This is a genomic window from Desulfovectis peckii (assembly GCF_055391705.1).
The window spans coordinates 1,726,906-1,784,576 of the sequence record NZ_AP042409.1; the positions used below are offsets into that span (position 1 = coordinate 1,726,906).

The following is a 57,671-nucleotide window of genomic DNA, read 5'->3' on the forward strand; positions in this document are numbered from 1 at the left end:
TATTTCCGGCTTTTCCGGATTACCGAAATTCAAACAGTTAGTAATTGCCAGCGGCTGTGCTCCGGCACAAACCAAATTGCGGGCAGCCTCCGCTACCGCAATCATTCCGCCAACATAAGGATCAAGGTAGCAGTAACGTCCGTTGCAGTCGGTAGTTAAGGCAATTCCCTTGTTGGTACCTTTAATTCTCAGTACGGCGGCATCTGAGCCGGGACACACCACGGTATTTAACCCCGCCGTGTGGTCATACTGGCGGTAAACCCATTCTTTGCTGGCGATATTAGGGGATTGTAACAAACTAAGCAGCGCCGATGAATATTCCTCACGCTCCGGTATGCTCTCTAAATTAAGTTTTTGCACTTCGTCCAAATAATCCGGCCTGCTATAGGGGCGGTGATAAACCGGGGCGTCTTCGGCAAGGGCTTTGGCCGGTATTTCTGCCACTACTTGCTCTCCTTCAGTTAAGCGCAACATGCCGTCATCGGTTACCTTACCGACCACTACCGCTTCTAAATCCCACTTGGCAAATATTTCCTTAACTTTATCTTCCGTACCTTTCTTTACTACCAGCAGCATGCGTTCCTGGGATTCCGAGAGCATCAGCTCATAAGCGGTCATCCCTTCTTCCCGGCGGGGCACCAACAGCAAGTCCATTTCAATACCGGTTCCCGCCCGACTGGCCATCTCACAGGATGAACTGGTTAAACCGGCCGCTCCCATATCCTGAATGCCGACTACATATCCGCTTTTCATTACTTCCAAGCAGGCCTCCATCAGTAATTTTTCCATAAAGGGATCGCCTGCCTGCACCGTCGGAGACTCCTCAGCCGCATCTGCGGACAGCTCCTCAGAGGCAAAAGTAGCTCCGTGAATACCGTCCCGTCCGGTTCGGGCACCGACAACCATTACCGGATTGCCAATACCGGTTGCCACTCCCTTTTTAATTTCCTGATGATCAATTAAGCCGACACCCATCACATTTACCAGCGGGTTTTCTTCATAACTGGGGGAAAAATAAATTTCGCCGCCCACAGTAGGGATGCCGACGCGGTTGCCGTAACCGGCAGCACCGGAAACAACCCCGTTAAGCAAATAGCGGGTCCGGTCATTATCCAGGTTGCCAAAGCGTAAGGAATCCAATACCGCTATTGGCCGCGCGCCCATAGTAAATATATCGCGCAAAATGCCGCCTATACCGGTAGCTGCCCCCTGATAAGGCTCAATGGCTGAGGGGTGGTTATGGCTTTCAATTTTAAAAACCACGGCTTGTCCGTCACCAATATCAATAATACCGGCATTTTCACCCGGTCCCTGCAAAACTCTCTCGCCCTCAGTGGGAAACATTTTTAGCACCGGGCGTGAAGTTTTGTAGCTGCAGTGCTCTGACCACATCGCTGAAAAGATACCTAATTCTACATAGTTAGGCTCGCGTCCCAGTATGTCTTTAATTTTTTCATATTCTTCATCGGTTAGACCCATTTCCCGCCAAACTTGTGGTTCCATTAGTTACGCCCCCCTTGCCATGCTGATAAAATGGATTTAAACAACAATGCTCCTTGGGTGTTTCCTAAAATTTCTTCCGCACAACGCTCAGGATGAGGCATCATACCTAACACATTTCCTTTTTCATTGCAAATTCCGGCGATGTTTTCCAGCGAACCGTTGGGATTAGCCTCAGCAGTGGTTTCCCCATTTTGATTACAATATCTAAACACAATTTGCCGGTTGGCCGTCATCCGCTCAAGTGTAGCTTGATCACAATAATAGTTTCCTTCACCGTGAGCTATCGGTACTTTAATTACCTGGCCGTCCTTATATTGGTTGGTGAAAGCAGTAGTCGCGTTTTCTACCCGCAGATAAACCTCCTGACAACAAAACTGCAAACTATTGTTGCGGCGCATCGCTCCGGGCAGCAGCTGCGCTTCCAAAAGCACTTGAAAGCCGTTACCAATGCCCAGTACTAAACCACCCTTATTGGCAAACTCAATTACCGCCTCCATAACCGGTGAATACCGGGCAATGGCTCCACTGCGCAGGTAATCACCGTAAGAAGAGCCGCCGGGCAAAATTATACAGTCAAAACCGTCAACGCTCTTATTTTTGTGCCAAATATATTCTGCCGGCTGCCGGAGTACGCTGCGCACTACATGCAGGCAGTCAGCTTCGCCGCTTGAGCCCGGAAACACCACGACACCAAATTTCATTTCTTTATACCTCCTGCAGGGTGAATGTGTAGTCTTCAATTACCGGGTTAACCAACAGTTTTTGACACATATCATGCACTTGTGAGGCAGCGGCGTCTTTGTCGGCGGCGTTAATATCCACCTCTATATAACGGCCGACACGCACATCTTGCACATTTTCAAAACCTAGGCCATGCAGTGACTTTTTAGCAGCCGAACCTTGAGGATCCAGAACACTTTTGCGCAAGGTAACATAAATTTTTGCTTGATACATAATAAGTACACCTCCGTTGTTAATTTTTAAATTTTACGGTAACTTTACAGCTGAATTTCTTTTCCGGTAAGCCGGCGATAAATCTCTTTATACGCGTCCTCAACATTTCCCAGATCGCGGCGGAAACGATCCTTATCTAGTTTCTCCTTTGTGTCGCGATCCCAAAACCGGCAGGTATCGGGAGAAATTTCATCACCCAAAAGCACCTCACCGTGATGCAAACCGAACTCCAGTTTATAATCCACTAAAATAATGTTTTTACCCAGCAAATATTCCGAAAGAATTTGATTTACCTTTAAAGCCGTTTCCCGAATAATCTGCAATTGCTCCTTTGTTGCCAGCTTTAACGCCCGAACATGATCGTCATTTATCAGCGGATCGCCCAGCTCATCACTTTTATAACAATACTCAACCACCGGCCCGCCCAAGTCGGTACCTTCTTTTAGACCCAGGCGTTTAGCCATGCTGCCGGCAGCCAAGTTGCGCACAATAACCTCCACCGGCAGAATTTCCAGTGCTTTAACTATTTGTTCCCGTTCATTAATCAATTTAACAAAGTGATTGGCTACACCCTTTTCCGCCAGCAGGGTAAAAAAGTGCGCGCTGATTAAATTGTTTAAGATCCCTTTACCGACAATGGTGCCTTTTTTCAAACCGTTAAAAGCGGTAGCATCATCTTTATATTCCACCCACAGATAGTCTTCTTCATTTGTGCGGTATACTTTTTTCGCCTTTCCCTCATATAACTGGTTAAGTTTTTCCATTCAAACACCCCTCCTTACAGCCCAAAGCGGGCATAAATTTCATCAATATGTCTTAGGTAATAGCTGTATTCAAAAATATCATCCAGTTCTTCCCTAGATAGCAGTGCCATTACATCAGCATCAGCAGCCAACAGTTCCTTAAACTCTTTTTTCGTCCGCCAGCATTCCATGGCATTGCGCTGTACGTATTCATAGGCTTGTTCTCTGCTAATTCCCTTATCAATTAAAGCCAGCAGCACCCGCTGAGAAAACACCAAGCCTTTGGTGCGCTCTAAGTTATGTTTCATTTTTTCGGGGTAAACCAACAGGTTACTGATAATGTCAGTCATTTTCATCAGCATGTAGTCTAACAACGTGGTGCTGTCCGGAATAATTACCCGCTCCACCGAAGAATGGGAGATATCTCTTTCGTGCCAAAGGGCTACATTCTCCATTGCTGCCAAAGCATTACCCCGTAAAATGCGGGACATGCCGCTGATTCTTTCGGTAACAATGGGATTGCGTTTATGGGGCATAGCTGACGAGCCTTTTTGCCCTTTAGCAAAAAACTCTTCCGCTTCCCTGATATCGGTGCGCTGCAGTGAGCGAATTTCTACAGCAATTTTTTCTAAAGTGCAGCCTATTACCGCCAGTGTAGTCATAAATTCGGCATGCCGATCCCGCTGCAGTACCTGAGTGGAAATAGCTGCCGGTTTCAACCCCAAACGCTCGCAGACATATGCTTCTACTCTGGGATCGATATTGGCATAGGTACCAACCGCACCGGAAATTTTACCGACACTGATTGTTTCTATCGCCCTTTTCATTCGTTCAATGTTGCGATCTGTCTCCGCTACCCACAGCAGCATTTTTAAGCCAAATGTCATCGGTTCGGCATGAATGCCGTGAGTGCGGCCAATCATCACGGTATGGCGGTGTTCTTTTGCTTTTTCCAAGAGCGCTTCCCTAAACTTTTCCAAGCGGCTTAATATTTGCTCGCCTGCTTCCTTCATTCTAACGCTCAAGGCGGTGTCAACCACATCGGAGGAAGTTAAACCCATGTGGATGTATTTACTTTCCTCACCCACATACTCCGCCACACAGGTGGTAAAGGCAATTACGTCATGGCGTACAACTTTTTCAATTTCTAAAATGCGTTCTACCGAAAAACCAGCCTTTTGTTTAATTGCCTCTACTGCCTCTTTGGGGATTTTCCCCAATTCAGCCATAGCCTCACAGGCATAAATTTCTACATCCAACCATTTTTGATATTTGTTTTCTTCCGACCAGATCCGTTTCATTTCCGGCAAAGTATATCGTTCAATCATTGATCTGCCTCCTACTCTTTATCGGCCAAGTAGCCGTCAATGCCAAGCTCCTTTAGCTTAGCTGCCTTTTTGTTCACTTCTTGGGCCATTTCTTTTTTATACTCTAATATTTTTTTCCGCACCCCTTCGTCTGATGCCCCGATAATTTGGGCAGCCAGAATAGCGGCATTTTTCGCTCCGTTAATCGCTACCGTGGCCACCGGTACCCCGGACGGCATCTGCACCATCGCATACAGGGCATCAACGCCGTTTAACGCCCCGGACTTAATCGGTACACCAATTACCGGCAACGGTGTCAAAGCGGCAATTACACCGGGCAAATGAGCGGCTAAACCGGCAGCGGCGATAATTACTTTTAACCCGCGCTCACTGGCACTGCGGGCATATTCAGCGGTTTGCTCCGGCAAACGGTGAGCTGAAGAAATAATCACCTCATACGGAATGCCGAATTTGTCCAACATATCCGCTGCCCCGCGCATCACCGGCAAATCCGAATCACTGCCGATGACAATGCCAACTAGTGGTTTTGTCAAGGTGAAAACCCTCCTTATAAATTTTTATTAAGTAGTATAAACTGGAACACCTTTTGTAATTAGAGCTTAAGTTAGCTGTTTACAAAAGGTGCCAGATGTTTTTGTATTCATTTAGTCCAATAAATTTCTGCTGTTAACTTAAAAACGCATAGCGTACTACTACCAATGCCGCCAAAATCCACATCAGCCAATGTACTTCCTTAGCACGGCCGGCAACTGTCTTTAATAACACATAAGAAACAATACCGGCAGCAATACCGTTGGCAATATTATAGGTAAAGGGCATCAATGTAAAAGTTAAAAATGCGGGAAAACCTTCGGTAAAATCGTCAAAGTCAATGCTTCTAATAGCAGACACCATTAACACACCGACAATGATTAAAGCCGGGGCTGTTGCGGCACTGGGTATTAATCCTGCAAGGGGCGCCAGTACTAGGGCAAGTAAAAACAGTACACCGGTGGTTACCGCCGTTAATCCGGTACGTCCGCCTTCACTGATACCGGACGAACTCTCAACATAAGCAGTAACAGCACTTGTACCCATCAGTGCACCAAAAGAGACCCCAAAAGCGTCTACCAGCATTGCTTTACCGATCTTCGGGTTGTTACCGTCTTTATTTAATAAACCTGCTTTATCAGCAGTACCGAGCAGCGTGCCAAAAGTATCAAACAGTTCGACAAAGGTAAAGGTAAATACTACCGTCCAAATACCGATATCCAAAGCGGCTTTAATATCCAGCGCGCCCACTGCCAGATTATCTAAATTAGGCAGAGCAAACAAAGTAAATTCTTCGGGAATAACGGTAACGCCCAGCGGAATACCGATAACGGTGGTAGCCAAGATACCGATTAACAACGAACCCTTAATGCGCCGAGCCATCAAAATACCGGTAATGGCCAAACCAATTAACGCCAGCAGTGTATTGGGGTTGCTAAAACTGCCCAGCACAATATTCCACTCAAAAGACATTAAATTAACAGGGCCGGCGGCAAGGGATTCCACCGTAGATGATGTCGGTGCTGCTTGAACAACCATAATTTCAGCCATCTTAACACCGACAACGGTAATAAAGAGACCGATACCCACTGTAATCGCACGTTTCATCGAATCAGGAACCGCAACTACCATCAGCTGGCGAACTTGAGTTACGGTTAAAATAATAAAAATAATACCGGAAATAAATACCGCACCCAATGCCGCCTGCCAAGGCATTCCTAAGCCTTCCGCCGCCACTGCGGCAAAGTAAGCGTTTAAACCCATACCGGGGGCAAGGGCAACGGGAAAGTTAACAAAAAGCCCCATTAAAATGGTGACAATACCGGCCGACACTGCCGTGGCAAAAAACACGGCGTCCCTGTCCATACCGGTACTGCTTAATATGGTGGGATTCAAGAAAAGAATATAGGCCATGGTCACAAAAGTAGTCAGACCGGCAATTACTTCTGTCTTAACGTCTGTGTTGTACTGCTTCAACTGAAAGTATTTTTCGAACATCTATTTGTTTTCCTCCTTATGCTACTTACATTTATTATGCTTTACCGGCAAAACGAATTGTATTATCTTTTCTAAATCACCACCCTAAAAATAATGGTAAAAGCAAATAAACCCAGGCGCAGATTTCACTGATTGCGTGTGAAACCTACCGCCTGGGCTTTTATCCCTAAGGTGTAACCGATCAATAATAATCGGTTTGTACCGCTTGGACCGAACCATCGATCTAATCGAACTAAATCGATCTACACCGATGTGGAACCCTAGGTACACTTTCTCACGTAGCCAGGCAATTTACGGTTGCCCGGTAGAAACTCTTGAGCCATATTCTCAAGGATATACGAGAGCCTAATATTCAATTACACTACCATATTAACAAGTATCGCCAAACATGTCAAATGAAATTATAAAAAACAGTTATTTTGAAAATATTGCGATATTTATAATGCAACTTTATTTACCGCTAATGGCCCATTCTGTTAAAGCGGGTACATAGGTAATTAAGAGCAGTACAGTCAGCATTACACACCAGAACTTGATCATCGCTTTGGACAATTTACCCATTGGTTCCCCGGAGACGTTACTGGCTACGAATAAGGCAGTACCCACCGGCGGAGTTAACAAACCAATAGTTAAGTTAACAACCATAATCAAACCAAACTGCACCATACTTACATCCAAAGAAGCAGCAACCGGTGCTAAGATGGGAGCCAAAAGGATAATCGCCGGACCGCTATCCAGAAACATACCGGAAACCAATAAAATTAAGTTAATTATTAACAGTATTACTATTCTGTCATCAGAAACGGATAACAAAGCTTCAGAAATCCGTTGCGGAATTTGTTCACTGGTTAAAAGCCAACCAAATAAAGAAGTCGTGGCAATAATAAAGGATATGACCGCAGTATTAATTGCCGACTTGGCAAAGACATCCGGAAGATCGCTCCATTTAAGTTGTTTATAAATAAATTTACCTACTATAAAAGCATAAACAGCAGCTACCGCTCCACCTTCTGTTGGGGTAAAAATCCCACCACGAATACCAACGATAATAATGATCGGCATGATTAAAGCCCAAATGGCATTTTTAAAACGACGACCTTTTTCTGCCCAAGAAACACTACCTTCTGTTGGGTAGTTGTTTTTTCTGGCCACCACATAAGACACAATCATTAACCCAAAAGCAATTAACAGACCGGGTACAAATCCGGCTAAAAATAAGTCGCCAATCGATGCTTGCGTTGTCACCCCAAAAATAATCAAGGCAATACTGGGGGGTATAATTAAACCAATACTACCGGCACTGGCAACTAATGCCGCAGAAAAAGATTTATCGTAACCGCGCTTGGCCATTTCCGGCACCATAATTGAACCAATTGCCGCGGTATCGGCAACCCCTGAACCGGAAATACCGCCCAGAATTACCCCCGTAACCGAGACCACCTGAGCCAAGCTACCGCGAATTGAACCAACCAATGCTAAAGCAAAATCAATAATTCTACTGGTAATACCACCGGCGTTCATTAATGCCCCAGCCAGCATAAAAAAGGGAATGGCCATCAAGGGAAAAGAATCTGCCGCGGCAAAAAGCCTTTGAATGAGAATTTGTAACGGATAATCACCTACAAATACCATTGCCAGCAAGGACGCGATTCCAAGCACAAAGGCAATCGGCACACCAAATATAATGAAAATTATAAAACTTGCAAATAATATTCCGGCCATTATTTAGCGCCTCCGCTCTTAAACTCTTCGTAAAAATTCTTCAATATATAGAAAGCAATCAGCAGACCACTAACCGGGAGCACAAGATAAACATAATACATTGGCATTTGGGTAGCTGCGCTCACCTGGTGGGCACCGTATTGCAGCATATTCCAACCGGTGTAAGTCATCACTAAGCTAAAGGCAAGCATTGCCAAAAATGCAATTATTCTCACCACTTTTTGTAGAAAAACAGGCATCATTTTCACAAAACTGTCGATAGCTACATGAGCTTTTTCCCTTAAAGCCAAGGCCGCACCTATAAAGGTAATCCAGATAAACAAGTAGCGGCCAATTTCTTCGGACCAGTATAAAGAATGATGAAAGATATATCTAGCCACAACTTGGGAAAAAATAATTGTTACCATTAAAAACATTAAAAAGGCACATAAATAGTAAATAAATTTAAATAATATGTTTTCAAATTTTTGCACCAACCTAACCCCCCGAATGACGGAGCGGGTATTCCTCTCCAGTAAGAAGAGAGGAATACCGGCACACCCATCTTACTTAAGCTTTAAGTGTTTCTACAATTTTTTCATAGATATCCGGAGCAATTTGATCTGCAAACTTTTGGTGTACACTACGGGCACGCTCAATAAACGGAGCCTTATCCGGATATGTTACTGTCATGCCGCTATCAACCATTTCTTGCAGCAAGCTTTCGGTTTGTTCTTTAACCAACTCGTTTTGATATTCTGTTGCTACTGCTGCTGCATCTTGAATAGCCTTTTGATGCTCAGGACTTAACTTTTCCCAAGTTAGGTTGCTCATTGCCAGCACTACGTACTCATACTTGTGGTCGGTCATAGCAATGTACTTTTGTACTTCATGAATCCGACCGCCGTGAATGAACGGAATCGGGTTTTCCTGTCCGTCAATAACACCTTGTTCTAGGCCAGTGTACACTTCACTCCAGGCCATTGGTGTCGGGTTAGCACCGATAGCTTTCCAGCCTTCAACCATAGCCGGGATTTCAGGTACTCTCATTTTTAAACCTTGAACATCATCAATTGAGTTAATTGGCTTGTTAGAAGTCAATTGACGAGGTCCACGATCCCAGTAGCCCAGTCCTCTGATGTTTGAGCTTTCAAGCAGTCTGTCTAAAAGCTCTTGACCGATTTCCCCGTGAACTACTTTGTTGTATTCCTCTTCGTTAGTAAACAAATACGGCAGTTCAAGAATTTGCAGTGAAGGTTCAAAGTTTCCTAATACACCGGCAATTAACGCAAAGTCAACAGAACCCATTTGCAGGCCTTCTGCCATATCCCTGTCGCCACCAAGTGTGGAGTTGGGATAAATTTTAACCTCAACTTGGCCATTAGTGTTTCTAGCTACTTCTTCAGCAAATTTCAAGGAAGCCTGATGCCAAATATCACCTTCGGTTTGGATATGACCTAGCTTTAAGACGATTTTTTCACCTTTATCTCCATCGGCAGCTTCATCGCTACTGTCACCGCCGCCACATCCGGCCAATACCAGCACAGATGCAGCCAAAATCATTAAAATAATCAGTGAACGCTTAATTTTCACAGGAGACCCTCCCCATTTTTTTTACCCTAGGGTTTAACTAAAATTTTTACAACATTTTCTGTTCTTTGATGGAGAATTTCTAAACCTTTTTGTGTTTCTTCCATCGGTAATATTTTAGTGATTAATTGGTTGAGATCCAGCCCTTCATTGATCATTTTTATGGCTGTCTCAAAGTCTTCAGTTTGATAGGTTTGTGCCCCCAATAACCTTTGTTCGTTAAATACAAAGCTGTAGGTGTTTACCGGAATCTGCTTGGTAATCATGGCAACCAGTACTACGTCTCCATGGCGACAGGTAATAGCTGAAGCTTGGTCAATGATTACCGGTGCCCCGGCAGCAACAAAGGTAGCGTCTACACCCCGGCCATTGGTAAAGGCACGCACTTTTTCTACCACATCTTCTTCCTGGGAGTTGACAGTCAGGTCGGCGCCAAGCTTTTTGGCCATTTCCAGGTTATACGGCAGTACGTCAGTGCAAATAATCTTTTTAAAGCCGTAATGTTTGGCCGCAATTAAACAAAGTAAACCAATGGTACCTGAACCTAATATGGCTACGGATTCTTTGTTCTCCAGTGAGCCTAACCGGCTCACAACGTGGACTGCTACTGCCAAAGGTTCAGCCATTGCTCCTGCTTCATAGCTCACCCCCTCTGCTAGTTTATAAGTGACGTTCTCGGGTGCGACAAAGTATTCTACAAATGTACCATTCCACTTTGGCGTCCCCGGAACGGTTTTGTTTAGGCAAATGTTAACAAGCCCTCTTTGGCAAAATTCACATTCACCACAACCTATTTGCGGCAATACCGTTACCCGGTCGCCGACAACAAACTTGGTTACTTCTGAACCGACTTCAACAACCTCACCGGCCAATTCATGACCGAGAATGGCGGGCGGTTTTCTAAAAGCATGGCTTCCCATAAAAAGATGCAAATCCGAACCGCAAATACCGGCACATTTTACTTTAATTAAAACATCCTTTGGGCCAACGCTGGGCCGTTCTATTTCTTGAATTTCTACTTTATAAGGTTCAGTAACTACTGCAGCACGCATTATTTTACCCCCAATTTAAGGAATTAATAGCATTTTTCCAGGCACACCGTTCCTTAACGCCTCAAATGCTTTTTCATATTCATGAAGTGGGTATACTCCGCCGACAACCGGTTTAAGGTCTATCTTGCCTGACTTGATCAAGCTGGTACACTGCCACCAAGTCTTATACATCAGCCTGCCGGTGACACCTACAACGATCGCTTCTTTATAAATAATGTCATCAGTAAGATTTAAAGACACCGGGCCGTTAGGCAAGCCTACCATTGAAAAGCGGCCGCCTTTGCGGAGAATTTTAAACCCTTCTTGAATGGCGGAAGGAGCACCGGAAAAATCTACCACTACATCTACCCCTTGGCCGTTAGTAGCTTCCAATACCGTGTTAACAATATCGTCTTTCCCGACCTGCAGAGTGACATCGGCACCCATCTGCTTTGCCAGCGCCAGCTTTCTTTCTCCCAGATCGAAGGCAAATATTTTAGATGCCCCGCAGGCAGCGGCAACACCGACACCCATTACACCAATTGGCCCACAACCGTAAATGGCAATACTTCTGCCGCCGATTTCACCGGAAAGCACTCCATGCACTGCCACACCCATCGGTTCCAACAGCGCACCGGTTTGGTAATCAATATCATCGTCTAATCGCCAAGCACATGCTTCCGGTAAAGCAATGTAGTCTGAGAAACAGCCCGGTGTATGCACACCGATAATTTTCATACTTTCGCAAATGTGTTCATTACCGGTTTGACACTGATAACAGTTTTTACAAGGTATGTGGGTTTCACCGGCTACCCGGTCACCCGGTTTAAACCGGCGCACCGCTGAACCAACTGCAACAACTTCACCGGCAAATTCATGTCCGAAAACCATCGGCAGTTTTAATCTTTCCTGAGCCCATTGGGTCCAAGGATAAATGTGCATATCTGTTCCGCAAATTGCTGCTGCCTTAACTCTGACCAAAAGCTCATCTTCTTTAATTTCCGGTATAGGCAGATCTTCACGTAATACTGCACCGGGTTGCGGCAACTCTTTAACCAAACCTTTCATTACTTCTGACATTGACAGTTCCTCCTTTAATAATTTTCACTTGGCTTGAATGCGGGACTTAGCCATTTTAATTGCCATATCAATGGCATCAACTAAGCTCTCTTCATTTGCGTAACCTTTACCGGCTTTACCGAAAGCCGTGCCATGGTCCACTGAAGTGCGGATAATCGGCATGCCAAGACTGACGTTAATTCCACTCACCGAAGTGTATTTTTTAGTTTCCGGATCCATTTTAAAGCCGGTTAATTTTACAGGAATGTGGCCTTGATCGTGATACATTACTACCACTATGTCATATTGACCGGCCAAGGCCTTAACAAAAACGGTATCCGGCGGAATTGGGCCATCAACGTTAATTCCTTCAGACTTAGCTTGGGCAATTGCCGGGTTAATGGCTTTAATTTCTTCATCGCCAAACAAACCGTCTTCGCCGCAGTGAGCATTTAAACCGGCCACTGCGATACGCGGTTCGTCAATGCCGATTTGTTTCATTGCATCGTTAGCTAACTTAATGACCGTATAAACTCTTTCTTTAGTTACTAAGTCACATGCTTCTCTCATGGACACATGAGTAGTAACATGCACTACCCGCAGGTCCTTACTGGCCAGCATCATGGCAAAATCACCGGTTTTGGTTAACTCGGCAAATATTTCGGTATGCCCTGCGTAATGGTAACCGGCCATATTAATGGCTTTTTTATTAATCGGCCCGGTTACAACAGCATGAATTTTATTTTCCAAAGCTAGCTCAATACCGGTTTTTACATATTTAAAAGCGGCATCACCGGTCAATGCACTTTCTACACCGTATTCCCAGCTGCGCGGGGCAAGCAAATTAAGGTTTAAACAATCAATGGTTCCGTATTCTCCTTTAGCTTGCTCAATATCACTTATCGGATTGATTTTTAAATTTAACTTGGTAAACTCACTGGCCTCTTTCATTGGTTCCAAATCGCCAATTACAACGGGCAAACATCTATCATAGATTTCCTTCTTGGCCAGTGCCTTGACAGCTATTTCTGCTCCAATACCTGCAGGATCACCCATTGTTATTCCCAGTATAGGCTTCATTGCGATTTCCCCTTTGCTTTAGTAATAAATTTATAGATGTCAACAAAAGAATCTTGGTTACCAAAGCCGCCCGCTTTGGTAATTATTTTTAATCCCGGGCACTTGCCGCCAATTAAGCTGCCGCAAGGTATTCCCGGCAAAACTTCATCTTCCAGAATCATTCCCACGGCCCCCAGGCGATCAACCACATGTAATGCAGTGTCACCGCCGGTAAGCACCAGACCGCGCAACAACCTTTGAGCAGCTAATTTATCGGCAATTTTGCCGAAGCTTTCCGCAATCCGCTGAGAATCACTCAGGGCAAGGTTTAAATTGTGGTAGGTTTCCTCCCTACTCTGCAACAGCGTATCAATGGCCACAATTGTCACTGCTCCTGCACGCAAACGGTCGGCGGCCTCGGCAACTACTCTTTCAATTTCTTCCGCAGCATTACCCGCGATGATTTCTTCCGAAGAAATGGTTATTAAATAAACGTTTTCCTCTCGATGCAGCTGATTTATTTGCTCAGCTGTCACCGGATTGCAGGTACCGGCCATAAATAAAACCGAACCCTCATTTGCATTGGCCCTATAACTTTGAACAGTTAAATCAAAACTTTGCGGCAAGTGGGCAGCCAAACCTGCCGAGCCGGCTACAACGGATGTTTCCGCCATATCTTTTATAGCTAAGGCTATATTGTTTAAATCTTCTTCAGTTACAGCATCGATAACCAGCACCTGCCGGCCGGCACTCTTTAATTCATTGATTTTTTGCTTAATGCGAGCGGCACCCTTGCGCACATCTTCCAAGCCAATCATCGCCACGGACTTGGTTAGTTCCCTCTCAATCATTTCAGGGATATAACCCACCGGGAAAAGTTTAGTTATCCCTTCCGGGGAACTTTTGCTCAGATACAAGTAACCGCCTTCCACTATTCTGCCGTTTGCAGGATATGAAGGCACTAAAAAAGCCATGTCTCGGCCCATTTCGTCCAAAATCGCTTCCAGCTCTTTGGCCGGGTTCCCCCTTAAGGTCGAATCCACCTTTTTATATATTTTTTTCACACCTAATGATTGTAAGAGTTTGGTAATTTCTCTTACTTGCCGGTATGCATTTTCAGCATCCAACTTTCTGGTTTCAGCATTTACCACAATTACTTCTGAATCGTTTCTCATTTCCATAATCATGTTGTGGTTAAAAATCACCAGTGTCGATAAACCATATTTGCTAAATTGCACTCCGGTATCTGTAGCACCAGTTAAATCATCTGCGATAACACATAGCTTTTCCATTTTCATCACCTTGTTCCGGCTTGTTGGTATTTATGTATAGCAAGTATCATGCCAATAGTCTGAAAATGCAGAACTGCCGGAATTAGCTCAATTTTAGGTTTATCAGACTTTAAAGAAAAATTTCAAAAAGAAATGCCCTTTGCGACAAGAACTCCACCAAAGGCAAAGGGCATACCAACTAAGCTACCTTTTACAAAATGCAATCCGGCATTTCATTTTGAAACTTTTTAATTTTTCTCCACAGCGTGGTAGTGCTAATTCCCAATTTTTTTGCCGCTTCCGCTCTACTGTTTGCTGTTTTTAAGGTGGCTAATATTATTTGTTCCTCTAATTCAGCTAAAGTACCCTTCCAATTAATACCATTTTCAACCTTATTCAGTTCGATTTCATTATTGTAGATATCTAACAAATCTGTTACATCTTCTGCCGTTACCGTACCTCCACCTTTTAACACAATTAACCTTTCCAAAAGGTTTTTTAATTCCCGAACATTACCCGGCCAGTTGTGGCTCTGCAATATCTCAATGGCTTTTTGCTCAAAACCGGGGGCTTCTATTTGCAATTTCTTCGACAAATCACGGCAAAGCACCCTGATCAATAGCGTAATATCTTCTTTGCGTTCTCGAAGGGGCGGAATTTTTAACAGCAAAATACTTAAACGATGAAATAAATCCCTTCTAAACTTTCCTTCCGCAATCAATTTTGGCAGATCCCGATGTGTGGCGGCAATCACGCGCACATTAACCGGTATGACTTTATCTCCCCCCACACGCATTATTTCCTTTTCTTGTAACACCCTTAAAAGCCGGGCTTGAATACTTAAAGAAAGCTCACCAATTTCATCCAGGAAAATGGTGCCTCCGTGCGCGAGTTCAAACAAGCCTTTTTTACCGCCTTTTTTGGCCCCGGTAAAAGCACCTTCCTCATAGCCAAAAAGCTCGCTCTCCAACAGGTTTTCCGTTATTGCCGCGCAGTTTACGGCAACAAAAGGGCCGTCTTTGCGCATACTATAGTTATGAATGCTTTGAGCAAACATCTCCTTGCCGGTACCGGTTTCACCGCTGATCAAGATAGTAGAATCGACCGACGCATACTTTTGTGCACGTTCGATGGTTTTTTTCATTTCCGCGTTGGCGGTAACTATATCCGAAAAAGTGTAGCTTGCTACATGCCCCTTTAAATATTGTTCCTTTCTCACTTTTTCTTCCACAAATTGAATATGCTTTACATCTTGAATTGTTGCTACTGCACCTAAAGTTTGTCCGTTAATTACTATCGGAACTACGTTATGCACTAACATGTTACCCCTTACTTCGCGCAGCTCACCAAAGCGCACCCGGCCAAATTCCATTGCTTCTTGAAAAGGTATTTCCGGCAAAACATCTTTTGCCCGCTTTCCGATAACAGTATCTTTGCTCAGTTTAGTCATTTTTTCTGCTTCAGGATTCATCAGTGTAATGCAACCCTGCTGGTCTACAGCAACAATCCCCTCGTAAGAAAACTCAAGAATTGCCCGCAATTGCTCTACCCTAACCCGTTCCTGCCTGCGCACCATCCCTATTTTATTAGCCTCTATAATAGCCTGACCGATTGCTTCTTTACCTGAAGTAATCAATACTGTTTCCAATCCATGGGAGCGCGCTGTCTTTGTGGAAACCCAGTCACCAACAACAACATCAGCGCCCAATTCAAGCGCTTTAATTACCGCTTCTTCTGCATTCTGAAAATTCTCAACAGCCAGTTCATGAATTTCTACGTCTAAAATCTCTTCTAAACTCTTGGTACCATAAATAACATTTTTATATCCAACCACTGCAATTTTTTTGCCTTTTTCCTTGGCCTTCGCTATGGCCCGAATAATATCAAAACCGCTGATCACTATCTCGATCACCGGGATGTCAACCGAAGCCTTAATCGCAGTTGCCGTGCCACCGCGACTAATAATTACCTCAACCCCTTGTTCCTTGAAAGCTTTAGCCAGTTCTACGCCTTCACTTAAATCGCCGGTGGCTATTATTATATTTTTGCCCAGTTCCCGGCATACTTCCGCCCCTTGCCGGGCCAAATCATCAAAAGGTGCGATTAATGCTATTTTTAGGCCTATCATTTTATCACCCTAACCAATTATAAAAGCTACCTTTAAATATTTCGACATTTTTTTCGAATTTCCTTTGAAAACCTATACCTAGCAAAGATAATTTAAAATTAACAAACAGCCTCCTACCTGCTTTTCTTCAAAGCCGGCTAACTGTTATTAAATGAAAACTTTTTGTTACTGCCACAAACAAAAATTATAGCCTGGAAAAACCAATAATTTTTTGGTTTTCCAGGCTTTTTTATTACTCCCATTCAATAGTGGCCGGCGGTTTAGGGGTGATGTCATAAACCACTCGGTTCACCTGCGTTAATTCACTGCAAATACGCGAGGATATTTTTTCCAGCACCTCATAAGGCAGGCGCACCCAGTCTGCCGTCATGGCATCACTGCTGTGAATTGCCCTGACGGCAATCGTCCAGGAGTAAGTTCTTTTATCTCTCTTAACACCGACACTTTTAAAATTAGGAAGGATAGCAAAATACTGCCAGATTTCCTTATCTAAACCGGCTTTTCTGATTTCCTCAGTCACAATCGCATCTGCTTCCCTTAGTACCGCCAGTTTTTCTTCAGTTACTTCACCTAAAACCCGCACTGCCAATCCCGGCCCGGGGAACGGCTGCCGCCACACAACTTCTTCCGGCAGACCCAGCTCGGTACCTAAAAGGCGTACCTCATCTTTAAATAACAGGCGCAATGGTTCTATCAGTTCAAACTGCATGTTTTCCGGCAGCCCGCCTACATTATGGTGAGATTTAACCAGAGCGCTCCCGGCAGTACCGCTCTCTACTACGTCAGGATAAACGGTGCCTTGCACCAAAAAGTCAATTTGCCCAAGTTTAGCGGCCTCAGCCTCAAAAACACGAATGAACTCCTCACCGATAATTTTGCGCTTTCTTTCCGGATCGGTAACACCGGCCAGCTTAGACAAAAACCTTTCACGAGCATCTACGTGAATCAGCTTCATTTGGAATTTTTCCCGGAAAGTTTTTAACACTTGCTCCGCTTCCCCTTTACGCAGCAAGCCGTGATCCACAAATACACAAGTAAGGTTGTCCCCTACCGCCTTGTGCACCAAGACAGCGGAGACAGAAGAATCTACCCCACCGCTTAATGCGCAGAGTACTTTTTTATTTCCTACCTTAGCTTTGATTTCAGCAATGCTTTCTTTTAAAAGGGTTTTTATCGTCCAACGCCCCTGGCAGCCGCAAATATTGTATAAGAAATTTTTCAGTATTTGCATGCCATTAGGGGTATGTGCTTCTTCCGGGTAAAACTGCACAGCATACAGTTTGCGCTCCGGGTCAGCCATTGCCGCAACCGGTGTATTTTGACCGTGGGCGTTGACAATAAAGCCCGGCGGCGCTTCTTCCACCGTGTCATCGCCACTTATCCGGCACTGTTCTTGAGTTTCTAAGCCCGCCAGCAAACCGCTGTGTTCCGATATTTCTAACATTGTTTTTCCGTATTCACGTTGTTCGCTTTTGACAACCTTGCCGCCCAATTGATGAGCCATCAGCTGCATTCCGTAGCCAATGCCTAAAATCGGCACGCCGACTTCATATATCGCCGGGTCAACAACCGGGGCGTTTTCTTCATATACACTCGCCGGTCCACCGGCGAAAATAATCCCTTGCGGTGCTTTTTCCTTCAATTTTTCTACCGCGGTATTATAAGGCAGGATTTCACTAAACACCTGACATTCCCTGATACGCCGGGCAACCAATTGAGTATACTGCCCGCCGAAATCCAGTACTACTACCATTTCTTTACCTTCTGTAGACATAAATTAATCCCCCCGTTACAGATACTGGCTTACAAAACACAAAGTTGACCAGCTTGGCACTGGTCAACTAAATTTTTAAACCTAGCTCCGGTAAATTTCCGGTTTTAAAACCGCTATATAAGGCAGGTTACGGTAACGCTCGTTGTAATCCAGCCCGTAACCAACCACAAATTTATCCGGGATACGGAAACCGAGATAATCAATTTTTACATCTACGGTACGGCGTTCGGGTTTATCTAACAGGGTACAAATTTTTAAACTTTGCGGATCACGGGCACGCAAAATATCTACCAGATAGTTAAGAGTCAACCCGGTATCAACAATATCTTCAACTATAATTACATGTTTACCCTCAATGCTTTTATCCAGATCTTTTAAAATTCTTACCGCACCGGAAGAAACAGTTGACGAGCCATAACTGGAAACAGCCATAAAGTCAAAATATGTCGGAACAGAAATGTTGCGTACCAAGTCAGCTAAAAAAATCATTGCCCCTTTGAGAATCCCAACCACAAGGATACTCTTTCCTTGATAATCGCGGGAAATTTGCTCCCCCAGCTCTCGCACCCGGTTATTAATTTCCTCCTCAGACAGCATAATCTGTTCTACATCGGGGTGCATGGCAAACCCTCCTGAGTAATATTTTGATATTAAATACGGTTTATTATACCAAATTATGAAGAATAATGTCAAAGAAAAAAAGGTGCGCGCCGCGCCTTTTACAGAGGAGGTTTTATATCAATTTTTTCATTAAAATCATAAAGCTTAATATTGATTTGCATCACTGCTCGAGCATTGGCAGTGTGACCGGCATTAATACGTGCTTGATGAATGCGCTGATCATCGGGATTAATCCACAATTTATAATTAAAACTGTTAAATTGGTTTTCTAAAAACGGTATCTCTATGTTCGGCTGTAACTCCAACACATACATCTCTTTGCCGTCCACTTTTTCCTTGCCGACATATTCTAACACCGGCACATCTTTAAAATTAAAGTTTGCCAACGGGTTAAATTCCATAATAAAAGATTCCGCCTTAGCCAGTTGGTTGCCTTGTAATGTCAACCATTTACCGGTAAAAGGATCTTTCATATAAGTGTTGTCTTCATACTGCACAAATTCAACCGGAGAATTAATTAACAATCCTTTAATATGAATTTTACTGTCCCCTACTCTCGCACCTTCAATCTTGCTCACCGGTTCTTTATTTTCACCTAATATGCATTCAATATTATAGCGATAACTCTGCGCAGCCAATGTATTTTGCAAACTGCTGTTCAACAGTTGATCCGGGTCAACATTTTCATGACCGAAATCAACACTGAGCAAAACCAATAACAATACCAAAATAATTAAGGCCAGCAGCAGATAAGTTTTTTTGCTAAACCTAAATCTATTTAAGTTTAATTGCGGAAAACTAACCATACCACACCCCCGTTATTTCATTTAGTTAAATTTACTAATCTGCTTTGCAGTTTATGACATAATTTCAAGGCAATAATTAATAAAGGTTTTGCCCAACAACACAGAAGATGCGGCAAAAGCGGCAAATACTTTAATATGCAGCCCCGGGGAAAAATGTGGTAATATTTTATTATAACCTTGTCACATTAGCGGCTTTCATCAAACTATTATCAATCTGGGAGGATTATCAGTGGAATTAAAAGATATTCAGCGTGATGTAGATAAGTGGATTAGCCAGTTTGAGGAGGGCTACTGGCACCCCTTATCGATGCTGGCTCGCATGACTGAGGAAGTAGGCGAATTAGCCCGAGAAATAAATCATTGCTATGGGCAAAAACCAAAAAAGCCCAACGAACCGGAAGGTGATTTGGCCTTAGAGCTGGGCGATATCCTGTTCATCATTGCCTGCATGGCCAATTCACTAAACATTGATTTAGAAGATGCTTTTAAACGCACAATGCAGAAGTATTATCAAAGAGATATTAATCGGTGGACTAAAAAGAAACAAGGGGAAAGTTAATATAACGGGAGGGGGGTTTTTTATGGCCGTTGTCATGCCTTTTAAGGGGTTGCGCTACAATCCGGCTAAAGTTGATGATTTGTCGTTGGTAGTCACACCGCCCTATGATGTCATCAGCAGTGAAGAACAAGAAAAATATTACGACAAACACCCTTATAATATTATTCGCTTGGAATACGGAAAACAATTTGCCGAAGACAGCGAAAGCAACAACCGCTACACCCGTGCGGCCGAAACACTGCAAAAATGGTTGGAAGAAAAAATACTGCTGCCGGAGGATAAGCCGGTAATGTACCGCTACCAACAACTCTATCAAATTAAGGGCGAAGAAAAAGTGCGCACCGGGTTAATCTGCAACGTAAAAATTGAACCCTATGAAAAAGGGGTAATCTTGCCTCATGAAGAAACAATGCCCAAGCACAAAAAAGATCGCTTGGCCTTAATGCAGGCTTGTGCAGCCAATATCAGCCCGTTATTCGGACTGTACGCCGATTACGGCAAAACAGTAGACAAAATACTGGAAGATATCAGCAATGAAAAACAGTTGTGTGAATTTGTTGATGAACAGGGCATTACCCACCGCTTACACATCATTGACAATCCGCAAACCATCAGCCAAATTCAAGAAGCAATGGAGCGGCTAAATATCTTTATTGCGGACGGGCATCATCGTTATGAAACCGCATTAAAATACCGCGACCTGCGCCGCGAAGAACTGGGCTTAACAGGTGAGCCGGGCGATCAGCCCTTTGATTACGTTATGTTTGTGTTGGTTAACTTATATGACCCGGGGCTGGTAATTCTCCCCACTCACCGCTTGGTAAAAAATATTGAGCGCTTTAAATTAAAAAAATTTATCAAAAAACTGGCTGAAGACTTTCGGGTAGAAGAATTTGCCGTAGACCCTAACGGCAGCAACATTAAAGAATTTTTAGACTTAATATATCGCCGGGGAGGTTTAGATGTCGGCAGCGGCACTTTTCACTTCAACGCCTTTGGCCTGTACGCCGGCAATGGCCAAGGTTATGCCATTACACTGGATAGCGAGAATACTTTAGATCGCTTAGTGGGCCGGAGCGAGCACAGATCACTGGCTTGGCAGGGTCTAGACGTTACCGTACTACAGACGACTATTTTAGAGAGATTGCTGGGCATCAGCGGTGAAGATATGGCTAACCAAACAAAACTGGCATACACCCATGATGAAACAGAAGCATTAAAAGCGGTAGACAGCGGCGAATACCAAATGGCATTTTTGATGAACCCGACACAAGTAGATGAATTAACAGCCATTGCCATCGGCGGTGAAAAAATGCCCCAAAAGAGCACCTATTTTTATCCGAAGTTGATCACCGGTTTGGTGATTAATAAGTTTTAGACGGCGTTGTTAACAAACAAAAAATGGGCGGGTCTGAAAGGCAACATTGCTTGTAATTCGTAGGGCACAGGCTTGACCGTGTCGTTAGTTCTGATAAGCGGAACGGTCAAGTGATGGAACCCCACCGGCCAAAGATAATATTACCGATAAAATGTATGTAGCAACTTTCACGCCGACATGTAGGAAACGTTGCAATAAACATAACTGTGCTTAGGGCGCCAAGGCATTTGACCTTTGCAAACGATAGTCGGCTAATTCAAAGAGCGAAGCCGCCGAAGAATTAGCGCCGAGGACTGTTTGAGCACTAGCGAGTTCACTTTCTCTGATTAATAATTAAGGACGAATGTACACGGCCGCCCGGCGCCGCCGGAGGCGGCTGAGCTCGTTCATTTATAAAGCCGGCGTATTTGTACTATCTAACTATTTTAACCGGACTCCTAAAAAAATAGGGCCCGGTTTTTTTATGCCGCATTTTCAAGCAGTTGGCGGTATGTTATGGGAGGCATTCCGTTTCCTTCACCTCGCAGGCACTTTTCGCCTGCTTCTAATTTCTCTTCGTAACCGATGTTTTTTGTCCCCATAGAAAACTCCCCTTTAAGTAGTCCTGAATTTTTGTTATTTCAGGTGCCTACTCAAAGGGGAGCATATCAACGGGCTTAACGGAAGCTAAGTTTTCTTTACGAAGCGTAAAATGCCTTGGTGCCCAAAAGCAATGTTACATTTACGAAATCTTGGATTCGGTAAAAGTTACATAAATGGCTGAATTAAAATTTGCGCATAAAAAGAAAAAGGGGTAGGTGTCCTTCCCTACCCTTACAAGCAATTTTCTATTTGGCCAATCTTTTAATGCGCTCTTCCGGGCTAATGATATTAGTAATTTTCACCCCAAAGTTTTCGTTTACAACCACTACTTCCCCTTCAGCTACCAGCATGCCGTTAACCAGTACTTCCACCGGCTCATCAGCCAAAGCATTCATCTCAATTACCGATCCCGGGCCGATATCCATCACTTCTTTAATCGATTTCCTTGTCCTACCCAGTACTACTGAAACCTTAAGCGGTATATCTAAAATTAAGTCCAAGTTTCGCGGCGGTGGTTCCACGGAAGCAGTTTGTGCTTTGGCAGGCTGCGAAACACCAGACGGCGGTGCAGTCGGCGAAGGCGCAACCGGTTGGGAGTCTGTCGGTGTCGGCTGCGGTTCTGCAGCAAGGGAGTCAATCAGCTCGTCCAATTCCTTGTCTGATGCAGGTATGTTAACTTCTTCCGTTTGCGGCACAGCTTCCACTTCATCCATGCCCCTTAGTCCTCTCCAAAGCAAATCCGCCTGTTCTTTAGCCGTTTCTATACCCATTACCTGCATAATTTCGGTATCTATCAATTGTTCAATAGTCATTTTAAAGGAAACTATTACCAGTGTATCTTGATCATCGACGTTTGACAGTATTTTGTCTGATGTGTCCATATTCTTATCATATAGCACTACAGAAACCGGCGGAGAAATGTTCACTGGCTTGTTAAATATTTGCGCCAGCGAAGTAGAAGAGGAACCAATCATCATGTTCATTGCTTCTGAAGCAGCACTGATTTCCATTTCAGACAGTTCGCTGCCTTCAGTACTGCCATCGCCACCCATCATTAGGTTAGCAATTACCTTGGCATCATGCTCCTTCATGATCAAAACATTAAATCCCTGTAACCCATCAATAAATTCTACTTTTATAATTAAGTAGGGTACAGTAAATGAGCTAAGAAATTCTCTTTTGTTCGCCAGCCATACCTCGGGGCTGGTAATGCTAACCTTTTTGTTCAACAGTTCAGAAAGAGCGGTAGAAGCGGTGCCCATAGAAATGTTACCGATTTCCCCCAAAGCATCTTTTTCTTTCGCTGTCAGCTTTTCTTCTCCCTGTGCCGACGGGGCATTATCCAGATCATTATTCAGATCATTGTTCAGGTCATTATTCAGGTCATCCTTCATGTCATAATTTAAGTCATTGTTATCCCTCTCCGCCTCAGCATCAGGCCCACTGTCTCCAATTTGTTTCCGCATTAACATATCGATTTCTTCTTGGCTTAATAATTTATCACCTGTCAAAGTTACTAGCCTCCTCCGCCAGTGATACTACCTGTACCGCCATTTTTTGCCCGATTGTTCCAGCCTGCACTTTAAACTTTAATTGTTCTTGCACATATAAATCAAAATCTTGACCTTGTTTACGATCCAAAATTAATACATCTCCAATTTGCAGCTCCAAGAAGTCTTTAACACTTATCGTAGAATTACCTACCAATGCGCTCAATTCAACATCCGCTGCCTTCAACCAATATTCCACAGCCCGTATGTCTTCTTCTTCTTTGTCCTGAAGCATTTGAGTAAATTGATTAACTGAGAATTTAGACAGTACCGGCTCTAAAAAGTTGAAAGGCAGACATAAATTCATTAATCCCCGATTTTCTTCAGCTATAACGGTAGAAAAGGTAATTACCAGCACAATGTCATTTGGTGATAACAGCTGCTGCAAATGGGGATTTTGCTCCATACCGACAATTTCCGGAGCGCCTTTAACAATATCCTGCCACACCACAGTTAATTGACTGAGAATTTTATCAATTACTCCACGGGCTACCGTTAATTCAATATCGGTTAATTCCTGCAATGTATCAGGTGCTTCACCCGGTCCGCCCAGCATTAAGTCAATCAGCGGCATTAAAAAGTGAGCATTGGTTTCTAAAACGGCATTACCCTTAAGAGGTGTGTATTTAAATACTGTCAGCAGGGTAGGGGTAACAACTGAACGGGTAAACTCTTCATAAGTAAACTGACCTACTGAAGCTACTTCAATGTGGATGCTGGAATGAAGTAAACCGGACAAAAAATTTGTAAGTAACCTGGCGTAACTTTGATGCAACATGTGCAAGGTTTTAATATGTTCCTTAGAAAATTTATTTGGCCGCCGAAAGTCATAAGATTTAAGCTTCTGCTGCTCGGTATCCTTTTCCAGTTGCTCAGCGGTTACCTTGCCGGATATTAAGCTTTCCAGTAATGAATCTATTTCTGCTTGCGAAAGTACATCTTTCACAGAGCTTAACCCTCCTTTCATGCGGCACTTTAACTATCTGTTCAGTACCCGTTCAATGGCTTGCAAAATGCGCTCTTGCTGAAACGGCTTCACTATAAAATCTTTGGCGCCCGCTTGAATGGCATCCATTACCATTGCCTGTTGTCCCATAGCACTGCACATAATGATGTTGGCATTGGGGTCAATCTCGCGAATCGCCTTAACCGCTTGAATACCGTCTACTTCCGGCATAGTAATATCCATTGTTACTAAGTCCGGTTTGTATTTTTTATAAAGCTCAACTGCCACTGCGCCGTTTTCAGCTTCACCAACCACTTCATAACCGGACTTTACTACTATGTTTTTAATCATCATTCTCATGAAAGCTGCATCGTCAACAATCAAAATTTTTTTGCTCACAAGACCATCCTCCCGCTTTATTTCATTGTTAATCCAAGTGCAGCAAATAATTTTTTCAATGCTTTTTCTTCAGTAATTAAAAAGAAATGTCCTTTAATATTTGTATCAGCTTCAAACAATACTGTTTCGATGGTTAAAATATGTTCTTCAACGTACCCGCCGGCAATCAACGATGTACTGACTACCGCCCCCAACATATCGCAGGCAAACATAGGTACGGTGGGTTTCATTTTCATTTCGGTCATAGAACTGATGGCAGCTAAAAAAGAACCGGTCAGCACATTGGCAACTTCCTTTACCGCTGACTCACCCATTTCATCTAATTCCTTTGTTGTGCCTTTTTCCAAACCCATCAGCATGTCCACTAAGTTAAGTGCACTTTCCATATTATAGACAAACAAAATTTGGCTGGGAATATCCCCGGTAAGTCTCAACGTAACACAGGCAACCATTTCCTCTAAGCCGCCCACCATGTTCATTGCTTCTTCCATTGATACAAACTTTGTTTTGGGCACTTCCATACCAATGCGTTTGTTTAACATTTCAGCCAATGATGTAGCAGCGTTACCCAACCCAATGTTGCCAATTTCTTTTAAAACATCTAAATGCGTATCTGACAGCGGCTTATGATTTGTATCCACCATTCATCAACTCCTTTTGTGCCGTAACCGGTTAAGAAATCACCTTTTGGTAAAAGCACGGGGCTATTCTTTTAAACCCAAGTTCTGCATGGTTGAATATAGTTTCACTTCCGCCTATGAACAAGTAGCCGCCCGGTAACAGTGATTTCGCAAACTGCCGATTAACCTTGTTCTGAGCTTCGCGAGTAAAGTAAATAGTCACATTGCGACATAGCACTAAATCATAACCATGTGGATACCTGGAACTTAACAAGTCGTGCTGTCTAAAGGTTACCATATCTTTAATCTTCTGATTAATTAAATACTTACCGTTCACATATGTAAAATACTTTTTTAACCTTTCCTCACTGACATTTTTCAGTACATCATTGGTATATACACCGGCTTTAGCCTTTTTTAAAATAGTTTGGTCTAAATCAGTTGCATCAATCCGGTGAACTGTTTGCGGAGTCAGCTCGTCTAAAATAATCGCTACCGAATACGGCTCTGCACCGTTAGAACAAGCTGCACTCCATATTCTTAACCGCCGTCCGCCGGCAATTAAGCCAGGTAGAACCTCTTGCTCTAAAAAGCGAAACATTTTGGCATCGCGAAAGAACTCTGATACATTAATCGTCAAGTAATCCAAAAATTTTATGTATTCTTGGCGATCCCTTAACATTTTGTCAAGCAAATCCCGATAATCTTTCATTTGGTATCTGAACAGCAGGTTATCCAGCCGGCGTTTCAGCTGGTTTTCTTTATAACTGTTCAGATCCAGGCCAAAATTTTTATACACTTGCATTTTAAATTCAGCAAATTCCATGTCAAATCACCTTAAGAGCAGTACCAATAGTGCGGATAGTTACTTGACCGTTATTTAAATCTAAAATCATCGTCCGGCCACGGTTGCCGCCTATTTCTTTAGCTTTAACTTTAATATTCATTTCTTTAAGGATTTTCAACGTGCTTTCAGCATTACGCTTGCCAATATTAAGCATAAATTTCTCATCCGCTCCGGAAAACATTTGTGCTCCCCCCACCAACTTAGCCTCTAAACGGTTAATTACCGCACCTCTTTGCAGTAATGCTTTAACCATTACCGGAATTCCCAAATCAGCAAACTTGGCCGGATTAGTAACCCTACTAAACTGTGTGCTGTCGGGAAGCATAATATGTAGTAACCCTCCGACTTTTAACTTGGGATCGTAAAGACTCAAACCAATGCAAGAGCCCAATCCAAGGGTAATTAATTTATTCGGAGCGGTAGCAACTTTATAATCTGCAATTCCCACTTGTATTTCTTTAACAACTTTCGCAGGCTCCATTAAATGGCTCCCTTTCCATATATATTATATTATTTTCTGATATTATTGGCGGCAGCCCACATCTCATCAGCAGTACGTACGGCACGGGAATTAAGAGCATAAGCCTTTTGCGCCTCAATCATTTTGATCATTTCTTCAGCTAAATCCACGTTAGAAGCTTCCAAATAACCGGAAACCACTGATGCTTCCGTTATATACTCCGGTTGACCGGAAGCAGCAGTTGCAGCGTATAAATTGTTTCCGGCAGCAGCCAAGCCGGCATTATTGGCAAATCTAACCACTGCCACGGTGTCAACATTGCCGGTAAATCTCAGTTCCCTGCCACTTGCGTCTAAAGCGGTAATCTTGCCGTCAGCGGTCACACTAATTGATTGCAGCACTTTGCCGGCTTCATTATTCAGTTGCAGCCGAATGGGCTGTAAATTACCCTGCCTATTTCTGCCTAATAACCTATATCCGGCAGCATTAACTAAATAACCTTCTTCATTTAGATAAAACGCACCGTCTCTGGTATAGTAGCGATCAGCCTCGGCACCGGTAGGAGAAACGACAAAAAACCCCGGGCCGTTGATGGCCAAATCTAACGGACGTTTAGTTTGCTGCAACTGACCTTGGGTAAAAACTTTATCTATACCGCTCAAACGGGTTCCGGAACCGCTTTCCGGCACCGCCGCCCGGTCTGCAGGAACTACCGGCAGACCGCTGTGCCCTAACCGCTGCCTTACTAACTCGGCAAACTCGACTTTATCTTTTTTATAACCGGTGGTATTTATGTTAGCCAGATTATTGGCAGTAATATCCATTTGCAGCTGTTGTGCCGCCATCCCGGAACGGGCGGTTTGCAATGCCTTCAGCATACTTTTTCACCTCTATCTCAAACTGCCGATTTGGTTAACCGCTTTGCCCAGCAACTCATCCTGAGCTTGAATTAACTTCTGACCGGCTTCATAACTCCGTTGGGCATTAATCAAATTGATCATTTCGTTCAACACATCAACATTGGATTTTTCCACATATCCCTGTCTTACTTTTGGCTTCTCACCGGTTTGCAAACTGCCATTGGCGGCAAAATAGTTTTCGCCTACTTTACGCAAGCCGCTTTCGTCCTCGGGATCAACGCCTACAATACTCAATTTACCAATCTGCTTGCCATCCACCAGCAGGGTGCCCTCTTCCGTCACCGTAAATTCCTGATCGCCTACCTTAATCGGCCCGGATTCACCCTGCACCAAATAACCCTGGGCGGTAACTAAGTAGCCCTCACTGTTGACGCTAAAAGAACCGTTTCTGGTATAAAGCTGTTCGCCGTCAGCAGATACCACAAAGAACCCCGGGCCTTCCAAGGCCAAATCAGTAAAGTTACCGGTACTTACCAGCTGGCCCTGCTTCTTATTTACTGCTACTTGTGAAATTACCGTACCCAGGTTGGTGTTACCTACCACAGCAGTGCCTTTATGCAGCGGGCCGCGGTAACCCAACAGTATTTCTCCAAAGGTTTTCGACAGCACCTGCTCACTTTTATAGCCATTTGTATTAACATTAGCTAAGTTGTTAGTAATCACATCTAAGCGAGCCTGCTGAACATTCATGCCGCTTAAAATATTATAAATTCCCCGCACTGACACTTTCACCACCTTTAGTTATCCATCAGTTAACTGCTTAATTATTTTTCTCAGCCTTTTGATCGCTTGACCGTGCAGTTGGCACACTCTAGATTCCGATATTTCTAAAACCTCGCCGATTTCTTTTAAGGTTAATCCTTCCTGATAATATAAGGCCAAAAGCAGCTGCTCACGCTCACTTAGTAACGAAATCGCTTCCGTCAGTATGCGTTTCTCTTCAGTTTCATCAAGTAAATTCTGCGGATCCGGACTGTACGGATCTGCTAACAAATCGGTGCGTTGCATGCTGTTTCCTGTGGCATCATTTATTTCCTCATCCAAAGAATAAATTTGTGCTGCATTGACTTGCCGGTTTAAGCGGCGCACTTCTTTCGCTGACAGACCGGTTTCTTCCGCCAGTGCATTTTCGGTAACCGACATACCGGTCTGCTCTATTTTTTCCCGGGCGGCTTTAATAGCCTGCTGGCGCTGCCAAACACTTCTAGGCACCCAACTTGCCCGTCGAATTTCATCCAATATTGCCCCGCGGATGCGGTAATAAGCAAAACTTTCAAAGCCCACGCCCATCTTCGGATCGTATTTATCCACAGCTTCCATCAAGCCTATTACACCGTAATTTTCCAAATCCTCCTGCTGCATAAAGCGGGGTGCTTTCACTGCCAGTCGACCGGCTATATTTCGTACCAGTGGCAGGTAGGCGATAATAATTTTCTCTCTGGCTTCGGAACTCTGATTTATCAATAAATCATCCCACATTTTTTTAAGTTCCATGGCCTCACATCCAATTTACAGCTTGCGTAGCTGTTCCATTTGCTTTTCAAATACAAAGGAACAAATCAAATCTTCTTTATTGCGGCTTAAATCTAAAAACTTAATACCCAAATGATAAACACTGTCGTGCTCATCACTGGCATGACAGCGCACTACCTGGCCTTTTATCTTTATATCAATTGTTTTTCCCCGGGCATGTATTTGAAAACTAAGTTCCAGCACCATATCTACCGGCACAGGTTTTTTCACCGCCAGTTTCATACCGCCGGCACTCAAGTCTACTGTAATTCCTTTTCTTTTCTCTTCTTCAGAGGGTAATTTGTATTTTACATCGAGCATAATCGGTACCCGCGCAAAACGCCGCTGCTGTACCCTTTTTACGGCAGACAAATCCGGTGCACTGATTTTATATAAGCGTAAATTTTTACTCTCTTGATGCACCCCCAGAAAAACTGACTCAAAAACATAAGCCGCATCATCTGCCAAAAATTTTACAATAATCGGTTCATTATGCATTAAAACTAAAGAGTTGCTTTTATGATAAGGTATGTTGATGTAAACTATGTCATTTTGAATGTTTTGAATTGCAGACGCATATTCAATATCTTCACTTTTCCGCTTTACCGTTATCTTCTGCCCGATCTTTAGTTCTAAAGCCATTTATAGCTCCTCCTAACTGAATAATCGGGTCAGACGGCTGAAAAAACCTACTAGACCGCCACTTTTTTGCGGCCGGCCACCCACAAGTCCGGCCGCCATCCGGCGCACGCTCTCGCTGGCCGCACTGTTCGGTTTGTAGACAACAAAGGGCTGCTGCTGTTTTACCGCTTTTACAACAACACTGTCTTCCGGAATAGTACCCATGTATTCTACGGTCATGTTTGGCAAAAACCGTTCGGCTGTCACCAGCAATCTACGAAAGGTTTCATCCGCCTCTTTTTTTCTTTCTACCCGGTTGATAATTATTTTCACTTTATCATGCACTTCGTACTTAGCCAACACCTTAATTAAGCCATAAGCGTCAGCAATTGAAGTCGGTTCGGGAGTAGCCACAATTATCACTTCTTGAGCGGCCGCGACAAATGCCAATACGTTTTTGTTTAAACCGGCACCGGTATCCACCAACACAAAGTCCACATCACTTTCAAACTCTTTAATGGCATCGCGCAAGCTTAAAAGTGCTTGATTATTTAAATTGGCCAGCTCCATTAAACCCGAACCGCCGGATATAATTTTTAAATTGTTTGGTCCGGCAAGCAAAATATCCTGCAATGATTTGCCGCGGTATAAAAAATCATACAATGTATAGCGGGGGACTAAACCCAATACCACTTCTACATTGGCTAAACCCAAATCAGCGTCAAACAGCACCACCCGGTAGCCAAGAGCGGCTAAGGCAGTTCCCAGGTTAACGGTAATATTGGTTTTGCCTACCCCACCTTTACCGCTGGTTAAAGCAATTACGCGCGGCGAGTTATTGACGGCAAACTGCCGATTATTTGAAAATTCTTCTTGCGCCTTCTTAATAATCGTACTCTTCATGCCGGTCAACACTCCTGAATATTAGCCGGGCTAATTTACGAGGCTGCATGATTTCAATGTCATCAGGAATGGTCTGACCGTAGGTAGTATACAAAACCGGAAGGCCGGTTTTAGCCACGACATTCAACAAGGAGCCCAATGTTTCCGTTTCATCGGTTTTTGTGAAGATATATCCGTTATAATGAGCTATTTGAAAATCCTTGATCATGCGGAACAAATCCCGTTCCTTAGTCGGAGCACCTAAGACCAAGTAAATATGTTTCGGTTCGGCGATGGTATCTAAAAAGCCCTTTAGTTCCAAAACATGGCCGGTATTCTTTGATGAACGCCCTACAGTATCAATCAATACATAATCTTTATCGGCATGCCGCTCTGTCGCTTGCCTCAGTTCTGCCGGGGTCATCACTACTTCCACCGGCACGTCAATGGCCTCGCCGTATATTTTTAACTGATCGGCAGTGCCGTAGCGATAAGTATATACTGTTATTAAAGCCACTTTTTTGCCCTGTAAAAGCTTCATACGGGTTGCCAGTTTAGCCAGTGTAGTAGTTTTGCCTACACCGGGCGGCCCAATAAAGGCAATGAATTTTGGCTGTTTTGCGTCTTGATAAGCCGGTTTGATTAAATCGGTAACCTTGTCGATTAAAACAAGCTTGGTTAGATCATCCCGCTGCCCTGTACCGCTGTTAACTTCTGCTTCTAAACCGCTAAGCAGCTTCTCGGCAATATCCCGATCAATATCAAGATCAATCAGTTTTTTCCGCCACCGATACTTAAAGTCACTGTTATAAGCTTGGTCTGTTTTATTTAACGGTTGTTCCGTCATAGCGGGTAATCGCTCCCCTTCCTGTTCTTCCTGCAACCTGTTCACCGCTTCATCGTACAGCGGTTTAAATTCGGTAGGTAAAAGCAGAGCGGCAGCATCCTTTTCTGCTTCTTCATTCCCGTTCTCAGTTTGATTTTGACTGCGAATTAAGTTTGCCGCCTCATAAACAATGGGGTTGTGATGCTCTTCAACCGTTCGTACCGGTTGAATGTCTAAAACGATGGGTTTTGGCTCTGCAGGTTCTGCAATTTGTTTAAATTTAGGCGGTGCAGGAAGTTCCTTTGGTTCATCTAACACAGCAGTAACCTCTAATTTTTTCTTCACCAACCCGATCAAACCGGAGCCCCGTACTTTCTGCGTGCTGACAATAATGGCGTCCGGGCCCAGTTCCTCTTTAATTTGCTTCATCGCCTGCTGCATTTGCTCCACAACATATTTTTTAATAATCAATCAATACTCACCGTCCCCACTGCCTCTACTTCTACACCGGGAATTATCTCATTTAAAGAAATTACCGCCACATTAGACATATATCTTTCCAGCAGCCTTCTTAACGGAAGCCTTACTTTTTGTGAACACAGCAGTACCGGAGTAATCCCTTTGAGCGTCACTTTCTCAACGGCATTTTGTACCGCATCCAGCAAAGCGTTAGCTTGGTTCGGTTCCAACAGCGGGTACAAGCCCAACTGAGTAGGTTGAACGGAATCTGCGATTAATTCTTCCAAGCGGGGATGCAGGGTAATCACCGATATTTTTTTAGCACCGCTTACATGATCAATGCTGATAAACTGCTGGCAAATAGTACGGGCTAACCTTTGACGCACAAAATCCGTTAAAAAATCCGCATCTTTATTAATCCGCGCTCCATCAGAAAGGGCTTCTAAAATGGTTACCAAATCCCTAATCGGTACCCGTTCACGCAACAGATTTTGCATTACTTTTTGAATTTCACCTAATGTCATTAAATCCGGCACCAGTTCATCCACAACCGCCGGTGATTTTTCTTTCACTGCATCTAACAGCTCTTTTACCTCTTGACGGCCCAACAATTCATCGGCATGGGCCTTTATTACCTCGGTAAGGTGAGTAACCAATACCGTACTGCTGTCTACCACCGTCAAACCGTTAAGTTCGGCATTTTCTCTTTCCCCTTCATCCAACCACCAAGCCGGCAAGCCAAAAGTAGGTTCTTTAGTGGGAATACCGTTAATATCAGTTGCCTGTCCTAACGGATCCATCGCCAAATAATGTCCGGGCATCAGTTCACCCGAAGCCACCTCAACACCGCGAATTTTAATGACATAGCGGTTATGTGGCAGTTGCATGTTGTCCCGAATGCGAATCGGCCGCACTAACATACCCATTTCCTGCGCACACTGCCGCCGTACCGCAGCCAAACGCTGCAATAAATCACCGCCCTGACTTTCATCAGTAAGGGCTATTAAGTTATAACCAATTTCCACCTCCAAAGTATCAACTTGGAGATACGATAATACATTCTCCGGTTGACGCCTTTGTTCCTGCGCTTTCCGCGCCGCAATTTCTTGTTCCTGCAAGGCTTTTTTCTTTTTATCTTTGTGCAGCACATAAGCCGAATAGCCAACTACGCCCGCCAAAGCCAAAATCAAAAAGCTCGGCATTGTCGGCACTAAAGCAATGACAAACAAAATTCCCGCCGCTATGGCCAACACTCGGGGAAAATGTAAAAACTGCTTGGTAAGGTCTTTACCAAAACTATTATCCGATGTAGCTCTGGTTACCAATATGCCGGCGGCGGTAGAAATTAACAGGGCAGGAATTTGTGCCACCAAACCGTCGCCAATGGTTAATAAAGTATATCTTCTTACCGCTTGTTCAATAGGCATGCCGTGCTGTAACACACCGATAACCAAACCGCCGATAATGTTGATAAAGATAATTACCACCCCGGCAATGGCGTCACCGCGTACAAATTTGCTGGCACCGTCCATGGCACCGAAAAAGTCGGCTTCACGCTGCAGCCGTTCGCGCCGTGACCGGGCCTCATCTTCACTGATCAAGCCGGAATTCAAATCCGCATCAATACTCATTTGCTTACCCGGCATGGCATCAAGAGTGAAACGTGCCGCCACTTCCGCCACCCGGCCGGAACCATTGGTAATTACCACAAACTGAATCACCGTAATAATCGCAAATACCACTGCACCGACAATATAGTTGCCGCCGACCACAAAATTGCCAAAGGCCTCAATTACTTTACCCGCTGCCGCTTCACCTAAAATTAATCGGGTAGCGGAAATGTTCAACGCTAACCGGTAAAGCGTGGTCACTAACAGCAAACTGGGAAAAACCGAAAACTGCAGCGGTTCGGTAGTAAACATAGTAATTAATAAGATAATCAACCCCAAAGTAATACTGAGCACCAGCAGAAAATCAAGCACATTGGGGCTTAAGGGGATAATAATCAGCAAAACAATGCTGACAATCATTGCTGCTACAACAATATCGCTGTTTTTAAATAAACCGGATTTAGCCTGTGCTAAACTTGGTAACGGCATCTGGATACCACCTTAATCGCTTAGTACTTTTCTTTACCAACGTGCTCTGTTAGCCTGATAAACCGCAGCCAAAATTTCAGCTACCGCTTGATACAGCTCAGGCGGTATTTCTTGACCGATATCTACGTGATGATACAAAAAACGAGCTACCTCTTTGTTTTCTTGAATGGGCACATTGTGATCAATAGCAATTTGTTTAATTCTTTGGGCCATGAAACCTGCCCCTTTAGCAACCACTACCGGTGCCGGCGTTTTACCGTCGTCATAACGCAAGGCCACCGCATAGTGAGTGGGGTTAGTTACTACCACTGTTGCCTTAGGTACTTCCTTTTGAATTAAGTTCATTAAGATTTCCCGCTGTCTTCTTTTAAGCCAAGATTTAACCAGCGGGTCCCCTTCCGTTTGTTTAAACTCATCTTTTACTTCTTGCTTTGTCATGCGCATTTGCTTTTGAAAGGCATAACGTTGGTAAATTAAGTCTATTACTGCTATCGCAAAGTAAGTCATTCCACCCCAAAGCAGTACCGCCAACAGCCCGTCTAACAGCTTGTTAAACAGGAATTTCGGCGGCCCGAAAAACATATTCAGCATCTGAAAATACCAATTCTTAATTACAAAATAAACTGCCACCCCAACCAGCGTAACTTTTAATATCGACTTTAGCAGTTCAAAAAGGGTGCGGGTGCTGAACATTCTTTTTAGACCTTCCAGCGGGTTTAATTTCGACAACTTTGGCTTAATGACTTCCGGCGCAAAGAGAAAGCCAAACTGGGCAATATTCGAAACCAAACCAATGATCATCAAAATGATCAGCAGCGGAGCCATTAAGCCAAAGGCGCCGAGAACGGCACTGCTTAATATATCTAACAGCTGTTCATTGTTTTGCGGCGCAAATACATAATGGTGAAAATAATATTTGAGGTTATCCAGCGCTTCATCTGTAAAAGCACCGCGGGCAAAGTAAAAGTAAAAAACCCCGGCTAAGAGGCACAAAGCAGCGTTAAAATCCGCACTCTTTGGCACCTGACCTTTTTTACGCGCGTCCTGTAACCGCTTTGGCGTCGCTTTTTCTGTTTTTTCCTGACCACCCGGATTTGCCATTAACCAGCTAACCCTTTCACCAGTAATAAAAGATCTTTTTGCATTTGATCAAAAATGGCCGCGAAAATCGAACCCATTAACGGCAGTAAAACCGCCAAAGAGATTAAACCCATCATAATTTTAAAGGGAAAGCCAAGCATAAAAACGTTCATTTGGGGAGCGGTTCTACCCATTACCCCTAAAGCTATATCAATCATTAACAGCACACCTAACACCGGCAAGGCCACTTTTAGCGCCATCGTGACACTGTCAGCAAAAACACGGATAAAGAACAATGTGGCAGACCCGGATATTTCCGCAGCGCTTAAAGGTAAAACCTGATAACTTTTTGCCAGCCCCCACAGCAACCCATGATGGGCATCAACACAAAGCAATGTAGCCAATGAAACGTAATAAAGAAAACGGGCCAGCAAGGTATTTACCGAGCCGGTAACCGGATCCATTAATTGCGAAATCGCAAAGCCGATATGTAAATCAATCATTTGCCCGGCCATAAGCAAAGCGTTAAAAACTATCGTACAAATCATGCCCATGGCCAAACCTACTGCCGCTTCACTTAACACCATTAAGCCGTACTCAAAAAGCCTGGCATTGGCATTTATTTCGCCAACAGCCGCCAGGGGGTAAATTAAAATTGTTAAGATAAAAGCAAGGCCGGCTTTAACAAGTACCGGTATACCCGGAATGGCAAATATCGGGCTGGATATTAAAAAAGCAGTGCAGCGAGTAAATACAAGCATAAAAACCGGCACAACCGCTAAATCTGGCAACGAATTCACCGCCTAGCGTACAATGTTGGGAATTTGCTCATAAATTCTTTCCGTAAAGCCGGTAATTACCGCAGCCAGCCAACCGGCGATAACAATTAACGTAATAAAAACGGCAAAAATTTTCGGCACAAAGGCCAGTGTTTGTTCTTGAATTTGCGTGGTAGCCTGAAAAATACCCACTATCAAACCTACCAGCATGGCTGCACCCAGCGCCGGCGCGGCCAAAATTACCACTGTCATCAGCGCTTCTCGCGCGATATGAATAATTTCCGTTTCACTCATTGCTTGCCACTCCTTTTCCCGGCATCTATCTTAGCGAAAACTTTTCACCAGTGATTCCACTACCAAGTACCAGCCGTCTACCATTACAAACAACAGTATTTTAAACGGCAATGAAATCATAATCGGCGGCAGCATAAACATACCCATCGACATCAGAATGCTGGCCACCACCATGTCAATTACTAAAAAGGGTACGAATATCAAAAAGCCAATTAAAAAAGCGGTTTTTAATTCACTGATAATAAATGCCGGGATCATCACCGTCATCGGCACTTCATCCAAATTCTGCGGCTTATCCATTCCCGCCATATTAATAAACAGTGCTAAATCCTTCTCACGGGTTTGCCTGGACATAAACTCTTTTAGCGGCTCACTGGCTCGTTCCAAAGCTACCTGCTGATTAATTTCATTGTTTAAAAAGGGCTGAATAGCCTGGGTATTAATTTCGTTGTAAACCGGTGCCATAATAAACACCGTTAAAAACAATGCCAAGGCAATTAAAACCTGATTAGGCGGCGTTTGCTGTGTGCCCAAACCTTGACGCAAAAATGCCAGCACTACCACAATACGGGTAAAAGAAGTTAGCACTAAAATTAATGCCGGCAGCAGTGAAAGCATTGATAACAGCAGCAGCAGTTTGACTGTATCCACTACCTGTTCAGGCTGATCAGTTGGTTGAATAGTTAAATCAATTGCCGGCAGCGGTTGGGCAGAGGCCAAGGCAGGCAATGCCAGCAGTATTGCTATTGTTGCCGAAAAGATTAGTACTTTACTTTTCACCGCCATAATCCCCTTTGGTGCTGTTGTCATGTTTTTTGTCAAAACGCTTGGTTTTCAATTTTAATAATTGTCGAAAATCCGGTAGATTTTCCGCAAATTCCGGCTCCGGCAGCGTTTCCGGCAGCTCTGCAAACTCTTTCAGCAGCTGAAAGCTATTCTCTGAGTGGGCAACCAAATAATACTTTTTACCCACTTCTACCAAACTTATAAAAACCTTTTGCCCCAGTGGCAGCTGCTCTATCACGCGCATCCGCCGGCCCAATCCCCGCATGCCTTTAATGCCCCGGTGGGCCAAGCCGTATTTAATGGCAAAATAAGCAAGCAGCAAAATCAGCGGCAAAGCTATTAAAGTGCGAATAAAAGCAAATAAAATTTCTTTGTCCATCGCTAAATCATTAACCCTCTTCGTTTTTTTTCAAGCATTTTTTCGCGGGTTGAATGATCTTATTCAGCCGCACTGCAAATAAATCATTGATCACCAAAACTTCGCCTTGCGCAAAAGGGTGGTTGTTGATATAAATGCTGGAAGATTCGCCGGCCGGCTTATTCAGCTCAATTATCGAGCCTTTTTCCAAGTTTAATATATCTCTGATTTTCATTTCGGCTTGTCCCAGTTCAGCGTAGATATCTAAAACAATATCTTCAAAATGGGTAAGGCTGGATTTAATACTCTGCGTCTGGGGAGTAAGGGTCAGCGGCGGGAAAACCACCGGTTTAACCGTGGTTTTCCCGCTATCCTTACTGTCAGCCTCTTTTTGCATTTTACTCATTAGCTCTTCAATTTCTTGCTGATCCATCATTGTCATCACCTACTGAGTGAGGTATTCGGTAAAATAAACTCGGGATATTTTACCCTTTTCCAACAGCTTGTTGATTTCCGCCGTCATCTCACGCTGAACGCTTTCCACGCTGTCCGGGGGTTGCACATCGGCTAACTTTTTGGTGCGCAGCAAAGCAATAACGTTGTGCTGCAAGATATGTTGTTTTTCTGAAAGTTCTTTAGCCAATTCCTTTTGATCGGCATCATATTCTAACACTGCGGTAAAGCGCAGGTAGTGCATACCGCTGGGATCAGCCAAATTAACCAGCATCTCACCCAATTCAAAACCGGCCAATTTTGGCGGCGGCGGTTCACCGGCCGTTGGGTTAATAAACATGAAGTACCCGGCAGCAGCTCCGGCAATCAGCAAGTTGAGCGCTAACAGCACAATAATAATTACCTTTAAAGTTGAACGGGACTTTTGTTCTTGTCTGGGTTCAGCGGAATCCTTTGGCACTTTCCATACCTCACTTATTTAAAATAATTAATTAACTAAAGGTTAACGCTTTAAGTTAACCAGTTCCTCCAACAATGTATCTGACACCGTAATTACCCGCGCGTTTGCCTGAAAGCCGCGCTGGGTGGTAATCATGTCGGTAAACTCATTGGTTAAGTCAACGTTGGACATTTCCAAATAACCGGAAGCAATTTTTGCTCCTGCATCTGTTGCGGTACCATGATTAGCCGTGCCGGAAGCAACCGTTTCACTGTATAAGTTGTTCCCTTCCTTCTGCAAGCCCTCGTAGTTAGCAAAGGTGGCAATACCGATTGTTGCTGTTGCGGTTGTGCCGCCGTTAATAAAAATTTCACCTTGAGCATTAATGGCGATGGTATTAACACCGGTTAAACCGCTTATTACGTCGCCATTTTCGTTACATACATAATAACCGTCTGAATTTACCAAATACCCATCATGAGTTAAGAAAAACACGCCGTCACGAGTATAATAGGTATTTGCATTTGCAGCTGTCGGATCGTCCTTCAGAATAAACATACCGCTGCCTTGAATGGCTAAATCCAGCGTACGCCCGGTATTCTGCAAGCCCCCACCGTTCATATTTCTGGAAATACTGCTAACCTTCATACCAGTACCCACCTGGCTGGGGTTGTTCACCGCGCTGGGTGCCTTTTCCATTTGATACAACATATCCTGAAAATTTGCCCGATCGGCTTTAAAGCCAACGGTATTGACATTGGCAATGTTGTTACCGATAACATCCATTTTAGTGCGATGTGCCCCTAAACCGGCAACAGCGGAATATAATGAACGTAACATACTTAAATTTGCCCTCCTTAGGAATTTTCTTTTGGCTGCCTCAGTCGGTCGGCAGCCAACAGCCTCCTTGCGGGCCGGCTGTTTTATTTAATAATTACTGCACTGTCGATATTGGTAAAGACATGGTTATTTAAATTTTGCTCATCTATCGCAGTAACAACCGTTTTGTTTTTTATACTGGCAATTAGCGCCAAGTTACCGTAAATTAACAGCGAATCTCGCGCTCCTTTGGCTTCGGCCTGCCTTACCGCCTGGTTAATCTTAGCCCAGTCTGTCGGCCCCAGCACAATATTGCGCTCGCTCAGCCTTTTTTGCGCATGGGCAGACAGTTTTACACCCTGCTGCTTTTGAGTTTCCGCCTGCAACAGCTGGGCAAAGTTGCTTCCTTTAATATTATGTTTCGCAGCAACATTCTTCACCGACGGCTTTACCGGCTGTGGTTGAGGCAACCAGTCAATCCTGTTGGTCAATTATTCCTCCTCCCTCTCGCTGTCTGAAGTCAAGTCGGCAGCCTGTTCTGCTTGCTTATCTGCGGCGTTCACATCAGCTAATATCATTTCCGGTTCTACTTCAGGCTGAGGCGCTTCTTCTACCGCTATAACCATATCCAACGGATAAGCTTTGCCGTTTACCACTAGCTGTACAGTGTTACCTTGGGTAATCACCTTTTCTACCAAGCCGGTTTTTACTTCCTCACCGTCAACCAGCGAAACCAGTTTGCCCAGCATAGCCGAGCCCTGATTTAGCTGCTGCAACTTTAGCATCTCGGTAAATTGGCTGTTCAGGTTGGTCAGTTGTTCTAACATGGTAAACTGAGCCAACTGACTGGCAAATTTATCTGAATCCATTGGGGAAGTGGGATCTTGATTTTTTAACTGCTCAATCATAATGCGCAAAAAAGCGTCTTTATCCAGCACCTGCTTGGGCTGTCGCGTTTGCTTTTCCGGGTAATAAAGATCGCTGTTAGCAGCTTTTACTTCCATATTTACCCCTCTTTCGTTAAAACCCTAAGCTTTAAATCAAAATATTTAAACCACCGCTAACCTTTGCTTTGTCTGCAGCGGCAAGCCCGCTAATCGGCAGTTCATTGCCCGGCGCACGATAAACACCGGCGCTAGCCCAGTGCCGTTTTGCCGGCTGACGATAGCCGCCGTTATTCCACTGACTGCCCTGCTGGCCTAAAAAGACTGCTGCTTCATTAAGCTTAATCGACTGCTGGACCAGTGTCTCGCGTATTTGCGGCAGTACCGCCTCTAAGGCTTCTTTGGCATGGGCGGTAGTGGCATAAATATGCGTATTTAGTTCACCCCGCTGATAGGTCAACCTAATGGTTACCTCACCTAAATGCTCCGGCTGTAGCTTTATACGCATGGTTGTTGCCTGATTTGGCTGCCGGCGCACCGCCATTTCCTTCACTAAATTGCTTATTCGTGCGGCCAGTTGTTCCAGCGGTACGGACTCTGTCGGCTGCTGCAGTGTATTGGCACTGTTTACAGTGAGATTGGCAGTATTAACTGTAAAGTTCAGCTTTGTTTGAATTTGGCTTGCCCCCGGCTGCCGATTAACATCCTGTGCCGTCGGCCGGTCAAAGGACTGCTGATTGCTTTGGTAAAAACCGCTGTCAGCCGCTTGCTCAACCGGTCTAACGGTTATATTACCGGCAGGTTTTTCGGCAAGCGCCGGCGTTACTTCCGCCTTGACAACCGGTTTGTTTAACTCATGGTTTAACTGCAGCAGTGCCGCTTCTAACTGCCTGGCCTTATGCGGCATGTTTTGGGCATTGCCTAAGTCAGCGCTCACACCGGTTTTCTCACCGGTCAACAACTGTTCCAGTTTGGCAATTACCTGCTGATCTACCGGCTGTTCACCAATGATTAAGCGGTTTAACTCTCTGAGCAAATTAGCCGCCTCTGCCGGTGGCCGGTTTTTAAGCTCACTGAGCACACCTTTAATTTGCTCAGCCAGCTGCGGGTTTTCCGCCATTAAGGCTTGCCAGAAGTTAGCCACCTGGGCCATCAGTTCCGAACTAGCCTGCGCCGGCAAAATATGTTCACCTGATAACTTTATCAGCTCTTGCAGCAGTGGCATCTCTGATTGCCGGTTTGTGTCAGCAAGGAACAGGTTCTGCATTACTGCATCAAAATCCGGCATAGTGGGCTGTTGTATACCGTCCTCGGCAGTTTGGTCGGCAAATAACAAGGCGTTGAGTATCGCCAAAAAATCGCCGGATGCCCCTTCAAAGGAAAGCATTTGCCCTTCAGATTTAGCATCCCGCCGGCTGCCGTTTAAAAATAATAAATTTCCTTCCAACGTGATCACCCCAAATTCACCCCCTTTCACGTATAGTTATAAAGAAAGCGGTTATATTCTTGACTGACGCCGGCGATTATACATGCCGGTCGCCAGCTCATCGGTAAATTTAGCTTCCGCTAAATTAAGTTGATAGCAGTAGTCATTAAACTGTCTTTCTTTCAGTTTTTCCAGCACTAAGCGCTCTTTTCTGGCTTCCATTGTTTGCCGGCGGGCATCATTTAGTTTTTGCTCTGCTATCTTGGTCAAGTGCATTTGGTTGTCCAGTAGGTTTTTTAAATGCTCCCGATACATCGCTAAATGCAGTTGGGCATTTACAGCTTGTCCATCGTCTAGGTCATAAGTTTGTTCCAAAGCGGTTTGGGTTTTCGCCATCGCCGCCCGTCTTTCCTGATACAACCGCTGTGCTCGGGACTGGGCCAATAACTTTTGTTGTTCGTTGTTTATGCGCAGCTGTAGCACCGTTTCTAATCTAAAATTAAATTTTTTCAATGTTCACCCTCCGCAACCAAATGATACATCATTTCTAATGACCGGCTGTAATCACTGCACTCATCCGGCTTTTGCTTTAAAAAGTCGACAATGGCCGGATATTTGCTGATAGCGAGGTCAATTTTGGGGTTAGAACCGTGCACATATGCGCCGACACTGATTAAATCTTCGGACTCTTTATAAGTGGCTAATAATTCTTTAATTTTACCGGCCGCACTGATGTGCTGTGAATCAACAATATCGGGCATTACCCGGCTGACACTGCTTAAAATATCAATAGAAGGATAATGGTTTTTAGACGCCAACCGGCGGGATAAGACCAAGTGGCCGTCTAATATCCCCCGCACCGCATCGGCAATCGGTTCATTCATGTCATCGCCGTCTACCAGCACGGTATAAAAGGCGGTGATGGAACCTTTATCCCCCATGCCGGAACGTTCTAAAAGTTTCGGCAGCAGGGCAAACACCGAAGGGGTATAACCGCGGGTCGCCGGGGGTTCTCCCACTGCCAAGCCCACCTCACGCTGGGCCATGGCAAAGCGGGTTACCGAATCCATCAACAGCATCACATCTTTGCCCTGATTGCGAAAATACTCGGCAATGGCGGTGGCAACATAAGCACCCTTTAAACGCACCAATGCCGGTTGATCCGACGTGGCGGCAACAATTACCGATTTTTTCAGGCCCTCCGGCCCGAGATCGGTTTCGATAAATTCAAGTACTTCCCGGCCGCGCTCACCGATTAAGGCAATGACGTTTACATCAGCACTGCAGTGCTGCGCAATCATGCCTAACAGCGTACTTTTGCCGACACCGCTGCCGGCAAAAATGCCAATCCGTTGACCGCAGCCGCAGGTTAGCAAGGCATCAATCGCCCTTACCCCGGTAGGCAACACTTTTTTAATGCGCTTGCGTTTCAAGGGGTTGGGCGGGGTGTTGTCTACCGGAAACAGCTCACCTCCGTTGACCGGCATACCGCCGTCTATCGGTTGGCCCAAGCCGTCCAGCACCCTGCCCAGCAAATGCTCCCCTACCGGCACCGAAAAAGACTTGCCGGTAGGCATGACGGTACAGCCGGGGTAAATGCCCTTAAGTTCACCTAACGGCATTAACAGGGAATTGCTTTTTTTAAAGCCAACCACTTCGGCATATACCGGTTGTTCTTCATCGGGCACTTTAATTTGGCAAACCTCGCCGATGCGGGCATTGATACCCTGCACCTCTACCGTCAACCCGACTACCTGGACAACCTTGCCCAGCAGTTTTATTGGCTGTACGCGCTGTAGGCGCCGACGCACACCACTGAGATCTACCGTTACATTCAAAAAATTCACCTCGTAGGCTGGTTTATTTAGAAACCTGAACCGTTCCCTGACAGGCAAACTCTCTTAGGAAGCTTCGTTATTTTCCGCCAAAACTGCCTGCAGCACTTCCTGCCAACGGGCATCAACGGTGGCATCTACCATGCCTTGATCGGTATCCACCAGGCAACCGCCGGGCTTAATTCGCTCATCGGCAATAATTGCCAGCTCTGCCTGGGCGGATAGGGCTTCTTTAAGCTCTGACTGATGGTCAATATATATCTGCAGTTCGGCAGGATTGACATACATTGTGATGTGTTCCCGATCTCTAACCAAGCGAATGGTTTCGTGGGCAATTTGCAAAACTATCTCGGCATCAACGGTCAGTTGCGTGGTCAATATTTTTTCGGCAATTTCTACCGCCAAATCAATGATCTCCTGCTGCATGGCATCCAGTGTTTGCTTACGGGCTTGTTCGGCCTGGGCAAGAACATCCCGTGCCTGGCGACGGATTTCCTCCGCTTCATCCTCAGCCAGAGCAATACCCTGCTGATAGCCTTGCTGCTCGGCAATTTTTTTTAATTCTTCGCTTTGGGCTCGTGCCTCTTCCAGCAGCTTTGCCGCGTCAGCCTGGGCCTGACTTATAATTTGCTCAGCCCGGCGCTCTGCTTGCTCTACTATTTGCCGCGCAACCTCTTCACTGTCGATTTCGCTGTCGGCAGGCTGATCATCGCTTTCACACAATACGGGTTGTGGGCGCAGTTCTAAGCGTACAGGCTCATTGTCCACCGTCGCCCCTTTAATTAAACTAGACAATAATTGCATCCTCCCCGCCGCGGGCGATTACAATTTCGCCGCTTTCTTCTAAGCGTCGAATGACATTGACAATCTTTTGCTGAGCCTGCTCCACATCTCTTAAGCGCACCGGACCCATATACTGAATTTCTTCTCTGAGTATTTCGGAGGCCCGTTTAGACATGTTCTTAAAGATGCGGTTGTTAACTTCTTCATTTGCTCCCCGCATGGCCAAGGCCAGATCTTTAATATCAACTTCACGCAGCACCTTTTGAATAGAAATATCATGCAGCTTGACGATATCCTCGAAGATAAACATCATCTTGCGCACTTCTTCTGCCAAATCCGGGTCGGTATTTTCTAAACGTTCAAAAATGGTTTTTTCAGTTGCCCGGTCAACTTTATTTAATATATTTACCAAGGCCTTTACGCCGCCGGTTACCGTTTCTTCGCTGAGGGCCACAGCCGACAGTTTGCGTTCCAGTACCTTTTCTATTTCCTTGGCTACATCGGGAGATGTACGATCCAATATTGCCACCCGGCGGGCAACCTCAGCCTGCAGCTCAGGCGGCAACTCAGAAAGCACCACCGCCGACTGATCCGGCTTTAAGTGAGCCAGCACAAAGGCAATTGTTTGCGGATGTTCCTCACGAATAAAGCCGACTATCTGTCTGGGGTCAGATTTGCGGAGATTTTGAAAAGGTATCTGCCTTAAGCTCAGGCTGATTTTTTCTAATATCTCTACCGCTTTCGCCGGACCGACGGTTTTCTCCAACAGTTCTTTGGCGTAATCCAACCCTCCGTCGATTACATAAGCACGGGCTTCCCGGAGTTGGAAAAACTCCTGAATTACCCGGTTGGTCAAATCGTTCGGCACCCGATCCATATCAGTAATGACACCGGTAATTCGTTCAATGTCATCGTCACTAAAGCCTTGCTTAAGCACTTTTGATGACAAATCCGCACCTAAACTCATCAGCAATATGGCAGCTTTTTCTACACCTGATAAACTAACGGCCATATACGCTTACTCCTTCAACCACAGTTTGATAATCTCCGCTATTTCTTCGGGATTTCGTTTTGCTTCTTCCCGTAAAACCTCTTTTTGACTGGGTTCACGCAGCGGCACCTCCGGCTGTTGAACCTCGGTATCAACATCGCTTACCGCAACAGGCGTGCGGAATGCCGCTTCTTCTTCCGCTGCTGCCCGGCGCCTTCTGCGCAGCAGGAAAATTATTGCCAGCAGCAACAATAACACGCCGCATGCTATGCCGACATAAAGATACAAGTTACCGGTAGTTTCAGGCTGTTCTTCTTCCGCAAAAACATCTTGTGCGGTATCAAAGGGCATTGGCTGCACGGTAATTTGATCGCCGCGCTCCGGCTGATATCCGATAGCGGCTTCCACTACCTGACGCACATCTTCCGGATTCACATTTACATTGCTGTCTACAATAACAGAGGTAGAAATACGCTTAATTGCTCCCGGGGGCTGATCAATTACCGTTTCTTCTTTACTGTTCTCATAGTTAGTAACAGCCGATTCATGCTCGTACTCGCCGCTCTCCCCGCTGATAGCAGGATATTCGCTGCCCGGCATTTGGGATGTTGTGCCTACCGGTGCTCCGGCGTTGATGTTGCTGCCCCTCGACGAAGTAGTCTCCTCACTTACCGGAGCCCCTTCCGTTACCTCGGTTATTTTGGTCTGCACTTTACTGAAATCAAGCTCAGCCGATACCATTACGGTAACTCTGCCGGGACCAAAAACTTGAATAAGCAGCTGCTTTAACCTGTTTTCGATATCTTTCTCAATCTGGCGCTGCAATTCTTGTTGCTGCTTCAGTGAGCTGCCGGACACACCGTCGGTACTGCTTTCTTCTTTAATAAAATCATTAAGGGGCGTACCCTTGCTGTCGATGATATGAATATTTTCCGGTTTTAAACCGTCTACACTGCCAACCAACAAATCGTTAATGCCTTTAATTTGTTCCGGTTCCAGCTTAGCCAACGGCTTTAGCTTTAGCATCACAGAAGCGGATGCTTCCCCTTCTTCTTCAATAAAAACGCTTTCCCGTGGCAAAACCAGGTGTACCCTCGCCTGCTCAACCGCTTCCAGCGAAGCAATGGTCCGCTGAAGTTCTCCCTGCAGCGCCCGTTGATATGTAACCTGCTCATCAAATTCCGTTTGTGTCATTTTACTTTCATCAAACAGCTCAAACCCCTGACCGACACCGGGCAAAACACCCTCACTGGCCAACTGCATGCGCAGCTCGTAAACCTGATCTTCCGGAACCTCAATGGTCCGACCTTGGTCAGTAATTTGATATTTAATATTTTGTTCTTTTAGTTTCTCGGCGATTGCACCAGCTTGTTCTATCTCCAGATCAGTGAAAAGAGGGGCATAATTAGGTTGAAAAAGCAAAACAGCTAAATAAAACAAGCAAACAGCAATGGCAACGACAATTGCCGCCGCTGCTATTTTTTGCGTTTGAGTTAAACTTTGCCACCGCTCTTTTCCCTTTGCCGGCAGGTCACGTAGGTTCAAAAAAAACACTCCCCACTAGCAAATTTTATTACAGCGGCATGCTGGATATCTCTTTGTAAGCCTGTATCACTTTGTTGCGCACCTCAACTGCCAGCTGCATGGCAACTCTTGCCTCTTGCATGGCAATCGTTACCTGATGCACATCCTGCACCTCACCGGCAACAAATTTTAATTGCATCTCTTCTGCATGCTGCTGAAGGGCATTAAGCTTGTTAATCGATTGATTTAAAATTTCTCCGAAAGACAACTTTTGCTCAGACTGATCAGCCGCAAGCTTCTGCTGCTGACCGGTCAGAATTAGCGGTTGGGTAAGCATATTTACCTGCATTTAACATCCTCCTATCCCTTGCCTATTTCCAGCGCCTTTAAAGCCATTGACTTAGCGGCGTTAAAGGCGGTGACATTTGCTTCATAAGCTCTGGTAGCTGTAATCATGTCAACCATTTCATTTAGCACGTTTATATTAGGATAGGCAACATAACCGTTTTCGTCAGCATAAGGATGATCCGGGTCGTAAACGGTGCGCGGCGGATTGGGATCATGAACTATTCCGGTTACCTTTACTCCCGCACCGTTAAAACCATATGTATTGCTTCTGGCATTTATCGCCTGCCGCAGCTGTTGGGCAAAAAGGGGTACCTGCCGGCGATAAGGCTGGATCGTACCGTCGGTTTTACCGGCAGTGTTAATGTTCGCTAAATTATTGGAGATAATATCCAGGCGCAGCTTTTCGGCAGACATTCCTGACGCACTGATGGCAAAAGAATCAAATATACTCATAACCGCCGATTACCTCCCGGAATTGGTAATGATATAACTAATCAGTGAATAATGTTCGCTTAATGACTGGGCAGATGTATTGTACTTAATCTGATTGGCCGCCAGATTGACCATTTCTTCTTCCGCGTCAACATTATTGCCGTCGGCCCGCATCGCAGTATTGTTAATCTGCACCACCTGCGGATATACCTCGGCAGGATGCTTTTTTCCGCCTATATGCATGGGATGGGTGGTGCGCAAAGGCAAGCGGTTGCCCTTTAATGCAGCCTGCAGCTGCTCTTCAAAAGAAACTGCAGATTTTTTAAAACCGGGTGTATTTATATTAGCTAAGTTATTGGCAATTACCCGCTGCCTTAAGCTCGCTACATCAAGATCACGCTTGAGCGCCAAAACAGTGGGATTATTAATACCAAGCACCTTAAAACCTCCCGAACTATTTTTGCGAATATTCACAAATGTGTAAATTGTTTATATATGCCAAACTCCTTAATTGCTATTCAACAAATTAAAAAAATTTCCCTGCATAAATTTGTAAAAGTTGCTTTATTAATGTAACATCTTAGCAAACACATTTCAAAAAATGTATTATTTAGTGCTTCTATGCCTTATTATAATTGAATGTTGGGATTGATCTATCATTTTACAGGGACCAAAGTACCATTTATCCAATTTCTTGCAGCGTGTCCCTTATTTACCATTGTTTTTTGCTTTTTTATGCCAAAATACTTTTTACTTTGCCAATAATCTCCGCTACCTGCTGATCCGTAAGCCCTTGACTAATTGGCAGCAGTAAAATGCCGGCGTAAAATTCCTCTGCTTTGGGGGCACGGCTACCTTCTAACGTACAAACATCAGGGTGCCCCGCCCAGATGTAATAGGGGTGTAAAAACACCGGGAAGTGCTTTACATCGACATCTACACCTAAGGTTTTTAACTTCACAAATAAACGACGCCGTTCCCTTTTAGCCGCCCCTTTTAACTGCAGAGCATAAAGACCGTAAGCAGGAGTGCTGTTGGCCGCTTTGGCCGGCACCGCCACTTGTTCCAGATCAGCAAAAGCGGTATTGTATTGTTCGGCAATTTCCGCCCGCCGGGCTAAAATTTCATCCAGCCTTTTCAGTTGAGAAAGGCCCAATGCCGCCTGCAGCTCGCTTAGGCGATAGGGATAGCCCAAATCCTGCATTTCTACATGCCAGGGGCCCTCATCTTTTGTCAACAGCCGGGGATCCCGCACAAAACCTTCATCGCGAAATACCCGCAGCCACTCAGCATATTCATCAGACTGGGTTACCACCATGCCCCCTTCACCGGTATAAATATGATTGCCCGGCCCGAAATCAAAAACTACCATATCACCCCACTGAGCCACAGACCGGCCTTGGTACTGCGCGCCCAAAGCATGGGTGGCATCAACCAACAGGGGAATATCCTTACCCGCTACCGCATCCAGAATAGGCTTAAGATCACAGGGCTGGCCGGCAAAGTGATGCACAATAATAGCGCGGGTTTGAGAATTGATGCGGGCAATCACATCTTGAGGGTCAACATTGCCGCTGGCCGGATCAACATCGGCAAAGATGTTAACGCCTCCTTGATAAAAAACACTGTTTGGCCCACTTACCGGGGCAATTGGGGGCACAATTACCTCTTCTTTGGGGCCGATAGCAGCGGCGCGCAGCGCAATATGCATACCGGCTGTACCGCTGGAAACCGCCACCGCATGTTTAACGCCAAAATAAGCGGCAAAAGCCCGCTCAAACTCTCTAACCATTTCACCGCTGTGCAGCCGGCCGCTCTCTAAAACAGCCATTAAAGCTTCTTTATCCTCATTGGTAAAAAACGGAATTTTTTTCGTCATAATACCCTCCACTTTTCTAAAATAAATACAATTTTAACAAATTGTAGTAATATTATAAAGCTTTTTTAAAAAAAATCATGTATAATCATATTTTGGAATAATATATAACAATAGCAAATGAGGTGCAATCATTGGACTTAAACATCAAAACGCAGATACTTAAAAAAACAGCTTTATTTAAAAACCTTTCCGAGCGGACGATAAAAACAGTTGCCGAAAACTGCGAAATAATTGCCTGCTCTGACGAAAAAACTTTTTCTGCGAAAAACAACAGCGACATAGATTTATATGTCGTGGCCACCGGCAAGGTAACATTGTTTAAAACCGACAGCTCCGGTCAAAGTGTGCCTGTTTTTGCCCTTTATTCCGGGAATATTTTCGGTGAAGCCGCAATTTTTGCCGAATCTTTTAACGGCACGATAACCGCCCGGGCAGATGCCAAAACAGTATTAATTCGCATACCGTCTAATATAATTACCATTCTTTTGGAGCAAGAGCAAACCGTTGCCTTTAATTTAATTCGGGAAATGGGCGTAAAAATATATAAACTTTACGACAAAATAGCCGAGCTAGTTAAGCAGTCAACGGCAGCTTCGCCCCTTGATGAACTGCCCATCAGCAGCAATCTAAAGCCGGTGTTTAGTCAGCGTGAAGTTGAAAGCATTAAAAAAATGCTTTACGATCACAAAGTAAAGTGCCCCTTATGCGGCAAAAATTTCACCAGTCCCCAGGTGCTGTCTCGCTACATTTGCATTGAAAAAACCGACAGCGACTTTTGCAATCACTATAGCGGGCCAAACCCAATGTATTATGAAGTGGCCGTTTGTCCGGAATGCGGTTATGCCTTTACTGAAAGCCACACTGCCCTACTGGGGCCGGCGGCAGCCGAAATGGTAAAAAAAGTGCTGGCTGAGCTACCGAAAAAAGATTATAACCAAGTGCGAGATTGGCAGCTGGCGCTGGAAAGCTTTATGTTAGCCTTAAAATGCCTCAGTGTTCTTGAAGGCCGGCACTCCCTTGTTGCCCGCCTGTACCTGCGTGTTGCCTGGCTGTACCGCTACCAACAGGACACAAAAAATGAAGAAAAGTATATGACACTGGCCTTAACAAATTATAAAGAGGCTTTTAGACGGGAAAAATTTGACACCAGACAAGAACTGCAACTTTTATATCTAATTGGCGAGCTGCACAACCGATTGAAGAACCCTAAAGAAGCTATTCAGTGGTTCAGCCGGTTAACCCAGCACCCGGAACACCGCCTAATGCCCGCCATAGTGGATAAAGCCCGGGAGCAGTGGCAAAATTTACGGGCGGAAATGAAAAAATAATAACCAGTGGCTAAAAAATTGCCGCTGGTTATTTGTTTACTAAACTATTTCGTCAACAATAATACCAATTAACCTTTTAAAATACGCTACCATGTCGAGTATTTTTTCCGGCGGTATCTCTCTGATTACCTCTTGGTTTTCTGAATTAATTACTTTAACTATGTACTCACCGCTGTCTTCATGAATGACAAACTGCAAATTGGTGTGGTAAATCTTCATCGTTTCGTTAGCTTGCTTAACCGACTCTTCTAATAGCTCTATTGCCGGCACCTCTTTTTGAACAAGGTGCGCAACATCCTGCTGGGCACAATTTCTATTCATGCCTAAATCAGATCTCACCGCAGGCTGTCGGCCGTCTTCTTTAATCTGCAATTGCTGAACACGCACTGCGGGGTCAATTGTTAAATTGCTCATTTTAACCACTCCCGCTATTTTTTCTTATCTATGAAGTAACCGCTGTACTGCGCATTTTTCTTCTGATAGGCCCCAATGCCGACTTTCGTGCTTTGCAGCTTTTTAAATTTCATTTGCAGTTCTTTAAGTTTCGCCTCTGCTGTTAGTTGGGCGTCAACAGACAGTTTGTGAGCTTTGCGGGCTGTCTCCGCAGCGGTTTGCAGCTTGTTTTCAATCGCCTGCACCGCATGGGGATGTATTTTCTTTAACCCCTCCCAACTGCCTACACCGGCTTCTGCCACCACTTTCTCTTTTAAACTGTCAAACTCTGCGTCCAACCGGTCAATTTTATCCATGTAAGCCTGCCTGGCATTCAACAGCTTTTGCAGCTCTTCCCAATTGTCGGCTGCATCGGCAAGCCGTTTGCTAATCTCATGAATTTCATTCATCATCATATTTTTTTGCCCAGCCAGCTGGAGCAGTTTATTTAAAATACTTTCCACTACACCCATTGCTAACTACCGACTTGAGCGGTTTTTAAGCTTTTTAGCGCTTCCGACCAAGTACCGCGCAGCTCTTCCAGCATTCCCTGCACTTCTAAAAGAATTTCTTTATCTTTTTTAATGTTGGCCTCTACCAACCGGCGCTTCATGTAATCGTAAAGGCTGTACAGGTTTTTAGCTATTTCGTAATCGTGGTTTAAGGTTACCATCAGCTCGGTAATAATATCCTGCGTGCGCTGAATATAGTGGTTGGTTTGTTCAATGTTTTTTTCGTCTAAATATTTTATTGCCATTTTAATAAACCTTACCGCCCCAGAGTAAAGCATTAAAGTTAACTGACCCGGTTCGGCACTGTTTACCGCGTTTTCCTGATACTGGGCATAGGGGTTTTGCATGGCCATAAAAAACCTCCTTAATGATTATTGCATTCCGCCGCTAAACTGCATAGCCAGCCACATGCTTTGCTGATTCATCTGATTGATGTACTTTTCCATCAGGGTAAACTGCGTCCAGTAGCGGTTTTCAATTTGTTTTAGGCGCTGTTCCCAACGGTCAATGTCTTTATCAATATTTTTAATTGCCTTGCCGATAAAACTGTCATCTACCTGGCTGTAGCTGTTACTGCTGCCCGCCTTATCGATCAGCGCATTGATGCCGCTGTTGACATCTTGGTATAGCCTGCGGGCTATACCCATTTCTTCGTATACATCCGATGACTTGATAAATAAGTTCATAACCCCTTCTAAATCATCCTGAATGGCTTGGCGCAACTTATCTTCATTCTCAATGACCAGCTTACCGCTCATATAATCGGCAGTAGTTTTAATGCCGAGATCCGACAGGCGGTCAATCGGATCTTCTCCCTTAGCACCGCTTACCACCGCACTCATGGTCATGCGCATTTTCGTTAAAATACTGCTGAGTAGCGGGTCGTTGCGCAATATGCCGCTGCGCGCCTTTTCTTCCCATTTCTTTTGCTGTTCTTCGCTTAATTGCTCCCGCTGTTCATCGGTAAGGGGCGGGTAATCTTTATAGCGCCGCTCATACAGTTTATCACTGATGGCGGTAATGGTTTCGTTATAGGTATTGATAAATTTAACAATAGCGTCAAACACCGCCTCGGTATCTTGGGCAATGGTAACAGTGGCACTGCCCTCGCCCTTTAAGTTCAGGGTGATGCCGGCAACAGACACCGTGTTGCCAGCAAACTGAAACCTGTTGCCGTTAAAATTGATGATCGCATCCTGGCCGGTTAGGGTTGCGCTGGTACCGTCAGCGTTAAACAAAGGGGTTAATTTTAAGTGTTCATTAAAAAAGATGGCGTCTTCGCCGGAAAGGGTAATTGATTGCTCTTTACCGGTGCCGGTAGTTTGCATAAAAAAGCGGTTCAGCCCTTGATCGTATACTACTTTAATGCCCAGGCCCACACCGTCTTCGTTCTGCCAATTGTTTATTTCGCTGACCAGCTCAAAAATGCTTTTATCGGTACTTATTTCAAATTCGGCGGTAATGCCGTTATTTGTAATAGAAAATTTAAGCTGTTCTGCCTCAATACCGAATTGTTCTGCCAATGTAGCCTTATATTCGGCAATATCGCCTTCACTGGCCACAAAAACGCCTTTCGCCAGCTGCTCTACCGTAACATCGTAAACACCGTCAATGGCACTGGCACTGCCGGTGGCACTAATTAGCGCATCATTGCTTGAAGATGCCTTTTTACCTAAATAAGTACCCTGCAATCTCATGTTAAAGCTGAGATCCCGCAGCGTGCGCAGTTTATTATTAATCTCACGGTAAAATTCCTGCTGCCATTCTAATATTTGCCTATTTTGAGTTAATTTATCAACCTTAACCCGTTCGGCTTTCATTAAATCTTTGACAATTTGATCAATATCCATGCCGCTGGCCAAACCGCCAACGCGCATATTAAAACTCATAATCTCACCCCTTAAATTGGGTATTTACACTATATATAACATATATCGTCAGATACAGGTAAAATCTTTAACAATCGGAATGCTGTTTTACATGCTCACCTACAAAAAATACGCCCGTTTAAACGAAGAACGCCAATGCATCTTTAAAAAACTGGAAGAAAGGGGTAGTCTTTTTGATTAACGATGTGATTTTAAATAAAACGCAGGTTATCAAACGCTGTCTATAGCGCATTGATGAAGAATATCAGGGATCCTACAAAATATTATTGTACACCACCTAGATGACTTTAAAGAATACATCGATGCGCTATTACATTTGTAAATAGCAAAAGATGCCTGCTCAGTTTGGGAATTGTTTTAGAAGTAAAAAGACTACCGTATAGCGGCAGTCTTTCTTTTTCTCTGATTTGTTTTTAACTAACAACCGAACAACGTTATAATATCTTTAATTATATAATCCCAAACTAAGAAACTATATACGGCATGAAAACACGGTCGATTTCCGCCTGCCACTTTTTATAACTAGGCATAAGCCTAAGCTGCATTACCTCATTTGCTCGGTTAATTTCACCGCTTTCATAGGCCGAAACCATATCATCAAATGCGTTTTTTAATTCTTCAGCCAATACTTCCAGCTTATTTTCCAATAAATCAGGCAGCATGGGCCGCACTGCCTTTTCAATGGTGTAAAAGGCATTAACTAAATCATTCATTAAGGTAATGGTTTGCTTCAGTTCTCCGGCCTTAAGCTTTAAATCAATATGCTGCAGGGCTTCTAATCCTGTTTCCGCCAGTTCTACTGTTCTTTTAATTACATCGTATTGTTTCATGTTAAACCTCGTTTCTTTAGATTTTAAGTGCCAAACACCTTTGGATAGTTTTACACAATAATACTTTAGTTTTGTTTTATCTTCAATACTTTTAGCAAAATTACTTGGTGCTAGGCCAGTTTGGAAATCACTGTAAGAACGAAAAAAGACAGCCTTCAACAAGCATGATTTATAAGGTATTTGTTACACTTTTCAAATCTTTACTAGCCATATAATAAAAGATAAATGATACAACAAGTGTTATAATTCCACCAACTACCACGCTAAAAACAGTTTCTAACTTAATTAAACCAAAATCCATATAATCTCACCTTTGATTTACTAATGTTATAAAAAATAGTGCCAGCCACTATTTGGGAATATCTTAAAAAAGGTATCTGGCACTGTTTAGGAATGTTTTAAAAAGTAAAGAGCCGGGGAAATTCCCTGGCTCTTTGGCTCTTTTTGGCTCTTTTGTTATGCTGATAATTAACGGAGCAGTTGCAGTACGCCTTGCGGCATTTGGTTGGCTTGTGCCAGCATTGCTTGAGCTGCTTGGGAGAGGATGCTCTGCTTGGTGAACTCCATCATTTCTTTAGCCATGTCAACGTCTCTAATGCGGGATTCTGCAGCGGTTAGGTTCTCGGCAGAGGTTCCCAGGTTATTGATTGTGTGTTCTAAGCGGTTTTGAATAGCACCGAGCTTAGAACGTTCACTGGATACTGTTTCAATAGCCTTGTTTATGGAAGTTATAGCAGCTTCAGCACCTGACTGGGTTCTAACATCAACATCAGCAACTTTTAAGGAATCAATATCTATTCTATTGATTGCTAAGCGGGTAGTTTGACCTTCGTTAGCACCAATATGGAACTGAACGCCATTATTCTTTACATCGACTTGAGTTTTGTCTGCTTGTAAGTTTGCTGCAACATCTAACTCTAAACCAGCTACGGTCATAACACTGTTCGAATCCGCTTTTACACCACTATAATTTTTTACTGAGCCATCTGGACCTTCTACCTCAATATCAGCAGTAATAGTAACGTCAAATTTAATAATACCTTCATTTCCGTTATATTTACCTGCTGCAATAGTAACTAGTGTGTCACCAGCATTGTTCTTAATTACTATTTCATTGGTACTATCAGCTTTCTCAACCCTACCTACTTCATTGCCTTGAGCATCCTTCAATATAGCTGTGACACTATCTGTAGCACCAGTAATTTCTATGGTGTATGTTCCTGCTTTAATATCGTTGACACCTGATGCGCTATCTGCGCTATTAATTGTAACATCGGTTTTCGCTATTCCACCAGCGGATATAAAATTGTCTGTACCTACTTCAACATTTGAAATTGTAATAGTAAACGTACCTTCTGCGTTAGAATCTACAGCACGAACATCAACCACTTCTGCTGCATTAGCACCAAGTGATGCTGTTTGACCAATAGAACCGTCTAACAATGTTTTTGTGTTAAATTCGGTGTCTGTGGAAATACGGTTTATTTCAGATTTTAATTGTTCGATTTCTTTTTGAATTTCAGCACGGTCAGAATCATTGTTGGTATCGTTAGCAGCTTGTACAGCCAATTCCCGCATGCGCTGCAGAATAGCGTGAACTTCAGTCAACGCACCTTCAGCGGTTTGAATTAAGGAAATACCGTCTTGGGCGTTTTTAGAAGCCATTTCCAAACCGCGGATTTGACCACGCATTTTTTCACTGATGGCCAGTCCGGCAGCATCGTCACCGGCACGGTTGATGCGCAAACCGGAAGACAGTTTTTCTAAAGCCTTTTGAGTTTGGGTGTTGTTAACAGTCAACTGACGATAGGTGTTGAGAGCGGCAATGTTGTGGTTAATACGCATATTGATAATTCCTCCTTGATAAGTTTTTTTCGCATCCTTGCGAATATGCGTTTTTGTATATTTGAGCTTGCCCCGGTCGGCCGCCCCGGGCTTGTCTCTCTAGTTAGTTTATCGACATGATTTGCTTTAACTTTAGGACGGAAGTATTATTTTTTTTGATTTTGCTGTAATAATTTTTTTATTAAATGTTGCTTGGCTAAAGCGTTTTTGTTTTCGTTTTGAATGGCTTGGTAGATTTCGGCACGGTAAATGTCTATGTCAGGCGGGGCTTCGATGCCGATTTTTACTTGATCGTTTTGAATGTCACTGACCACAATTTTTATGTCACTGCCAATGTTGATGGCCTGCCCTTTTTTTCTGGACAGTACAAGCACTTGTTTAGCCCTCCCTTTGCCCGGCATTGTTCTGCGGCAGCGGGTGTTTAATTTGGTAGCGCTTATCATTGAGCACAATTTGCCGGGCGGTGTTGGTTTTAACGTTCACCACCACCGGGGCCAGCAAATTAACGGTTGCCTTTTTTATGCCTCCGCTAAAATTGACAATGCAGAACACCGCCACGTCTTTTATATCGTGTATATCAAGACTAGTTTTATGTTCTTCCGGCAGATCAAATTCATAATCGGGGTACACGGCAAAGGGGTTAATTAAGATAAAGCCGATATTTTCGTCGGTTGTTGATTGCAGCAAATAAAAGGGAGAATTTTGATCCACCGCCGTTAGGTGAAATTGTTTGTATTTTTCCAAGCCGGGCAGGCCGTTTTTAAAGGTAATGATGGGTTGGGTTGGGGGCATTGATTTCACCGTCTTTCTATTGTTAGGTTTTTTTGCGGAACGGTCAAGACCGTTCCCTACAATTCTACCGAATATGTGTCCTTTTACCCGTTGGGATGTTCGTATTGATGTAACGTTCATTTGTGGGCTTTACTAGTTACACCAACCGCCCAATGGCCGGGTATGGTTTATTGCTGTGTTTGTCACTCACGGAACGGCCAAGGCCGTTCCCTACGATTCTACTGATGTTTTATCTTTTACCTGTAGGGCGTTCACATGGATGTATCGTTTCTTATCGGGCCGGCATGGAAGCCGGCCCCTACATCATATTGATGTGGCGTTCCGGTTGAAATTCTTATATAAAAATATAACCGCAAGTGATTGCGGTTAGGCGTAGTCGTCAAGTCTTTTTCCTTTGGGTGATTCGAGTTCTTGGGAAAATTTGAGTGCTTGGTGCGGTTGCAGTTCCTGGTATTCGCCGGTTTGTTTGTTGTATACCCTTACCCGCAGGTTTCCTTTTTTATCCCGCTCCATTTTAAACATCAGTGGGTAGTTAAACATTTGGGCGGCTTTGTTTAATCTGTCTAAGGCTTTAAATAAATCCGCCTCATTGACCGGTTTTTGGACAAGGTTGTGGTCATAAAAGCGCTGTTCTTCCAAGCCGCCCTTTGTTCTGGCCGGGTCCAGCTGTTTTATTA

General features: G+C 44.3%; 63 protein-coding genes and 1 riboswitch (2 of these 64 only partly in view). Of the genes, 3 read left to right on the plus strand and 60 right to left on the minus strand.

Going from position 1 to position 57,671, the window contains the following annotated elements; all coding sequences use genetic code 11:
• The 18 genes from purL to ACZ5NG_RS08595 all read right to left on the minus strand — a co-directional run.
• On the minus strand, positions 1 to 1,503 hold the 5' portion of the coding sequence (purL, locus tag ACZ5NG_RS08510) for a phosphoribosylformylglycinamidine synthase subunit PurL (protein WP_464251386.1). The gene continues 711 nt to the left of window position 1, outside the view; the window shows 1,503 of its 2,214 coding nt (coding positions 1–1,503); the start codon lies at positions 1,501 to 1,503; the stop codon falls past the left edge of the window.
• Positions 1,503 to 2,204 (minus strand): phosphoribosylformylglycinamidine synthase subunit PurQ, encoded by a 702-nt coding sequence (purQ, locus tag ACZ5NG_RS08515; protein WP_464251387.1) that lies wholly within the window; start codon positions 2,202 to 2,204, stop codon positions 1,503 to 1,505. Before purQ ends, purL begins: the two co-directional genes overlap by 1 nt.
• 4 nt (positions 2,205 to 2,208) lie before the next feature.
• Entirely contained in the window at positions 2,209 to 2,457 is a 249-nt protein-coding gene (gene purS, locus ACZ5NG_RS08520) for a phosphoribosylformylglycinamidine synthase subunit PurS (protein ID WP_464251388.1), read from the minus strand.
• Positions 2,458 to 2,501: 44 nt separating this feature from the next.
• Positions 2,502 to 3,221, minus strand: a complete 720-nt coding sequence (purC, locus tag ACZ5NG_RS08525; RefSeq protein WP_464251389.1) for a phosphoribosylaminoimidazolesuccinocarboxamide synthase — start codon at positions 3,219 to 3,221, stop codon at positions 2,502 to 2,504.
• A gap of 14 nt (positions 3,222 to 3,235) precedes the next feature.
• Entirely contained in the window at positions 3,236 to 4,528 is a 1,293-nt protein-coding gene (purB, locus tag ACZ5NG_RS08530; RefSeq protein ID WP_464251390.1) for an adenylosuccinate lyase, read from the minus strand.
• A gap of 11 nt (positions 4,529 to 4,539) precedes the next feature.
• The gene (gene purE / locus ACZ5NG_RS08535; protein WP_464251391.1) at positions 4,540 to 5,061 is read right to left on the minus strand and encodes a 5-(carboxyamino)imidazole ribonucleotide mutase; all 522 of its coding nucleotides are present in this window, start codon (positions 5,059 to 5,061) and stop codon (positions 4,540 to 4,542) included.
• 133 nt (positions 5,062 to 5,194) lie between these two features.
• The gene (locus ACZ5NG_RS08540; RefSeq protein ID WP_464251392.1) at positions 5,195 to 6,556 is read right to left on the minus strand and encodes an NCS2 family permease; all 1,362 of its coding nucleotides are present in this window, start codon (positions 6,554 to 6,556) and stop codon (positions 5,195 to 5,197) included.
• 259 nt (positions 6,557 to 6,815) lie between these two features.
• Positions 6,816 to 6,917: riboswitch (purine riboswitch) on the minus strand.
• 89 nt (positions 6,918 to 7,006) lie between these two features.
• Positions 7,007 to 8,278 carry a TRAP transporter large permease gene (locus ACZ5NG_RS08545; protein ID WP_464251393.1) on the minus strand — a complete coding sequence of 424 codons (1,272 nt, stop codon included), beginning with the start codon at positions 8,276 to 8,278 and terminating at the stop codon, positions 7,007 to 7,009.
• Positions 8,278 to 8,751 carry a TRAP transporter small permease gene (locus ACZ5NG_RS08550; protein ID WP_464251394.1) on the minus strand — a complete coding sequence of 158 codons (474 nt, stop codon included), beginning with the start codon at positions 8,749 to 8,751 and terminating at the stop codon, positions 8,278 to 8,280. Before ACZ5NG_RS08550 ends, ACZ5NG_RS08545 begins: the two co-directional genes overlap by 1 nt.
• 76 nt (positions 8,752 to 8,827) lie before the next feature.
• Positions 8,828 to 9,850 (minus strand): TRAP transporter substrate-binding protein, encoded by a 1,023-nt coding sequence (locus ACZ5NG_RS08555; RefSeq protein ID WP_464251395.1) that lies wholly within the window; start codon positions 9,848 to 9,850, stop codon positions 8,828 to 8,830.
• A gap of 26 nt (positions 9,851 to 9,876) precedes the next feature.
• Positions 9,877 to 10,899 carry a zinc-dependent alcohol dehydrogenase gene (locus tag ACZ5NG_RS08560; RefSeq protein ID WP_464251396.1) on the minus strand — a complete coding sequence of 341 codons (1,023 nt, stop codon included), beginning with the start codon at positions 10,897 to 10,899 and terminating at the stop codon, positions 9,877 to 9,879.
• A 15-nt stretch (positions 10,900 to 10,914) separates the two neighbouring features.
• Positions 10,915 to 11,958, minus strand: a complete 1,044-nt coding sequence (gene tdh / locus ACZ5NG_RS08565; RefSeq protein WP_464251397.1) for an L-threonine 3-dehydrogenase — start codon at positions 11,956 to 11,958, stop codon at positions 10,915 to 10,917.
• 24 nt (positions 11,959 to 11,982) lie between these two features.
• Entirely contained in the window at positions 11,983 to 13,017 is a 1,035-nt protein-coding gene (gene pdxA / locus ACZ5NG_RS08570) for a 4-hydroxythreonine-4-phosphate dehydrogenase PdxA (RefSeq protein WP_464251398.1), read from the minus strand.
• Positions 13,014 to 14,288, minus strand: a complete 1,275-nt coding sequence (locus ACZ5NG_RS08575) for a four-carbon acid sugar kinase family protein (RefSeq protein ID WP_464251399.1) — start codon at positions 14,286 to 14,288, stop codon at positions 13,014 to 13,016. The genes pdxA and ACZ5NG_RS08575 overlap by 4 nt, the downstream gene beginning before the upstream one ends.
• A 190-nt stretch (positions 14,289 to 14,478) precedes the next feature.
• Entirely contained in the window at positions 14,479 to 16,395 is a 1,917-nt protein-coding gene (locus tag ACZ5NG_RS08580; protein WP_464251400.1) for a sigma 54-interacting transcriptional regulator, read from the minus strand.
• A gap of 232 nt (positions 16,396 to 16,627) precedes the next feature.
• Positions 16,628 to 18,169 (minus strand): glutamine-hydrolyzing GMP synthase, encoded by a 1,542-nt coding sequence (gene guaA, locus ACZ5NG_RS08585; protein WP_464251401.1) that lies wholly within the window; start codon positions 18,167 to 18,169, stop codon positions 16,628 to 16,630.
• Positions 18,170 to 18,250: 81 nt separating this feature from the next.
• Complete coding sequence (hpt, locus tag ACZ5NG_RS08590; protein ID WP_464251402.1) at positions 18,251 to 18,790, minus strand: hypoxanthine phosphoribosyltransferase; 540 nt, start codon at positions 18,788 to 18,790, stop codon at positions 18,251 to 18,253.
• Between the two features lie 98 nt (positions 18,791 to 18,888).
• Positions 18,889 to 19,596 (minus strand): hypothetical protein, encoded by a 708-nt coding sequence (locus ACZ5NG_RS08595; protein ID WP_464251403.1) that lies wholly within the window; start codon positions 19,594 to 19,596, stop codon positions 18,889 to 18,891.
• A gap of 229 nt (positions 19,597 to 19,825) precedes the next feature.
• Here ACZ5NG_RS08595 and ACZ5NG_RS08600 point away from each other — a divergent pair, with 229 nt between their 5' ends.
• Complete coding sequence (locus ACZ5NG_RS08600; protein WP_464251404.1) at positions 19,826 to 20,155, plus strand: nucleotide pyrophosphohydrolase; 330 nt, start codon at positions 19,826 to 19,828, stop codon at positions 20,153 to 20,155.
• Positions 20,156 to 20,177: 22 nt separating this feature from the next.
• Positions 20,178 to 21,533 carry a DUF1015 domain-containing protein gene (locus tag ACZ5NG_RS08605; protein ID WP_464251405.1) on the plus strand — a complete coding sequence of 452 codons (1,356 nt, stop codon included), beginning with the start codon at positions 20,178 to 20,180 and terminating at the stop codon, positions 21,531 to 21,533.
• A gap of 827 nt (positions 21,534 to 22,360) precedes the next feature.
• Here the strand turns inward: ACZ5NG_RS08605 and fliY are convergent.
• The 33 genes from fliY to ACZ5NG_RS08770 all read right to left on the minus strand — a co-directional run bounded on the left by fliY (position 22,361) and on the right by ACZ5NG_RS08770 (position 49,366).
• Positions 22,361 to 23,626, minus strand: a complete 1,266-nt coding sequence (gene fliY / locus ACZ5NG_RS08610; protein ID WP_464251406.1) for a flagellar motor switch phosphatase FliY — start codon at positions 23,624 to 23,626, stop codon at positions 22,361 to 22,363.
• Positions 23,616 to 24,611 carry a flagellar motor switch protein FliM gene (gene fliM, locus ACZ5NG_RS08615; RefSeq protein WP_464251407.1) on the minus strand — a complete coding sequence of 332 codons (996 nt, stop codon included), beginning with the start codon at positions 24,609 to 24,611 and terminating at the stop codon, positions 23,616 to 23,618. The genes fliY and fliM overlap by 11 nt, the downstream gene beginning before the upstream one ends.
• A 33-nt stretch (positions 24,612 to 24,644) precedes the next feature.
• Positions 24,645 to 25,010 carry a response regulator gene (locus ACZ5NG_RS08620; protein WP_464251408.1) on the minus strand — a complete coding sequence of 122 codons (366 nt, stop codon included), beginning with the start codon at positions 25,008 to 25,010 and terminating at the stop codon, positions 24,645 to 24,647.
• A gap of 17 nt (positions 25,011 to 25,027) precedes the next feature.
• Positions 25,028 to 25,654: a chemotaxis protein CheC gene (locus tag ACZ5NG_RS08625; RefSeq protein ID WP_464251409.1), complete on the minus strand. Its 627-nt coding sequence runs from the start codon at positions 25,652 to 25,654 to the stop codon at positions 25,028 to 25,030.
• A gap of 28 nt (positions 25,655 to 25,682) precedes the next feature.
• Positions 25,683 to 26,456, minus strand: a complete 774-nt coding sequence (locus tag ACZ5NG_RS08630; RefSeq protein ID WP_464251410.1) for a CheR family methyltransferase — start codon at positions 26,454 to 26,456, stop codon at positions 25,683 to 25,685.
• 1 nt (position 26,457) lies between these two features.
• Positions 26,458 to 26,958 (minus strand): chemotaxis protein CheD, encoded by a 501-nt coding sequence (locus ACZ5NG_RS08635; RefSeq protein WP_464251411.1) that lies wholly within the window; start codon positions 26,956 to 26,958, stop codon positions 26,458 to 26,460.
• A 29-nt stretch (positions 26,959 to 26,987) separates the two neighbouring features.
• A complete protein-coding gene (locus tag ACZ5NG_RS08640) occupies positions 26,988 to 27,815 on the minus strand; it encodes a flagellar hook-basal body protein (RefSeq protein ID WP_464251412.1) in 828 nt (275 codons plus the stop codon).
• A gap of 12 nt (positions 27,816 to 27,827) precedes the next feature.
• Positions 27,828 to 28,577 (minus strand): flagellar basal-body rod protein FlgF, encoded by a 750-nt coding sequence (flgF, locus tag ACZ5NG_RS08645; protein WP_464251413.1) that lies wholly within the window; start codon positions 28,575 to 28,577, stop codon positions 27,828 to 27,830.
• A gap of 21 nt (positions 28,578 to 28,598) precedes the next feature.
• Entirely contained in the window at positions 28,599 to 29,351 is a 753-nt protein-coding gene (locus ACZ5NG_RS08650) for a sigma-70 family RNA polymerase sigma factor (protein ID WP_464251414.1), read from the minus strand.
• A 15-nt stretch (positions 29,352 to 29,366) separates the two neighbouring features.
• Entirely contained in the window at positions 29,367 to 30,011 is a 645-nt protein-coding gene (locus ACZ5NG_RS08655; protein ID WP_464251415.1) for a flagellar brake protein, read from the minus strand.
• 12 nt (positions 30,012 to 30,023) lie between these two features.
• Positions 30,024 to 30,893: a MinD/ParA family protein gene (locus ACZ5NG_RS08660; protein WP_464251416.1), complete on the minus strand. Its 870-nt coding sequence runs from the start codon at positions 30,891 to 30,893 to the stop codon at positions 30,024 to 30,026.
• Complete coding sequence (gene flhF, locus ACZ5NG_RS08665; protein WP_464251417.1) at positions 30,874 to 32,169, minus strand: flagellar biosynthesis protein FlhF; 1,296 nt, start codon at positions 32,167 to 32,169, stop codon at positions 30,874 to 30,876. The genes ACZ5NG_RS08660 and flhF overlap by 20 nt, the downstream gene beginning before the upstream one ends.
• Entirely contained in the window at positions 32,166 to 34,256 is a 2,091-nt protein-coding gene (gene flhA, locus ACZ5NG_RS08670; protein ID WP_464251418.1) for a flagellar biosynthesis protein FlhA, read from the minus strand. Before flhA ends, flhF begins: the two co-directional genes overlap by 4 nt.
• A 33-nt stretch (positions 34,257 to 34,289) precedes the next feature.
• Positions 34,290 to 35,357, minus strand: a complete 1,068-nt coding sequence (gene flhB / locus ACZ5NG_RS08675; protein ID WP_464251419.1) for a flagellar biosynthesis protein FlhB — start codon at positions 35,355 to 35,357, stop codon at positions 34,290 to 34,292.
• Complete coding sequence (fliR, locus tag ACZ5NG_RS08680; RefSeq protein WP_464251420.1) at positions 35,357 to 36,127, minus strand: flagellar biosynthetic protein FliR; 771 nt, start codon at positions 36,125 to 36,127, stop codon at positions 35,357 to 35,359. The genes flhB and fliR overlap by 1 nt, the downstream gene beginning before the upstream one ends.
• Positions 36,128 to 36,139: 12 nt before the next feature.
• On the minus strand, positions 36,140 to 36,409 hold the full coding sequence (fliQ, locus tag ACZ5NG_RS08685) for a flagellar biosynthesis protein FliQ (RefSeq protein WP_464251421.1): 270 nt from the start codon (positions 36,407 to 36,409) through the stop codon (positions 36,140 to 36,142).
• A 30-nt stretch (positions 36,410 to 36,439) separates the two neighbouring features.
• A complete protein-coding gene (gene fliP, locus ACZ5NG_RS08690; protein ID WP_464251422.1) occupies positions 36,440 to 37,195 on the minus strand; it encodes a flagellar type III secretion system pore protein FliP in 756 nt (251 codons plus the stop codon).
• A complete protein-coding gene (locus tag ACZ5NG_RS08695; RefSeq protein ID WP_464251423.1) occupies positions 37,179 to 37,574 on the minus strand; it encodes a flagellar biosynthetic protein FliO in 396 nt (131 codons plus the stop codon). Before ACZ5NG_RS08695 ends, fliP begins: the two co-directional genes overlap by 17 nt.
• A 10-nt stretch (positions 37,575 to 37,584) precedes the next feature.
• Complete coding sequence (locus tag ACZ5NG_RS08700; RefSeq protein WP_464251424.1) at positions 37,585 to 37,989, minus strand: FliM/FliN family flagellar motor switch protein; 405 nt, start codon at positions 37,987 to 37,989, stop codon at positions 37,585 to 37,587.
• 9 nt (positions 37,990 to 37,998) lie between these two features.
• The gene (locus tag ACZ5NG_RS08705; RefSeq protein WP_464251425.1) at positions 37,999 to 38,466 is read right to left on the minus strand and encodes a flagellar basal body-associated FliL family protein; all 468 of its coding nucleotides are present in this window, start codon (positions 38,464 to 38,466) and stop codon (positions 37,999 to 38,001) included.
• A gap of 42 nt (positions 38,467 to 38,508) precedes the next feature.
• Entirely contained in the window at positions 38,509 to 39,285 is a 777-nt protein-coding gene (locus ACZ5NG_RS08710; RefSeq protein ID WP_464251426.1) for a flagellar hook-basal body complex protein, read from the minus strand.
• Between the two features lie 83 nt (positions 39,286 to 39,368).
• Positions 39,369 to 39,755 carry a TIGR02530 family flagellar biosynthesis protein gene (locus tag ACZ5NG_RS08715; RefSeq protein WP_464251427.1) on the minus strand — a complete coding sequence of 129 codons (387 nt, stop codon included), beginning with the start codon at positions 39,753 to 39,755 and terminating at the stop codon, positions 39,369 to 39,371.
• Positions 39,756 to 40,268, minus strand: coding sequence for a flagellar hook capping FlgD N-terminal domain-containing protein (locus ACZ5NG_RS08720; protein ID WP_464251428.1), 513 nt, complete (start codon positions 40,266 to 40,268; stop codon positions 39,756 to 39,758).
• Between the two features lie 31 nt (positions 40,269 to 40,299).
• Positions 40,300 to 41,604 carry a flagellar hook-length control protein FliK gene (locus tag ACZ5NG_RS08725; RefSeq protein WP_464251429.1) on the minus strand — a complete coding sequence of 435 codons (1,305 nt, stop codon included), beginning with the start codon at positions 41,602 to 41,604 and terminating at the stop codon, positions 40,300 to 40,302.
• A gap of 42 nt (positions 41,605 to 41,646) precedes the next feature.
• Entirely contained in the window at positions 41,647 to 42,087 is a 441-nt protein-coding gene (locus tag ACZ5NG_RS08730) for a flagellar export protein FliJ (protein WP_464251430.1), read from the minus strand.
• Positions 42,084 to 43,412, minus strand: coding sequence for a flagellar protein export ATPase FliI (gene fliI / locus ACZ5NG_RS08735; protein WP_464251431.1), 1,329 nt, complete (start codon positions 43,410 to 43,412; stop codon positions 42,084 to 42,086). The genes ACZ5NG_RS08730 and fliI overlap by 4 nt, the downstream gene beginning before the upstream one ends.
• Before the next feature lie 63 nt (positions 43,413 to 43,475).
• Positions 43,476 to 44,204: a FliH/SctL family protein gene (locus ACZ5NG_RS08740; RefSeq protein ID WP_464251432.1), complete on the minus strand. Its 729-nt coding sequence runs from the start codon at positions 44,202 to 44,204 to the stop codon at positions 43,476 to 43,478.
• Complete coding sequence (gene fliG, locus ACZ5NG_RS08745; protein WP_464251433.1) at positions 44,197 to 45,204, minus strand: flagellar motor switch protein FliG; 1,008 nt, start codon at positions 45,202 to 45,204, stop codon at positions 44,197 to 44,199. The genes ACZ5NG_RS08740 and fliG overlap by 8 nt, the downstream gene beginning before the upstream one ends.
• 6 nt (positions 45,205 to 45,210) lie before the next feature.
• Positions 45,211 to 46,728 carry a flagellar basal-body MS-ring/collar protein FliF gene (gene fliF, locus ACZ5NG_RS08750; RefSeq protein WP_464251434.1) on the minus strand — a complete coding sequence of 506 codons (1,518 nt, stop codon included), beginning with the start codon at positions 46,726 to 46,728 and terminating at the stop codon, positions 45,211 to 45,213.
• Positions 46,729 to 46,756: 28 nt separating this feature from the next.
• Positions 46,757 to 47,056 carry a flagellar hook-basal body complex protein FliE gene (fliE, locus tag ACZ5NG_RS08755; protein WP_464251435.1) on the minus strand — a complete coding sequence of 100 codons (300 nt, stop codon included), beginning with the start codon at positions 47,054 to 47,056 and terminating at the stop codon, positions 46,757 to 46,759.
• Between the two features lie 11 nt (positions 47,057 to 47,067).
• Entirely contained in the window at positions 47,068 to 47,508 is a 441-nt protein-coding gene (gene flgC, locus ACZ5NG_RS08760; protein ID WP_464251436.1) for a flagellar basal body rod protein FlgC, read from the minus strand.
• A 9-nt stretch (positions 47,509 to 47,517) separates the two neighbouring features.
• Entirely contained in the window at positions 47,518 to 47,925 is a 408-nt protein-coding gene (gene flgB / locus ACZ5NG_RS08765) for a flagellar basal body rod protein FlgB (RefSeq protein WP_464251437.1), read from the minus strand.
• A gap of 295 nt (positions 47,926 to 48,220) precedes the next feature.
• Positions 48,221 to 49,366 carry a DegT/DnrJ/EryC1/StrS family aminotransferase gene (locus ACZ5NG_RS08770; protein WP_464251438.1) on the minus strand — a complete coding sequence of 382 codons (1,146 nt, stop codon included), beginning with the start codon at positions 49,364 to 49,366 and terminating at the stop codon, positions 48,221 to 48,223.
• A gap of 131 nt (positions 49,367 to 49,497) precedes the next feature.
• On the opposite strand from ACZ5NG_RS08770, the gene ACZ5NG_RS08775 reads away from it, so the two are divergent.
• Positions 49,498 to 50,694 carry a DUF2225 domain-containing protein gene (locus tag ACZ5NG_RS08775; protein WP_464251439.1) on the plus strand — a complete coding sequence of 399 codons (1,197 nt, stop codon included), beginning with the start codon at positions 49,498 to 49,500 and terminating at the stop codon, positions 50,692 to 50,694.
• 39 nt (positions 50,695 to 50,733) lie between these two features.
• Here the strand turns inward: ACZ5NG_RS08775 and ACZ5NG_RS08780 are convergent, their stop codons facing one another.
• The 9 genes from ACZ5NG_RS08780 to ACZ5NG_RS08820 all read right to left on the minus strand — a co-directional run.
• On the minus strand, positions 50,734 to 51,108 hold the full coding sequence (locus ACZ5NG_RS08780; protein WP_464251440.1) for a flagellar protein FlaG: 375 nt from the start codon (positions 51,106 to 51,108) through the stop codon (positions 50,734 to 50,736).
• Positions 51,109 to 51,122: 14 nt separating this feature from the next.
• Positions 51,123 to 51,599 carry a hypothetical protein gene (locus ACZ5NG_RS08785; protein ID WP_464251441.1) on the minus strand — a complete coding sequence of 159 codons (477 nt, stop codon included), beginning with the start codon at positions 51,597 to 51,599 and terminating at the stop codon, positions 51,123 to 51,125.
• 2 nt (positions 51,600 to 51,601) lie between these two features.
• Complete coding sequence (fliS, locus tag ACZ5NG_RS08790) at positions 51,602 to 51,991, minus strand: flagellar export chaperone FliS (RefSeq protein WP_464251442.1); 390 nt, start codon at positions 51,989 to 51,991, stop codon at positions 51,602 to 51,604.
• A gap of 18 nt (positions 51,992 to 52,009) precedes the next feature.
• On the minus strand, positions 52,010 to 53,527 hold the full coding sequence (gene fliD, locus ACZ5NG_RS08795; RefSeq protein WP_464251443.1) for a flagellar filament capping protein FliD: 1,518 nt from the start codon (positions 53,525 to 53,527) through the stop codon (positions 52,010 to 52,012).
• Between the two features lie 464 nt (positions 53,528 to 53,991).
• Complete coding sequence (locus ACZ5NG_RS08800) at positions 53,992 to 54,357, minus strand: DUF8042 domain-containing protein (RefSeq protein WP_464251444.1); 366 nt, start codon at positions 54,355 to 54,357, stop codon at positions 53,992 to 53,994.
• Between the two features lie 468 nt (positions 54,358 to 54,825).
• Positions 54,826 to 56,202 (minus strand): flagellin N-terminal helical domain-containing protein, encoded by a 1,377-nt coding sequence (locus ACZ5NG_RS08805; RefSeq protein WP_464251445.1) that lies wholly within the window; start codon positions 56,200 to 56,202, stop codon positions 54,826 to 54,828.
• A 146-nt stretch (positions 56,203 to 56,348) separates the two neighbouring features.
• A complete protein-coding gene (csrA, locus tag ACZ5NG_RS08810; RefSeq protein WP_464251446.1) occupies positions 56,349 to 56,576 on the minus strand; it encodes a carbon storage regulator CsrA in 228 nt (75 codons plus the stop codon).
• Between the two features lie 4 nt (positions 56,577 to 56,580).
• Positions 56,581 to 56,994, minus strand: a complete 414-nt coding sequence (gene fliW, locus ACZ5NG_RS08815; protein WP_464251447.1) for a flagellar assembly protein FliW — start codon at positions 56,992 to 56,994, stop codon at positions 56,581 to 56,583.
• Positions 56,995 to 57,360: 366 nt separating this feature from the next.
• On the minus strand, positions 57,361 to 57,671 hold the 3' portion of the coding sequence (locus ACZ5NG_RS08820) for a flagellar protein FlaG (RefSeq protein WP_464251448.1). The gene runs 52 nt beyond the window's last position; the window shows 311 of its 363 coding nt (coding positions 53–363); its start codon lies beyond the right edge, outside the window — the gene reads right to left on this strand; its stop codon occupies positions 57,361 to 57,363.

Excerpts from the sequence above, each read along its gene's own strand:
- fliS (WP_464251442.1), bottom strand. The coding sequence starts at position 51,991 with ATGGCCATGCAAAACCCCTATGCCCAGTATCAGGAAAACGCGGTAAAC.
- ACZ5NG_RS08710 (WP_464251426.1), bottom strand. The coding sequence starts at position 39,285 with ATGTTACGTTCATTATATTCCGCTGTTGCCGGTTTAGGGGCACATCGC.
- ACZ5NG_RS08800 (WP_464251444.1), bottom strand. The coding sequence starts at position 54,357 with ATGAAACAATACGATGTAATTAAAAGAACAGTAGAACTGGCGGAAACA.
- ACZ5NG_RS08575 (WP_464251399.1), bottom strand. The coding sequence starts at position 14,288 with ATGGAAAAGCTATGTGTTATCGCAGATGATTTAACTGGTGCTACAGAT.
- ACZ5NG_RS08540 (WP_464251392.1), bottom strand. The coding sequence starts at position 6,556 with ATGTTCGAAAAATACTTTCAGTTGAAGCAGTACAACACAGACGTTAAG.
- ACZ5NG_RS08630 (WP_464251410.1), bottom strand. The coding sequence starts at position 26,456 with ATGGAATTTGCTGAATTTAAAATGCAAGTGTATAAAAATTTTGGCCTG.
- flhA (WP_464251418.1), bottom strand. The coding sequence starts at position 34,256 with ATGCCGTTACCAAGTTTAGCACAGGCTAAATCCGGTTTATTTAAAAAC.
- purC (WP_464251389.1), bottom strand. The coding sequence starts at position 3,221 with ATGGAAAAACTTAACCAGTTATATGAGGGAAAGGCGAAAAAAGTATAC.
- ACZ5NG_RS08805 (WP_464251445.1), bottom strand. The coding sequence starts at position 56,202 with ATGCGTATTAACCACAACATTGCCGCTCTCAACACCTATCGTCAGTTG.
- flgC (WP_464251436.1), bottom strand. The coding sequence starts at position 47,508 with ATGAGTATATTTGATTCTTTTGCCATCAGTGCGTCAGGAATGTCTGCC.
- hpt (WP_464251402.1), bottom strand. The coding sequence starts at position 18,790 with ATGCACCCCGATGTAGAACAGATTATGCTGTCTGAGGAGGAAATTAAT.
- ACZ5NG_RS08700 (WP_464251424.1), bottom strand. The coding sequence starts at position 37,989 with ATGATGGATCAGCAAGAAATTGAAGAGCTAATGAGTAAAATGCAAAAA.
- ACZ5NG_RS08580 (WP_464251400.1), bottom strand. The coding sequence starts at position 16,395 with ATGATAGGCCTAAAAATAGCATTAATCGCACCTTTTGATGATTTGGCC.
- fliQ (WP_464251421.1), bottom strand. The coding sequence starts at position 36,409 with ATGAGTGAAACGGAAATTATTCATATCGCGCGAGAAGCGCTGATGACA.
- flhB (WP_464251419.1), bottom strand. The coding sequence starts at position 35,357 with ATGGCAAATCCGGGTGGTCAGGAAAAAACAGAAAAAGCGACGCCAAAG.
- ACZ5NG_RS08780 (WP_464251440.1), bottom strand. The coding sequence starts at position 51,108 with ATGAGCAATTTAACAATTGACCCCGCAGTGCGTGTTCAGCAATTGCAG.
- ACZ5NG_RS08560 (WP_464251396.1), bottom strand. The coding sequence starts at position 10,899 with ATGCGTGCTGCAGTAGTTACTGAACCTTATAAAGTAGAAATTCAAGAA.
- guaA (WP_464251401.1), bottom strand. The coding sequence starts at position 18,169 with ATGTCTACAGAAGGTAAAGAAATGGTAGTAGTACTGGATTTCGGCGGG.
- purS (WP_464251388.1), bottom strand. The coding sequence starts at position 2,457 with ATGTATCAAGCAAAAATTTATGTTACCTTGCGCAAAAGTGTTCTGGAT.
- purB (WP_464251390.1), bottom strand. The coding sequence starts at position 4,528 with ATGATTGAACGATATACTTTGCCGGAAATGAAACGGATCTGGTCGGAA.
- ACZ5NG_RS08785 (WP_464251441.1), bottom strand. The coding sequence starts at position 51,599 with ATGGGTGTAGTGGAAAGTATTTTAAATAAACTGCTCCAGCTGGCTGGG.
- fliE (WP_464251435.1), bottom strand. The coding sequence starts at position 47,056 with ATGCAGGTAAATATGCTTACCCAACCGCTAATTCTGACCGGTCAGCAG.
- ACZ5NG_RS08650 (WP_464251414.1), bottom strand. The coding sequence starts at position 29,351 with ATGGAACTTAAAAAAATGTGGGATGATTTATTGATAAATCAGAGTTCC.
- ACZ5NG_RS08625 (WP_464251409.1), bottom strand. The coding sequence starts at position 25,654 with ATGGTGGATACAAATCATAAGCCGCTGTCAGATACGCATTTAGATGTT.
- ACZ5NG_RS08720 (WP_464251428.1), bottom strand. The coding sequence starts at position 40,268 with ATGGAAGTAAAAGCTGCTAACAGCGATCTTTATTACCCGGAAAAGCAA.
- purQ (WP_464251387.1), bottom strand. The coding sequence starts at position 2,204 with ATGAAATTTGGTGTCGTGGTGTTTCCGGGCTCAAGCGGCGAAGCTGAC.
- fliG (WP_464251433.1), bottom strand. The coding sequence starts at position 45,204 with ATGGCCGTTAGTTTATCAGGTGTAGAAAAAGCTGCCATATTGCTGATG.
- fliW (WP_464251447.1), bottom strand. The coding sequence starts at position 56,994 with ATGCCCCCAACCCAACCCATCATTACCTTTAAAAACGGCCTGCCCGGC.
- fliP (WP_464251422.1), bottom strand. The coding sequence starts at position 37,195 with ATGGCGGTGAAAAGTAAAGTACTAATCTTTTCGGCAACAATAGCAATA.
- fliD (WP_464251443.1), bottom strand. The coding sequence starts at position 53,527 with ATGAGTTTTAATATGCGCGTTGGCGGTTTGGCCAGCGGCATGGATATT.
- ACZ5NG_RS08660 (WP_464251416.1), bottom strand. The coding sequence starts at position 30,893 with ATGAAGAGTACGATTATTAAGAAGGCGCAAGAAGAATTTTCAAATAAT.
- tdh (WP_464251397.1), bottom strand. The coding sequence starts at position 11,958 with ATGTCAGAAGTAATGAAAGGTTTGGTTAAAGAGTTGCCGCAACCCGGT.
- ACZ5NG_RS08545 (WP_464251393.1), bottom strand. The coding sequence starts at position 8,278 with ATGGCCGGAATATTATTTGCAAGTTTTATAATTTTCATTATATTTGGT.
- ACZ5NG_RS08770 (WP_464251438.1), bottom strand. The coding sequence starts at position 49,366 with ATGACGAAAAAAATTCCGTTTTTTACCAATGAGGATAAAGAAGCTTTA.
- ACZ5NG_RS08695 (WP_464251423.1), bottom strand. The coding sequence starts at position 37,574 with ATGGACAAAGAAATTTTATTTGCTTTTATTCGCACTTTAATAGCTTTG.
- ACZ5NG_RS08605 (WP_464251405.1), top strand. The coding sequence starts at position 20,178 with ATGGCCGTTGTCATGCCTTTTAAGGGGTTGCGCTACAATCCGGCTAAA.
- ACZ5NG_RS08595 (WP_464251403.1), bottom strand. The coding sequence starts at position 19,596 with ATGGTTAGTTTTCCGCAATTAAACTTAAATAGATTTAGGTTTAGCAAA.
- ACZ5NG_RS08655 (WP_464251415.1), bottom strand. The coding sequence starts at position 30,011 with ATGGCTTTAGAACTAAAGATCGGGCAGAAGATAACGGTAAAGCGGAAA.
- ACZ5NG_RS08635 (WP_464251411.1), bottom strand. The coding sequence starts at position 26,958 with ATGGAGCCTGCGAAAGTTGTTAAAGAAATACAAGTGGGAATTGCAGAT.
- ACZ5NG_RS08640 (WP_464251412.1), bottom strand. The coding sequence starts at position 27,815 with ATGCTGAAGGCATTGCAAACCGCCCGTTCCGGGATGGCGGCACAACAG.
- pdxA (WP_464251398.1), bottom strand. The coding sequence starts at position 13,017 with ATGAAGCCTATACTGGGAATAACAATGGGTGATCCTGCAGGTATTGGA.